Source organism: Methylobacterium sp. Leaf89 (assembly GCF_001422215.1).
Taxonomy (GTDB): Bacteria; Pseudomonadota; Alphaproteobacteria; order Rhizobiales; family Beijerinckiaceae; genus Methylobacterium.
The window spans coordinates 1-55,779 of the sequence record NZ_LMML01000026.1 but is presented as its reverse complement, the minus strand read 5'-3'; the positions used below and the strand labels follow the sequence as shown (position 1 = coordinate 55,779).

General features: G+C 69.5%; 52 protein-coding genes and 1 tRNA gene (1 of these 53 only partly in view). 30 read left to right on the top strand and 23 right to left on the bottom strand.

Going from position 1 to position 55,779, the window contains the following annotated elements; all coding sequences use genetic code 11:
• The 4 genes from ASF18_RS09700 to ASF18_RS09685 all read left to right on the top strand — a co-directional run.
• Positions 1-225, top strand: the 3' portion of a protein-coding gene (locus ASF18_RS09700; RefSeq protein ID WP_056351113.1) for a DUF2852 domain-containing protein. It extends 228 nt beyond the left edge of the window; only the last 225 of its 453 coding nucleotides appear in the window; its start codon lies off the left edge, out of view; it ends in the stop codon at positions 223-225.
• A 184-nt stretch (positions 226-409) separates the two neighbouring features.
• Positions 410-1,051 carry a uracil phosphoribosyltransferase gene (upp, locus tag ASF18_RS09695; RefSeq protein WP_056222654.1) on the top strand — a complete coding sequence of 214 codons (642 nt, stop codon included), beginning with the start codon at positions 410-412 and terminating at the stop codon, positions 1,049-1,051.
• A gap of 139 nt (positions 1,052-1,190) precedes the next feature.
• Complete coding sequence (locus ASF18_RS09690; protein ID WP_056351111.1) at positions 1,191-2,201, top strand: NAD(P)H-quinone oxidoreductase; 1,011 nt, start codon at positions 1,191-1,193, stop codon at positions 2,199-2,201.
• 131 nt (positions 2,202-2,332) lie between these two features.
• Positions 2,333-2,635, top strand: a complete 303-nt coding sequence (locus ASF18_RS09685) for a hypothetical protein (RefSeq protein WP_056222648.1) — start codon at positions 2,333-2,335, stop codon at positions 2,633-2,635.
• Between the two features lie 28 nt (positions 2,636-2,663).
• Here ASF18_RS09685 and ASF18_RS09680 read toward each other — a convergent pair whose 3' ends face one another.
• From ASF18_RS09680 to ASF18_RS09650, 7 genes are all read right to left on the bottom strand, one after another.
• Positions 2,664-3,545, bottom strand: coding sequence for a 3-hydroxybutyryl-CoA dehydrogenase (locus tag ASF18_RS09680; protein ID WP_056222980.1), 882 nt, complete (start codon positions 3,543-3,545; stop codon positions 2,664-2,666).
• 189 nt (positions 3,546-3,734) lie between these two features.
• On the bottom strand, positions 3,735-4,682 hold the full coding sequence (locus tag ASF18_RS09675; protein ID WP_056351109.1) for an FAD-binding protein: 948 nt from the start codon (positions 4,680-4,682) through the stop codon (positions 3,735-3,737).
• A gap of 101 nt (positions 4,683-4,783) precedes the next feature.
• Positions 4,784-5,533, bottom strand: coding sequence for an electron transfer flavoprotein subunit beta/FixA family protein (locus tag ASF18_RS09670; protein ID WP_056274741.1), 750 nt, complete (start codon positions 5,531-5,533; stop codon positions 4,784-4,786).
• A gap of 240 nt (positions 5,534-5,773) precedes the next feature.
• Positions 5,774-6,346: a cob(I)yrinic acid a,c-diamide adenosyltransferase gene (locus ASF18_RS09665; protein ID WP_056351107.1), complete on the bottom strand. Its 573-nt coding sequence runs from the start codon at positions 6,344-6,346 to the stop codon at positions 5,774-5,776.
• 163 nt (positions 6,347-6,509) lie between these two features.
• Positions 6,510-7,070, bottom strand: coding sequence for an acyloxyacyl hydrolase (locus tag ASF18_RS09660; protein ID WP_244472653.1), 561 nt, complete (start codon positions 7,068-7,070; stop codon positions 6,510-6,512).
• A 258-nt stretch (positions 7,071-7,328) separates the two neighbouring features.
• On the bottom strand, positions 7,329-7,514 hold the full coding sequence (locus tag ASF18_RS09655; protein ID WP_056351237.1) for a twin transmembrane helix small protein: 186 nt from the start codon (positions 7,512-7,514) through the stop codon (positions 7,329-7,331).
• Between the two features lie 92 nt (positions 7,515-7,606).
• The gene (locus tag ASF18_RS09650) at positions 7,607-10,243 is read right to left on the bottom strand and encodes a TIGR02302 family protein (protein WP_056351105.1); all 2,637 of its coding nucleotides are present in this window, start codon (positions 10,241-10,243) and stop codon (positions 7,607-7,609) included.
• A 196-nt stretch (positions 10,244-10,439) separates the two neighbouring features.
• On the opposite strand from ASF18_RS09650, the gene ASF18_RS09645 reads away from it, so the two are divergent.
• On the top strand, positions 10,440-10,955 hold the full coding sequence (locus tag ASF18_RS09645) for a DUF533 domain-containing protein (protein WP_056351104.1): 516 nt from the start codon (positions 10,440-10,442) through the stop codon (positions 10,953-10,955).
• A gap of 3 nt (positions 10,956-10,958) precedes the next feature.
• Here the strand turns inward: ASF18_RS09645 and lysA are convergent, their stop codons facing one another.
• From lysA to ASF18_RS09620, 5 genes are all read right to left on the bottom strand, one after another.
• Positions 10,959-12,236, bottom strand: a complete 1,278-nt coding sequence (gene lysA / locus ASF18_RS09640) for a diaminopimelate decarboxylase (RefSeq protein WP_056351102.1) — start codon at positions 12,234-12,236, stop codon at positions 10,959-10,961.
• A 110-nt stretch (positions 12,237-12,346) separates the two neighbouring features.
• Positions 12,347-12,700, bottom strand: a complete 354-nt coding sequence (locus ASF18_RS09635) for a hypothetical protein (protein ID WP_056274735.1) — start codon at positions 12,698-12,700, stop codon at positions 12,347-12,349.
• Positions 12,701-12,801: 101 nt separating this feature from the next.
• The gene (locus tag ASF18_RS09630) at positions 12,802-13,098 is read right to left on the bottom strand and encodes a hypothetical protein (RefSeq protein WP_056222617.1); all 297 of its coding nucleotides are present in this window, start codon (positions 13,096-13,098) and stop codon (positions 12,802-12,804) included.
• A gap of 190 nt (positions 13,099-13,288) precedes the next feature.
• Positions 13,289-14,032: a hypothetical protein gene (locus ASF18_RS09625; RefSeq protein ID WP_056351235.1), complete on the bottom strand. Its 744-nt coding sequence runs from the start codon at positions 14,030-14,032 to the stop codon at positions 13,289-13,291.
• 134 nt (positions 14,033-14,166) lie between these two features.
• Entirely contained in the window at positions 14,167-14,787 is a 621-nt protein-coding gene (locus tag ASF18_RS09620; protein ID WP_082487359.1) for a DUF1134 domain-containing protein, read from the bottom strand.
• A gap of 153 nt (positions 14,788-14,940) precedes the next feature.
• On the opposite strand from ASF18_RS09620, the gene ASF18_RS09615 reads away from it, so the two are divergent.
• A complete protein-coding gene (locus tag ASF18_RS09615) occupies positions 14,941-15,423 on the top strand; it encodes a hypothetical protein (protein WP_056351100.1) in 483 nt (160 codons plus the stop codon).
• A 13-nt stretch (positions 15,424-15,436) separates the two neighbouring features.
• On the opposite strand, the gene ASF18_RS09610 is transcribed toward ASF18_RS09615, so the two are convergent.
• Positions 15,437-16,303: a 3'(2'),5'-bisphosphate nucleotidase CysQ gene (locus ASF18_RS09610; RefSeq protein WP_082487371.1), complete on the bottom strand. Its 867-nt coding sequence runs from the start codon at positions 16,301-16,303 to the stop codon at positions 15,437-15,439.
• A gap of 142 nt (positions 16,304-16,445) precedes the next feature.
• Here ASF18_RS09610 and ASF18_RS09605 point away from each other — a divergent pair, with 142 nt between their 5' ends.
• From ASF18_RS09605 to ASF18_RS09580, 6 genes are all read left to right on the top strand, one after another.
• Positions 16,446-17,180 carry a histidine phosphotransferase family protein gene (locus ASF18_RS09605; protein WP_056351098.1) on the top strand — a complete coding sequence of 245 codons (735 nt, stop codon included), beginning with the start codon at positions 16,446-16,448 and terminating at the stop codon, positions 17,178-17,180.
• Positions 17,181-17,332: 152 nt separating this feature from the next.
• Positions 17,333-20,032, top strand: a complete 2,700-nt coding sequence (locus ASF18_RS09600; protein WP_056351097.1) for a hybrid sensor histidine kinase/response regulator — start codon at positions 17,333-17,335, stop codon at positions 20,030-20,032.
• Between the two features lie 32 nt (positions 20,033-20,064).
• Positions 20,065-20,550, top strand: a complete 486-nt coding sequence (locus ASF18_RS09595; RefSeq protein WP_056274868.1) for a chemotaxis protein CheW — start codon at positions 20,065-20,067, stop codon at positions 20,548-20,550.
• A gap of 23 nt (positions 20,551-20,573) precedes the next feature.
• Positions 20,574-20,957, top strand: coding sequence for a response regulator (locus ASF18_RS09590; protein WP_056222602.1), 384 nt, complete (start codon positions 20,574-20,576; stop codon positions 20,955-20,957).
• A gap of 84 nt (positions 20,958-21,041) precedes the next feature.
• Positions 21,042-22,220, top strand: a complete 1,179-nt coding sequence (locus tag ASF18_RS09585) for a chemotaxis response regulator protein-glutamate methylesterase (RefSeq protein ID WP_056351095.1) — start codon at positions 21,042-21,044, stop codon at positions 22,218-22,220.
• Positions 22,217-23,137, top strand: a complete 921-nt coding sequence (locus tag ASF18_RS09580) for a protein-glutamate O-methyltransferase CheR (protein ID WP_056222596.1) — start codon at positions 22,217-22,219, stop codon at positions 23,135-23,137. The genes ASF18_RS09585 and ASF18_RS09580 overlap by 4 nt, the downstream gene beginning before the upstream one ends.
• Before the next feature lie 148 nt (positions 23,138-23,285).
• Here ASF18_RS09580 and ASF18_RS09575 read toward each other — a convergent pair whose 3' ends face one another.
• Positions 23,286-23,987 carry a response regulator transcription factor CtrA gene (locus tag ASF18_RS09575; protein WP_056222591.1) on the bottom strand — a complete coding sequence of 234 codons (702 nt, stop codon included), beginning with the start codon at positions 23,985-23,987 and terminating at the stop codon, positions 23,286-23,288.
• Positions 23,988-24,408: 421 nt separating this feature from the next.
• On the opposite strand from ASF18_RS09575, the gene fliI reads away from it, so the two are divergent.
• From fliI to ASF18_RS09555, 5 genes are all read left to right on the top strand, one after another.
• A complete protein-coding gene (gene fliI, locus ASF18_RS09570; RefSeq protein ID WP_056351093.1) occupies positions 24,409-25,764 on the top strand; it encodes a flagellar protein export ATPase FliI in 1,356 nt (451 codons plus the stop codon).
• A 92-nt stretch (positions 25,765-25,856) separates the two neighbouring features.
• Positions 25,857-26,264 (top strand): flagellar export protein FliJ, encoded by a 408-nt coding sequence (fliJ, locus tag ASF18_RS09565; protein WP_056222585.1) that lies wholly within the window; start codon positions 25,857-25,859, stop codon positions 26,262-26,264.
• Positions 26,265-26,420: 156 nt separating this feature from the next.
• On the top strand, positions 26,421-27,470 hold the full coding sequence (locus ASF18_RS09560) for a lysylphosphatidylglycerol synthase domain-containing protein (RefSeq protein WP_056222957.1): 1,050 nt from the start codon (positions 26,421-26,423) through the stop codon (positions 27,468-27,470).
• A gap of 170 nt (positions 27,471-27,640) precedes the next feature.
• Positions 27,641-27,787, top strand: coding sequence for a hypothetical protein (locus tag ASF18_RS23645; RefSeq protein ID WP_156394323.1), 147 nt, complete (start codon positions 27,641-27,643; stop codon positions 27,785-27,787).
• 486 nt (positions 27,788-28,273) lie between these two features.
• A complete protein-coding gene (locus ASF18_RS09555) occupies positions 28,274-28,531 on the top strand; it encodes a hypothetical protein (RefSeq protein WP_056351091.1) in 258 nt (85 codons plus the stop codon).
• 103 nt (positions 28,532-28,634) lie between these two features.
• Here ASF18_RS09555 and flhA read toward each other — a convergent pair whose 3' ends face one another.
• The 3 genes from flhA to ASF18_RS09540 all read right to left on the bottom strand — a co-directional run bounded on the left by flhA (position 28,635) and on the right by ASF18_RS09540 (position 32,912).
• On the bottom strand, positions 28,635-30,800 hold the full coding sequence (gene flhA / locus ASF18_RS09550; protein WP_056351088.1) for a flagellar biosynthesis protein FlhA: 2,166 nt from the start codon (positions 30,798-30,800) through the stop codon (positions 28,635-28,637).
• 113 nt (positions 30,801-30,913) lie between these two features.
• A complete protein-coding gene (locus tag ASF18_RS09545) occupies positions 30,914-32,158 on the bottom strand; it encodes a hypothetical protein (RefSeq protein ID WP_056222574.1) in 1,245 nt (414 codons plus the stop codon).
• 100 nt (positions 32,159-32,258) lie between these two features.
• On the bottom strand, positions 32,259-32,912 hold the full coding sequence (locus ASF18_RS09540) for an ABC transporter ATP-binding protein (protein WP_055953674.1): 654 nt from the start codon (positions 32,910-32,912) through the stop codon (positions 32,259-32,261).
• 238 nt (positions 32,913-33,150) lie between these two features.
• On the opposite strand from ASF18_RS09540, the gene ASF18_RS09535 reads away from it, so the two are divergent.
• The 3 genes from ASF18_RS09535 (at position 33,151) to ASF18_RS09525 (ending at position 35,269) form a co-directional block, all read left to right on the top strand.
• Positions 33,151-33,240: transfer RNA gene (locus ASF18_RS09535), tRNA-Ser, on the top strand.
• 503 nt (positions 33,241-33,743) lie between these two features.
• The gene (locus ASF18_RS09530) at positions 33,744-34,391 is read left to right on the top strand and encodes a DsbA family protein (protein WP_056351086.1); all 648 of its coding nucleotides are present in this window, start codon (positions 33,744-33,746) and stop codon (positions 34,389-34,391) included.
• 14 nt (positions 34,392-34,405) lie between these two features.
• Entirely contained in the window at positions 34,406-35,269 is an 864-nt protein-coding gene (locus ASF18_RS09525; RefSeq protein ID WP_082487369.1) for an MBL fold metallo-hydrolase, read from the top strand.
• Positions 35,270-35,323: 54 nt separating this feature from the next.
• Here the strand turns inward: ASF18_RS09525 and ASF18_RS09520 are convergent, their stop codons facing one another.
• The gene (locus tag ASF18_RS09520; RefSeq protein WP_056351082.1) at positions 35,324-36,391 is read right to left on the bottom strand and encodes a spore photoproduct lyase family protein; all 1,068 of its coding nucleotides are present in this window, start codon (positions 36,389-36,391) and stop codon (positions 35,324-35,326) included.
• A 109-nt stretch (positions 36,392-36,500) separates the two neighbouring features.
• Entirely contained in the window at positions 36,501-37,262 is a 762-nt protein-coding gene (locus ASF18_RS09515; RefSeq protein WP_056222565.1) for an SHOCT domain-containing protein, read from the bottom strand.
• A 273-nt stretch (positions 37,263-37,535) separates the two neighbouring features.
• Between ASF18_RS09515 and glgX the strand changes: the two genes are divergently transcribed.
• The 3 genes from glgX (at position 37,536) to ASF18_RS09500 (ending at position 41,952) form a co-directional block, all read left to right on the top strand.
• Positions 37,536-39,812: a glycogen debranching protein GlgX gene (gene glgX / locus ASF18_RS09510; protein ID WP_056222562.1), complete on the top strand. Its 2,277-nt coding sequence runs from the start codon at positions 37,536-37,538 to the stop codon at positions 39,810-39,812.
• A gap of 175 nt (positions 39,813-39,987) precedes the next feature.
• Complete coding sequence (locus ASF18_RS09505; protein WP_056222559.1) at positions 39,988-41,592, top strand: hybrid sensor histidine kinase/response regulator; 1,605 nt, start codon at positions 39,988-39,990, stop codon at positions 41,590-41,592.
• Positions 41,593-41,628: 36 nt separating this feature from the next.
• Positions 41,629-41,952, top strand: a complete 324-nt coding sequence (locus ASF18_RS09500) for a hypothetical protein (protein WP_056351080.1) — start codon at positions 41,629-41,631, stop codon at positions 41,950-41,952.
• A 477-nt stretch (positions 41,953-42,429) separates the two neighbouring features.
• Here ASF18_RS09500 and ASF18_RS09495 read toward each other — a convergent pair whose 3' ends face one another.
• The 4 genes from ASF18_RS09495 to ASF18_RS09480 form a co-directional block, all read right to left on the bottom strand.
• The gene (locus tag ASF18_RS09495) at positions 42,430-43,641 is read right to left on the bottom strand and encodes an NADP-dependent isocitrate dehydrogenase (protein ID WP_056274708.1); all 1,212 of its coding nucleotides are present in this window, start codon (positions 43,639-43,641) and stop codon (positions 42,430-42,432) included.
• A 136-nt stretch (positions 43,642-43,777) separates the two neighbouring features.
• A complete protein-coding gene (locus ASF18_RS09490) occupies positions 43,778-45,133 on the bottom strand; it encodes a pilus assembly protein TadG-related protein (RefSeq protein WP_056222546.1) in 1,356 nt (451 codons plus the stop codon).
• 16 nt (positions 45,134-45,149) lie between these two features.
• Positions 45,150-45,803, bottom strand: coding sequence for a TadE/TadG family type IV pilus assembly protein (locus ASF18_RS09485; RefSeq protein WP_056222542.1), 654 nt, complete (start codon positions 45,801-45,803; stop codon positions 45,150-45,152).
• 7 nt (positions 45,804-45,810) lie between these two features.
• On the bottom strand, positions 45,811-46,404 hold the full coding sequence (locus ASF18_RS09480) for a TadE/TadG family type IV pilus assembly protein (protein WP_274534761.1): 594 nt from the start codon (positions 46,402-46,404) through the stop codon (positions 45,811-45,813).
• Positions 46,405-46,763: 359 nt separating this feature from the next.
• Between ASF18_RS09480 and ASF18_RS09475 the strand changes: the two genes are divergently transcribed.
• The 7 genes from ASF18_RS09475 to ASF18_RS09445 form a co-directional block, all read left to right on the top strand.
• Complete coding sequence (locus ASF18_RS09475; protein WP_055952093.1) at positions 46,764-47,312, top strand: formaldehyde-activating enzyme; 549 nt, start codon at positions 46,764-46,766, stop codon at positions 47,310-47,312.
• A gap of 127 nt (positions 47,313-47,439) precedes the next feature.
• Complete coding sequence (locus ASF18_RS09470; RefSeq protein WP_056351078.1) at positions 47,440-48,207, top strand: RNA methyltransferase; 768 nt, start codon at positions 47,440-47,442, stop codon at positions 48,205-48,207.
• 59 nt (positions 48,208-48,266) lie between these two features.
• Positions 48,267-50,606 carry an EAL domain-containing protein gene (locus ASF18_RS09465; protein WP_056351076.1) on the top strand — a complete coding sequence of 780 codons (2,340 nt, stop codon included), beginning with the start codon at positions 48,267-48,269 and terminating at the stop codon, positions 50,604-50,606.
• Between the two features lie 409 nt (positions 50,607-51,015).
• Positions 51,016-51,870 (top strand): PAS domain-containing protein, encoded by an 855-nt coding sequence (locus ASF18_RS09460; protein WP_056351074.1) that lies wholly within the window; start codon positions 51,016-51,018, stop codon positions 51,868-51,870.
• A gap of 119 nt (positions 51,871-51,989) precedes the next feature.
• A complete protein-coding gene (locus ASF18_RS09455) occupies positions 51,990-53,153 on the top strand; it encodes a GGDEF domain-containing protein (RefSeq protein ID WP_056351072.1) in 1,164 nt (387 codons plus the stop codon).
• Between the two features lie 364 nt (positions 53,154-53,517).
• Positions 53,518-54,537 (top strand): PAS domain-containing protein, encoded by a 1,020-nt coding sequence (locus tag ASF18_RS09450; RefSeq protein WP_056351070.1) that lies wholly within the window; start codon positions 53,518-53,520, stop codon positions 54,535-54,537.
• A gap of 390 nt (positions 54,538-54,927) precedes the next feature.
• Positions 54,928-55,779: PAS domain-containing protein (locus ASF18_RS09445; protein WP_056351068.1), on the top strand; the 852-nt coding region annotated here is incomplete at its 3' end.

Genomic DNA, 55,779 nt, shown 5'->3' with positions numbered 1-55,779 from the left:
GCCGCGGCGTTCGAGTCCGCCAATGGCGGCAGCACCGGCAACCTCGCCTTCGATGCCTACCGCCGCAGCGAGATCGAGCGGCTCGATGCGCAGCGCCGGGCCCTGCAGGAGGAGAGCCGCGCCTTCGCCGAGTTCGTCGAGGAGCTGAAGCGGGCCAAGGACCGCGAGCAGTTCGACGCCTTCATGCAGAAGCGCCGCAGCGCGGACGCCACCCGCGCGGTCTGAGCGACCTCTCCGCCGAAATGGAATGACGCGAGGGCTTCCGGCGCAGGTCGGGAGCCCTTTTTGCCGGGCGCAATCCGTCCGAAGACCTCGCTCGCAATCCCACGATGCTCTAGAAATCCGGTCCCGGTCTTGCCTCGGTCTCCCGCCGCCCAGGATCAGACCTCGGCTTCATGGAGATCCAGCGATGCAGCCAGCCGCCGCGACCGTCCGGGTGGTGGACCACCCCCTCGTGCAGCACAAGCTGACCCTGCTGCGCCAGCGCGAGCGTTCGACCAAGGGCTTCCGGCAGATCCTCAACGAGATCGGCATGCTGCTGGCCTACGAGGTCACCCGGGACCTGCCCCTGGAGACGGTGACGATCGAGACGCCGATCCAGTCGATGGAGGCGCCGCAGATCGCCGGCAAGAAGCTGGTTCTGGCGCCGATCCTGCGGGCCGGCGTCGGCTTTCTCGACGGCATGCTGTCCCTGGTGCCCTCGGCCCGCGTGGCGCATGTGGGGCTCTACCGCGACCCCGAGACTCTGGAAGCGGTGGAATACTACTTCAAGGCGCCCTCCGATCTGGTCGACCGGACGGTTCTCGTGCTCGACCCGATGCTCGCGACCGCGAACTCGGCGGTGGCGGCGATCAACCTCCTGAAGCAGCGCGGCGCGCAGGACCTGCGCTTCGTCTGCCTGCTCGCGGCCCCGGAGGGCATCGCCCGCCTGCAGGCCGCCCACCCGGATGTCCCCGTCTGGACCGCCGCCATCGACAGCCATCTCAACGACCACGGCTACATCGTCCCGGGCCTCGGCGATGCCGGCGACCGGATGTACGGCACCCGCTGAGCACCGCCCGCGCGGCGTGATCTCGCCGAGCCGCGATCTTGCCAAGCCGTGATCTTGCCAAGCCGTGATCTTGCCAAGCCGTGATCTTGCCAAGTACCAGCCGGGCGGCACATGACGGGGCTTCCAGGAGGAGACCCCGATGACAGCCAGCCTGCCCGAGACCATGCGACAGATCCGCTTCACCGCTGCCGGCGGGCCGGATGTGCTGGCCCTGGAGACGGTGCCGCTGCCGCAGCCCGGGCCTGGCCAGGTGCTGATCGAGGTTGTCGCCGCCGGGATCAATCGGCCGGACATCCAGCAGCGCGAGGGCAAGTACCCGCCGCCGAAGGGCGCCACCGAGATCCCCGGCCTCGAGGTCGCCGGCCGCATCGTCGCCCTCGGTGAGGGCGTCTCCGGCGTCTCGGTCGGCGACGAGGTCTGCGCCCTGGTGATCAGCGGCGGCTACGCCGAGTTCGCCGTGGCCGAGATCGGCCAATGCCTGCCGAAGCCCGCGTCGCTCTCGCTGGTCGAGGCCGGGGGCCTGCCGGAGAACTACTTCACCGTCTACAGCACCGTGATCGAGCGCGGGCGGCTCAAGGCCGGCGAGTCTTTCCTCGTCCATGGCGGATCGAGCGGCATCGGATCGACCGCCATCCAGATCGCCAAGCATCACGGCGCCCGCGTCTTCGCCACCGCCGGCTCGGCCGAGAAGTGCGCCTTCTGCCGCGACCTCGGCGCCGAGGCGGCGATCAATTACCGCAAGGCCGACTTCGTCGAGGAGGTGAAGCGCCTCACCGACGGCAACGGCGTCGACGTCATCCTCGACATGGTCGGGGCGCCGTACCTCGCCAAGAACCTCTCGGCCCTGGCGATCGAGGGGCGCCTCGTGCAAATCGCCTTCATGCAGGGCTACAAGGTCGATGCCTTCAGCATGACCCCGATCATGATGAAGCGCCTGACCTTCACCGGCGCGACGCTCCGAGCCCGGCCGAAGGCCGAGAAGGCGGCGATTGCGGAAGGCCTTGCCCGGGACGTCTGGCCGCTGCTCGAAGCCGGGACGATCCGTCCGGTGATCCACGCCACCTTCCCGTTGGAGGAGGCCCGCAAGGCGCACGAACTGATGGAGTCGAGCGCCCATCTCGGCAAGATCATGCTGGTGACCGGCCGCTAGGTCGAACCTCGGCGGGAACTCCGCTCTCGACCGTCGCGTTTCAGACTCGAGCTAGAATCACGGGCAGGATTCACGGGAATCGGTGCTCGGGTCGAAACATCGGTCTTCAGGACCGTACAAGCGAGGATCGCATGGCAGAGAATCTACACGGTCAGGAAGCCCGGCAGGGCAAGCGCGGCAAGCCTGTGCTCTACGTTCTCGTGGCCAGCCTCGTGCTGCTCGCGATCGCCATCACCGGCCTGATGACCTGGCAGGGCGCGAACTCGCCCAAGGACTACGCCAGCCAGAGCCAGGACGCCTCCCGCCAGGAAGTGACGGGGTCCGTGAAGGGTTCGTCGAACGCGACGTCGTCGTCGAACACCGGTTCGGTTCCGGCCGCGAACCCGGCCTATCCGAGCCCGGCCCAGCCGGCCGCGAACGGCAACAAGCAGTAAGTCTGAAGGTCGTCCGTGCCGGTCCGCCTCAGCGGGTCGGCACGGGCGTTTCGCCGCGATAATCGTAGAAGCCGCGCTTGGACTTGCGGCCGAGCCAGCCGGCTTCGACGTATTTCACGAGCAGCGGACAGGGCCGATACTTCGAATCCGCCAGTCCCTCGTAGAGCACCTGCATCACGGACAGGCAGGTATCGAGACCGATGAAGTCGGCCAGCTGCAGGGGCCCCATCGGGTGGTTCGCCCCGAGCTTCATCGCGGTGTCGATCGATTCCACCGAACCGACGCCCTCGTAGAGCGTGTAGATCGCCTCGTTGATCATCGGCAGCAGGATGCGGTTGACGATGAAGGCCGGGAAATCTTCCGACATCGTCGACGTCTTGCCGAGCTTGGCGATGAAGGCCTTGGCCGATTCGTAGGTCGGGTCTTCCGTGGCGATGCCGCGGATCAGCTCGACGAGCTGCATCACCGGCACTGGATTCATGAAGTGGATGCCGATGAAGCGCTCCGGCCGATCGGTCGAGGCGGCGAGTCGCGTGATCGAGATGGACGATGTGTTGGTGGCGATCAGGGCATCGGGTTTCAACGACGCGCAGAGCGTGCTGAAGATCTGGCGCTTGGTCGATTCGTCTTCGGTGGCCGCCTCGATGACGAGGTCGCAGGGCGCAAGGTCGTCGAAGCTCTCCGCTGCCACGATCCGCGAGACCGCGCTGCGGCGCTGATCGTCCGCGATGGTGCCCTTGGCCACCTGACGGGCGAGATTGCCGTCCACGGTGGCGAGGCCGTTGTGGATGCGGGCCGGGTCGCGGTCGTTCAGGCGGACGTCGAGCCCCGCCATCGCGCAGACATGCGCGATACCGCTGCCCATCTGCCCGGCGCCGATGATGCCGACCGTCCTGATATCGATGCCCATCGTCTGCACTCGCACCCCTGGGTCGTCCCGCCGTCGCGGTCCGGGTCCCGCCCGGCCGCCGAGGACGCCCGTCTCGCTTATAACGTTTCGCGGCAGCAGCGTCCTAGAGCATTTCCACGCTGGAAGGCCATCCGTACCGGGCGATCGGTGCGCGCGCGGCGCGCACCGGCCGGACGTGCCTGTTCCGCCTCAGCTCTTCGCCTTGGCGATTTCGGCCTGCAGCTCGGGGACGATCTGGAACAGGTCGCCCACGAGGCCGTAATCCGCCACCTGGAAGATCGGTGCGTCCTCGTCCTTGTTGATGGCGACGATGACCTTCGAGTCCTTCATGCCGGCGAGGTGCTGGATCGCGCCCGAGATGCCCACCGCGACGTAGAGCTCCGGTGCCACCACCTTGCCGGTCTGCCCGACCTGCCAGTCGTTCGGGGCGTAGCCGGCATCGACGGCGGCGCGGGAGGCGCCCACGGCGGCACCGAGGCTGTCGGCCAGGGGCTCAATCAGCTCCTTGAACTTGTCCGAGGAGCCCAGCGAGCGGCCGCCGGACACGATGATCTTAGCTGCGGCCAGCTCGGGACGGTCGGACTTGGCGATCTCTTCGCCCTTGAAGCTCGACTTGCCCGAGGAGGCGGCCGCCTGGACCGGCTCGATCGGGGCGGCCGCACCGCCCTCGCCGGCGGGCTTGAAGGCTGCCATGCGGACGGTGATCACCTTCTTGCCGGCACCGGCCTGCACGGTTTGGATCGCGTTGCCGGCGTAGATCGGACGCTCGAAGGTGTCGGGGGAGACCACGCTGATGATGTCGGAGATCTGCGCCACGTCGAGGAGGGCGGCCACCCGCGGCAGCACGTTCTTGCCGGTGGTGGAGGCCGCCGCGACGACGTTGTCGTAGGGCTCCGCCAGGGCGACGAGCAGCGCGGCCGTCGGCTCGGCGAGGAGGTGGTTGTAGGTGGCGTCCTCGGCCAGCAGCACCTTCTCGATCCCGTCGAGCTTGGCGGCGGCTTCGGCGGCGGGGCGGCTGCCGGCGCCGGCCACGAGGGCGTGCACGGGTCCGCCCAGGGCGACGGCGGCCGTCAGAGCCTTCAGGCTCGCGTCGCGGACCGCGCCGTTGTCGTGCTCGATGAGGAGTAGGGTGGCCATGGTGTGCGAACCTCGAAATCGATCAGCAGGAGGGTCCCGGACCCCGTCTCACCCGCCGCGTCGGCGCGGCGGGGTCTTGAAGCCATCGGCGGGGCGGGGTCTCAGAGAACCCCGGCCTCGCCCTTCAGCTTCTGCACGAGTTCGGCCGGGGACCCGACCTTGATGCCGGCCTTGCGCCCGGCGGGCTCCACGGTCTTGAGCACGGTGACCCGCGGGGTCACATCGACGCCCAGGGCATCGGGGGCCAGCTCCTCGAGGGGCTTCTTCTTCGCCTTCATGATGTTGGGCAGCGAGGCGTAGCGCGGCTCGTTGAGGCGCAGGTCGGTGGTGACGATGGCCGGCAGGGTCAGGGTCACGGTCTGGAGGCCGCCATCGATCTCGCGGGTGACGTCGATCGCGCCCTCGCCGAATTCGAGCTTGAAGGCGAAAGTACCCTGGGGCCAGTCGAGGAGGGCCGCCAGCATCTGGCCGGTCTGGTTCGAATCGTCGTCGATGGCCTGCTTGCCGAGGATGACGAGGCCGGGGGCCTCCTTCTCGACCAGGGCCTTCAGGATCTTGGCCACCGCCAGCGGCTCGACCACGCCGTCGGTCTTCACCAGGATCGCCCGGTCGGCGCCCATGGCGAGGGCGGTCCGAAGAGTCTCCTGCGCCTGCTGCGGACCGATCGAGACGGCGACGATCTCGGTGACCTTGCCCTTCTCCTTCAGGCGAATCGCCTCCTCGACGGCGATCTCGTCAAAGGGGTTCATGGACATCTTGACGTTGGCGAGGTCCACGCCCGAACCGTCGGCCTTGACCCGGATCTTAACGTTGTAGTCGACGACCCGCTTGACGGGCACCAGAACCTTCATGGCGTTCACAATCCTCCGCGCGGATAATGTTTTTCGACCAGGCCGGCGCGGCGCGCAAAGGACCTCCGGGAAACCCGGATGTCCAGAACCCTGGTCATTGAGGCGGCGGACCGTAACGGCCTCATTTCCGCCTTGTCAACGCGCCCCGCCGCCGCCCGCCCCGGCGAGTGCCGTCCGGCGCTGCGGACCGGCCGCACGGCCCCGGGTTCGCAGCTGCGTGGTATTCCGAATGCCTGGCTCTCAGCGATTTTTGCCCGGCACCCAGAGCACGTCGTCGGCTCCGTTGGCATTGGCGGTCCGGCTCGCCACGAACAGGAAGTCCGAGAGCCGGTTCAGGTATTGCAGGGCTTCCGGCGAGACGATCTCGCCCTCGGTGGCGGCCAGGGCCACCGCCAGGCGCTCGGCCCGCCGACACACCGTCCGGGCAAGATGCAGAGCGGCCGAGGCCGGCGATCCCCCGGGCAGCACGAAGGACTTCAGGGGCGAGAGGTCAGCATTCAGCGCGTCGATGTCGCGCTCGACCCGCTGCACCTGCGCGGCGACGATCCGCAGCGGCTCGTATTTCGGCGGCTCGGCGCTTTCCGGGGTTGCGAGGTCCGCGCCGAGGTCGAACAAGTCGTTTTGGATCGCGCTCAGCATGGCGTCGAGGCGCGGTTCGGCATGCAGCCGCACGAGGCCGATGCAGGCATTGGTCTCGTCGACGGTGCCGTAGGTCTCGATCCGCAGATCCGCCTTCGAGCGCCGTTCGCCGCTGGCGAGGGCGGTCGAGCCCTTGTCGCCGGTTCGGGTGTAGATGCGGTTGAGGGTGACCACGATGGCGTCCGATCCTGAGCGGGGCTGGCAAGTGAGGCCTGCAGGAGCGGGAACCTAGCGCAGTTTGCCGCCGCTGGGAGTCGCTGAATCGGAACGATAAGGGCCGGCCCCGCATCGGCGGAACCGGCCCTTGAGGCTCATGGTAAATGCGAGCGCGGCGAACTCAGAAGGTGTAGCCGAGCTTGCCGCCGAAATTGGTCAGGCCGCGGTTGTTCGCACAGAGGCCGGCATTCGACATGTGCTCGACGGTGGCCATGATGCTCCAGTGCTCGGTGAGCCGGAAGCCGAGGGCGGCCGCCTCGCGGAAGAGCGGATTGCAGCCCAGCGTGTTGAACCCGGCCGGGGCGGTCGGCTTCGGGCCCGTGTAGCCGTTATGGGCGCCGGCGCCGAAGAAGCCTTCGAGGAAGACGATGTTGTTCAGGGTCTGCGGGAAGAGATCCACGGTCCAGGTCGCGCCGATATAGGCGTAGCTGGTGCGGCCGCCGAAGTTGTAGCTGCCGCCGACGGTGGCCCGGGGCACGAAGGCCTGCCAGAACGGATCGACGCTCACCAGCGGCTTGGAGAACAGAATCTCGCCGTTGATGTTGCTGGTGTTGTGCTCGGCACTGCCGGGATCCTGCACGGCGCCGCCGATGCGGACCTCGGAGACGATGCTCAGGGGCTTCACAGGGCTGACATAGGCGGCCGGCGGCGCGGACGGGAAGTCGGCGGCCTGGACCGGCATGGCCGTGGCGAGCACGGCGGCGGCAGCGGCGAGGCGAAGCGGGTGGGACTGCATCGGGATGGTTCCGGGTTGACCGAACGTGTCTAGCATGCCCGCTCACGGCATCGGCAGGGATCGCACGTCGCGGGGCGGCGATAGCTGTGCGGTGAGACCTCCCGGCCACACTCGCTCCGTTCGGGCGCTCAGCCCGCCGGAGGGGGCGCCAGCGCCCCGGTCACGCACCGATCTCAGGACGCGACGGCGCCCCGCGCGACGGGGTCAGGCCGAGCGCCACCAGACCACGCCCATGATGAAGATGATCGCCAGGAACTGCAGCAGAACGCGCAGGCGCATGAGCTTCTGCGAGAGGTTGGCGCTGCCCCCGCGCATCATGTTGAACAGGCCGAGGACCAGGACCACCGCCACCGCGACGCAGGCGAGGAGCACGAGAGAATTGGAGGAGATCACGGCGTCAGGTCTCGTGGCTGTCGGGTCAGGAATTATCGCTCCCCATATGGGCCCCTCCGGGGGAGGAGCCCAGGGGGCGGTTCGATGCGTCAATTGCGGCGCAGCAGACGCTCGAAGTAGTCGAGCTCCTCGCGCGGGCGGCTCGGGTCGCCGAGCTTGCGCCGCAGCTCCTCCATGATGCGGCGGGTGCGCTGCACGGTGGATTCGTCGGCCGTCGGCACGCGGGCATTGCCGTTGGTCATGTCGCGGCCCTTGGTGGGTCGGCCGAGGGGATCGTCGTCGCGGTTGCCGGCCTGGCCCTGCTGGCTCGGCTTCTCGCCACCCTCGCCCTCGCCTTTCCCGTCGCCTTCCCCCTCGCCCTCGGCCATCTCCTGCATCTGCTTCTGCATGCCTTCGGCGCCGCGCTTGAGTCCGTCCAGGGCCCGGCCCTGGGCCTCGACCGCGTCGCCGTCCTTGCCCTGGCCGAGGGCACCCTCGGCCTCGCGCATGGCCTCCTCGGCATCGGACAGGCCGTCCTCGCCCTGCATGCCGAGGTCCTTCATGCGGCGCTGCAGATCGTCCAGGCGCTCGCGAAGGGCCTGCTGGCGCTGACCGGCGCCGCCCTTCTGGCCCTCGCCCTTCTGACCCTGCTGTCCTTGTCCTTGCTGTCCTTGGCCCTGCTGTCCCTGTTGACCCTTCTGGCCTTCGCCCTGCTGGCCCGGCTGCCCGCGCTGCGGGCGCTGACCCCGCTGACCCTGGCCCTGCTGGCCGCGCTTGTCCTGGCCGTCCTTGAAGGTCTCGTCGCGCAGGTCCTGCTGCTCGCGGGAGAGCTTGTCGAGCTCGTCGGCCTGCTTGCTCATCTCGCGGCTGTTGGGGTCGGACTTGCCGCCGGGCTCCGCGGTCTGGAGATTCTCGAGGATCTCGCGGAGCTGGTCGAGGAGTCGCTGCGCCTCGGCGGTGTCGCCGCGCTTCATGGCTTCGGCCATGTCGTTCAGCATCTTGTCGAGGTCGTCCGGCGTCACCGTCTTGGCGTTCGCGTTCGGCGGGCTTTTCTCGGCCTGGGGCTTGCCGTCCTTGCGCTGGCGCTCGGCCATGCCCTTCATGAACTTGTCGAGGGCCTGTTTGAGGTCCTCCGTGAGCTTCTTGATCTCCTCGTCGGGCGCGTTGCGCTCAATCGCCTGCTTGAGGTTGTCCTGGGCGGCGCGGAGGCTCTTCTCCGCATCCGAGAGGTCGCCGTCCTCGATCTTCAGGGCCATCTCCCAGAGGAGGTCGGCCACCGCCATCAGGGCCTCGTCGCTCCGCGCGGCCTTCAGCCGACGCGAGGCGGCCTTGAGCCCGAGGTAGACGCTGGCCTGGGGCGTGAAGGTGTCGGGCGCGATGAGCAGTGCGTCGACGGCGGTCTGGACCCGGACGCGGCTGTCGTCGGGCGCGGTGATCAGGCGCCGGCGCTCCTCGGCCAGGGCGCGGGCCAGGGGTTGGGTGAAGACCCGCGCGGGCAGCGTCACCTCGGAGGTGGGCGTACGCCCCTCCTGACCGGCCTCGTCCTTCACCACCAGGGTCAGGCGCACGCGCGCGCCGGACCACGGATTGTCGGTGAGATCGACCAGGGTCTTGGTATCGCGCTCGCCGGTGGCGTCCGCCGGCAGGGCCAGGGCGATCCGCGGCGGCGGCACCAGGGCGCGGGTGTTGGCCAGGGGTTCCACCACCCCCTCGGCGGAGGCGATGCCGTAATCGTCCTTGGCGCGGTAGGTCAGGTTGAAGGTCCCGCGCGCGTTCACCTCAAGGGCACCGATGCGCTCCACCTCGGGGGGCGTGTCGGGAATCGTCTCGACCAGGAGGTGCTGCGTCGTGCCGCCCGCCGCGACGGTGAGGTCGGCGACACCGCCGGTGAGCTGGAACCGGTCCTCGCGCAGGTCCGCATGGGGCGGCTTGCCGGGCAGCGGCTTCAGACCGGCCTTCGGCGTCAGGACCGCCTCGCCCTGGCCGGCGATCCGGACGATCAGGGTCGCGTTCACCGGCGCGCGCAGGCGCTGCTGCTCGCCGTTCATCGTCACGACCAGGGGCGGCAGGCGGGTGTAGACGGGCGGATCGATCCAGCCGTCGACCCGGAAGGTCGGGCCGGGCGGTGGCGGCGCCTGCCAGTCGAAGGCGCCGAGGATGCGGGAGCGCCACTCGGCACCGGCCACGAACAGGCTCGCCACGGCCGCGACGATCAGGCCGGCCCGCAAGGCGAAGGGATCGCGCCGTGCCATGGCGGGCCGGGGCGGCGGCGGCTTCAGCCCGGCTACGGCCTCGGCCGCACGCGCCTGATGCAGCGCCCAGAGGGCGCGGGTCGCCGGGTCGGCGGTGCCGACCGCGAGGGTGTCCTCGATGGAGGAGGCGGGATTATGAGACAGCGTCCCGCCCCTGGCGGTGGCCGCGCGGTCGATCCGCGCGAGGGCCTCGCGGCGGGTGTCGCGCCGCAGGCCGGTCAGCGGCAGGAGCGCGGCGACGAACGCCAGGGCGAAGAGCAGAAGGCCAACGATCCGGCCCAGGGGCGGCAGGTCGAGCCAGAGCCCGAGCCAGGACAAGGCGAGGAAAGCCAGGATCAGCCCGAGGCCACGCCACAGGATCGGCCAGGCCCGCTCCCAGAGGCCGGCCGCCTGCGAGCGGGTGACCAGCCGGTCAAGCCGCTGGCGCAGCACCGGACCGCCGGTGCCCTGCTCTGGCCCGCTGCTCGTGGAGGTCGCCGGGTCGGCCTCGCCCATCGTGTCTGGCTCCTCGCGCGTCGCATCGGCGTCGCGCCTTCCCCGCAAGGCTAGCATGGTGGAGGCGCCGCGCGACGGGGTCAAATCATCCCAGGTGGCGGGGAAGGGCGCCGAGCCAATCCCGTCCGCGATCTGAACCCTCGGCGTCTCTCGCGTGTTGCCGCCTCGCGTTCAATGCGTGAGAAGGATGCCCGCCATGGTCGATGTGAAGCCCCTCGTCGAGGCTCTGGTGCATGCGCGCCGCGGCCGTCTGGCCGCCGGTGCGGCCCTCGGCGGCCTCGCCCTGGTGGCGGGCCTCGCCGCCCGGGCCCTGCGCACGCCGACCACGCCTGAGGGGGCCGCTGCGCCGGCCGCGCCCGCCGTCGGCGAGGACGAGGCCCGGCTCATGCTCCGCGCCATGGTGGCGGCGACCCAGGCCGACGGGATGATCGACAAGGACGAGCGACAGCGCCTCGATGCGGCGGTCCAGGCTTCCGGCCTCGCCAGGGACGGGGCCGCCTGGTTGGAGGCGGAGATCGCCGATCCGGCCGACCTCGACACCATCGCGGATGCGGTGAACACGCCCGAGCAGGCGACGCGGATCTATTCGGCGGTGCGCCTCTCCGTCCTGGCGGATACGCTGCAGGAGCGCGAATTTCTCAAGCGCCTCGCCGAGGCCCTGGACGTTCCGGGCGAGGCGGTCGACCGGATCGAGGGCGAACTCGCCGCCTGACGCTCAGGCCTGCGGGCTCAGCCAGTCCGGCATCCGGTCGAGGGCGATCAGGTCCTCGTAGCTCTGGCGCGGACGCACGATGGCGGCGTCCGCGCCGCGCACCAGCACCTCCGGCACGAGGAGGCGGGAATTGTAGGTGCCGGCCTGCACCGCCCCATAGGCGCCGGCGCTCATCACGGCGATGAGGTCGCCCGGGGCGACCTCGGGCATCTCCCGGGCGAGGGCGATGTAATCGCCGCTCTCGCAGACCGGCCCCACCACGTCGGCCACGAGGCGCGGCGTCTCGGCCGTGGGTTCCCGAACCGGCCGCAGGCCGTGATACGCCTCGTACAGGGTCGGGCGTATCAGGTCGTTCATCGCCGCATCGACGATGACGAAGGTCCGCCCCTCGGTGCGCTTCACGTAGATCACGCGGGTGACCAGGATGCCGGCATTGCCGGCGATCATCCGGCCGATCTCGAAGACCGGACGCAGGCCCAGGGGCGCGAAATGCGGACGCAGGATCGCCGACAGGGCCGCCGGCTCTGGCGGCGGCGCGTTGTCGTCGCGGTAGGGGATGCCGAGGCCGCCGCCGAAATCGATGTGGTGGAGCGGATGCCCCTCCTCCATCAGGTCGCGGGCCAGGCCGGCCAGGAGGCCGGCGGCGTGGTCGAAGGGAGCCAGGTCGGTGATCTGGCTGCCGATATGCATGTCGACGCCGGAAATCGCGAGGCCCGGCAGGGTCGCCGCGTGGGCGTAGACCGCCCGGGCCCGGCTGATCGGGATGCCGAACTTGTTCTCGGACTTGCCGGTCGAGATCTTGGCGTGAGTGCCGGCATCGACGTCGGGATTGACCCGGATGGAGATCGGCGCCGTCAAACCGAGGCTCGATGCCACCGCGGAGAGCTGGGCCAGTTCCGGCTCGCTCTCGACGTTGAAGCAGAAGATGCGGGCCTTCAGGGCGGCAGCCATCTCGACCTGGGTCTTGCCGACGCCGGAGAAGACGATGCGCTGCGGATCGACGCCCGCCGCCAGCGCCCGGCGCAGCTCACCCTCGGAGACGATGTCCATGCCGGCCCCGAGGCGGGCCAGGGTGGCCAGCACGGCCTGGTTCGAATTCGCCTTCATGGCGAAGCACACGAGGGCGTCGTCCTCGCCGAAGGCCTTGGCGAAGACCGCGTAGTGGCGCTCCAGCGTCGCGGTCGCGTAGCAGTAGAACGGCGTCCCCACCGTCTCGGCGAGGGCGGTCAGGTCGACATCCTCCGCCTGGAGCCGACCGTCACGATAGTGGAAGTGATGCATCGGCCTGCCTGCGGGCATCCCGCCCGGGAATTGCGGGCCCCGCGCGCGGCGCGACCGGGCGGGCGCGCCTTCCCGCACGAAGCTGGGGAAAGGGCTCTGGTGATCCGCTTCTACAGCAGCGGGTCGAGCAGGAAAGGCTCCTTGGGCACGACGTAGCCGCGCTTGGCGCCGCGCGTCGTCTTCACCGGCGCCTCGGCGCCCGAGCCCGGCACCGCCAGGGTGTCGAGTTCGTCACCGGCGCGGACCGCATCCGGCTCCGGCGTCGCCGCTTCCCCGCCGAGGCCGACGCTCTGGGGCAGCGCGCGCGGGCTCGCGACGCCGGGCAGGCCGGGCCGCGCCACCGAGCGCGCGGCGGCGGTGCCGGGCGGCGGCTCGAGGGCGCCGCGCCGGCCACAGGCCGAAGCGGACAGCGCGATGAGGCCGATCGCGGCGATCGTCGGCAGGGGGCGGGAACGGAGGAACATCAACGCTTGCGGTCCGGAACGCGGTGGCGGACAGCATAGCCGCTGCGGCTCGGCGATGCGAGCGAAACGGCTACGCTGTCCCGCGCGGCGTCGGGTTGGGCTCAGCCCTTCTTCTTGCCGTCCGTCTTCTGGTAGACGTCGATGGCGCGACGGCAGTTCTCCGAGAGCTTGGTCCAGTTGGTCTGGAAGCACTTGTCGAGGGCCGGATCATCGGTGGCGAGGTTGCCACAATAGGTCAGGTAGTCGCCGGTGCAGTACTTCTTCAGGGTTTCATTGCCGCGCTTCGTCTGCGGGGCGGTCGTGGCCCCTTGCGGCTGCGCCGCGGGCTGAGCGATCGCCGGTGCGGTGGAGACCGTGGCGGCGAGGAGGAAGGCAAGCGACGTGAGCTTAAGGGCCATAGGGGGGCGCGGTCCGTCTCAAGAAACAGGGGAATGGGCGATCCGATGAAGCGCCGAGATGGTCGAAACATGGCGCGCGGATGGTCGCCGCGTGGTCAGGCCGCTTTCTACGCCGCGTTTTCCCGTCCGTGCAACGCCCGCGGCGTTTTCCCGCGCACATGACGCGCCGGGTTCGGCCCGCGAGCGGCATTCAGTTGGAGCCTGCCGGAATCGCGTACGCCGAGACGGGCGGAAGCCGGTCGCGCTGCATCAGGCTGTCGGCCACGTCGGAGATCCGGCGGCGCAGATCGGCGGCCTCGCCCTCGCGGCGCGCCATCACTTCGGCCAGGGCTGTCTCGGCCGCATTCAGGCTGGCCCTGAGGGTCTCGCGCTCGGCGACCAGGGCCGCGGTCAGGTCGGGGACCTCGGACCCGGTGGCGGCGGGAGCGCCGGCCGGGTCCGGCGGGACCTGGGCGGACCGCGCGGCGATGAGGTCGTCGAGCACCTCCTGGTGCGCCTGCTCGAGCACCTGCAGGGTGGCGAGGCCCAGCGCGGTCTCCTGGCGCGCCGCTTCCAGATCGCGCTCCACGCCGCCGAGGGTGGTGCGGGTCGCGGCCAGGGCGGCTTCGCGCTCGCTCAAGGTCGCGTCGCGGGCCTCGACCGTGCGGGTGAGGGCGGCGGCCTCCATGGTCCGGGCCCCGATGGCGGCGAGATCGGCGTGGCGATGGGCCTTCACGGCCTCGACCTGACGCTCCAGGCGGCGCTGGGCCACGGCGAACTGCGCCCGCAAATAGTCCTTCTCGGCGGCGACTTCCGAGAGCGAGAGGGGTAGGCGCGCCTCGATGCGGCGCTCCGACAGGCGGGCGGCCCGGGCATTCACGGCGGGCAGAAGCAACAGGGCGCACAGGCTCGCGGCCAGGAAGCCGAGCGCGAAGATCATCACGGTTTCGATCACGCGGAAACGCTCGCTCAACATGCCGTGGACGACAATGACGACGGAGCTGGCCGTCGACCCTCGTCGGCTTGTTTAGCCCATGTCCCCCCGGGATGGGCAAGACGCGCGGGGACACACCCCGGTCGTCCTGCGAATCAGAAGGGATTCCAGGTCGGCTTCGACGTGAACTTGAGATAGCCGATGTTGATGCCCAGCCGGGCGCCGACGCCGGTGCGGATCGGCACCACGACGATGTCGTCGGCGGTCACCGCCGTCATCCCGAAGCCGCCGACGAGGTAGGCGGAGCCGTCGACGCCGCCGAAGCGGCGGTAGAGGCCCGACACGGCCGGCAGGTTGTAGACCAGCATCATGGTGCGGTCGCCGTCGCCGCCGACGTCGAAGCCGATGGAGGGGCCCTGCCAGTAGATCCGCCGTTGCCCGGCATTGCGCGTGTAGAGCGTCCCCTCGCCGTAGCGAACGCCGCCCACGATGGCGCCGGAGGCTTCCTGGCCGAGGATGTAGCCGTTGGGCTCACCCCAGCGCCGGGTCGCCTCCTCCACCAGCTGCGCGAGGCCGCGCGACATCGAGCCGAAGAAGCGATGGCCGTTGTCGACCAGCTCCTCGGGACGGAACTTGCCGGGCGCTCCGTCGCTCACCGCGAGGGCGCGGGACGAGACGCCGAGGAGGAGGGCGCCCGCCAGCGCACCGACGACGGTGCGCCGGGTCGCAGGTGCGTGCGATGGGCGGGCGCGGACGGCCCGATGGTTCGACGTCATGCCTCGTCCCTCCTGTCTGCCGACATCCGCCCGAGGGCGCTATCGTCTTGCTAACCGAGACCGCGCTATGGACCGGGCTGTCATCCGAGAGACCGTTCCGGCCGGGGCCGGTGCGCCTCGATACGCGGCGATCATGATGCGAAACAAAGCAACATGTGGTTAACGCGCCGTCACCTGCTTCGCGTCGCCGCGGCCGGTGGGCTGCACGCCGCCGGCGCCCGCGCCACGACCCTGCCGCGCCTGCCCGCGGGCCGCATCGCCCTCGGGGGGTTCGATGCCGTCAGCTACTTCCTCGACGGTCCCGAAGCCGGCAGAGCCGCCTACGAGATCCTCTGGGACCGGCTGACGTGGCGCTTCGCGCGGGCGGCGAATCGGGAGGCCTTCCGCGGCGACCCTGCCGCCTACGCGCCACGCCTCTGCGGCTTCGATCCGATCGGCGTCCTCGCCGGCCGCCTCGTGGACGCCGATCCCCTGATCTATGCGCGCCTGCCCGGCCCGGACGGGATCGACCGGCTCTACCTCTGCCGCAGCGACGCGCACCGGTTGCGCCTCATCGCGGAGCCGCATCTCGCCGCCGAGGCGGAGCTGCGCTGGCCGACGCTGACGGATCAGATCGAGCGGGATTTCCCGGAATGAGGGCGCCCGGCGCTCAGATCCGGTGCGCGTCCTGCGGCGCGTGCCGGTCGGCGGGACGGGTGGACGGGCTGCGCTCGGGCAGGACGAGGTTGGCCGCATAGCTCGCGTCGCCCAGGGCGGCGAAGGGACCGTTGCGGTAGTTCCGCGTATAATGCCCGTAGGTCATCGGCCGGCCGGCCGGCGCCACGACGCAGCCACCCGCCACCGTGAGGATGTGGTCGCCGGCCGCCGTATCCCATTCCATGGTCGGACCGCAGCGGACGTAGATGTCGGCCTCGCCGGCGGCGATCAGGCAGAACTTCAGGGCGGAGGCCGCCGACCGGGTCGAGCCCACCCGGAGCGCGCCGAGGCAGGTCTCGGTCTCGATGTCGCCGTGCCGGTTGCTGCGCAGGGCCACCAGCCCCTGGTCCGGCCGCGGTCGCACCGCGATCGGCAGGCGCGCGCCGAGATGTCCGTTCCGGATCTCCGCTTCGAACGCCTGGCCGCCTGCGCCCCAGACCCGGCCGAGGCCGGGGGCGGCCAGAGCGGCCGCGATCGGACGGTCGCCCGCGATCAGCCCGATATTGACGCTGTACTCCGCGTTGCCGGCGAGAAAGTCCCGGGTGCCGTCGAGGGGATCCACCAGGAAGAACAACGGCGCCGGGGGCTGGTCGTAGGACGATTCCTCGGCGATCACGGGAATGCCCGGCCAAGCCCTGGCGAGTTCCGCGAGGATGAAGGCCTCGGATTCGGAATCCGCCTGGCTCGCCGGCGAACCGTCGGGCTTGAGCACGTGCGGGCAGTCGCCCCCGTGGTGCCGCTTCAGGATCTCGCCCGCCCGGCAGGCAATTTCCATCAGGGTCGCCGCAATACGGTCGCGCGTCGGCGCATCGATCGACATGATACCGGTCATGATGCCCGCGCCACCGGCCCTTGTCGACCCGGATCGCGATCCGTCCGGGTGCTTTTCAAAGCTTCCGGCGCCGTCTATCGGTGCCGTTCACGACCGGACGCGGCCCCGAAACGCCTGCGCGGAGCGCACCATGACCCCCCTCAATCTCGACGCCCTCGATCTGTCCGCCCTCCTGTGCTCACGGGTCTGCCACGACGTGATCAGCCCCGTTGGCGCGATCGTGAACGGGTTGGAGGTCCTGGAGGACGAGAGCGACACCTCCATGCGGGAATTCGCCCTGGAGCTCATTGCCAAGAGCGCGCGTCAGGCCTCGGCCCGCCTGCAATTCGCCCGCATCGCCTTCGGGGCCGCCGGCTCGGCGGGCGCCTCCATCGACCTCGCCGACGCCGAGAAGGTGTCGCGGGGGATGTTCGCCGACGACAAGACGCAGCTCGCCTGGAGCGCGCCGCAGGCGCTCTACCCGAAGAACAAGGTCAAGCTCCTGCTCAACCTCGTGATGATCGCCCAGAGCGCGATCCCACGCGGCGGTCTCATCGACGTGGTGGTGCAGGGCGACGGCGAAGCTCCGACCCTGACCCTCAAGAGCAAGGGCTCCCACGCCCGGATCCCGGCCCACGTGGAGCAGATGATCGCCGGCACGCCCGAGAACGGCACCGTGGACGCCCACGGCATCCTGCCGTTCTATGCCGGCCTCGTCGCCCGCGCCGCGGCCATGGACGTGCGCTTCGCGATCGAGGGCGACACCGTGACCATCAAGGCGACCGCCACGGCCGCCGCGATGCCCGAGGCGCCGACCCCGGCTCCCGCGGATCCGGAAGCCGATCGCCCGTCGGATTCGGAGCCGCCGGAGACGGCGCTGGCCTGACGCGCGGCGAGTTTCGGCCCATCGGCGGGAGATCGACAAATATTGTCGCGGTCTCCCGCTTTGTCGTTCGGGGTGAAACCCTTCCCTAACCGGTTAGGGGGCAAGGTCGGTCCCGCACAGACTGTAGTGCGCGTATGGACTGAGTACCCCTCATGGACGACTTGTTGCGTGAGTTCCTGACCGAGAGTGCCGAGCACCTCGACACGGTCGATGCCGAGCTCGTCCGGTTCGAACAGGATCCGAACAATCAGACGATCCTGCGGAACATCTTCCGCCTCGTCCATACCATCAAGGGCACCTGCGGGTTCCTCGGCCTTCCGCGCCTCGAAGCCCTGGCGCACGCCGCCGAGACCCTGATGGGCCAGTTCCGCGACGGCATGCCGGTCACCGGCCCCGCGGTCAGCCTCATCCTCGTCACCCTCGACCGCCTCAAGGCGATCCTGGGCGACCTCGAGGCCACCGGCTCCGAGCCGGCCGGCAGCGACGACGATCTCATCGGCGCCCTGGAGGAGATGGCCTCCGCCCCGATCGCCCCCACCGCCCCCGCGCCCGTCGCGGAGATCACGCTGCCCGATCCGGTCATGCGCGAGTTGAAGCCCGGCGAGGTCAGCCTCGAGGACCTCGAGCGCGCCTTCATGGAAGCGGAAGGGCCCGATCCGTTCGACGCGTCCGTCGCCTCCGGGCCGGAACCGGTCGCCGCGGCCCCTGAGCCGGTGCGCGAGGCACCCGCCTCGATGCCGGTGAAGGCCGCAGAGGTGCCCGCGAAAGCCGCCGACGCGCCCGCCGCGTCCGACGGCGAGGGGGGCATCGCGAAGGTCCAGACCATTCGCGTCAACGTCGACACCCTCGAACACCTGATGACGATGGTGTCCGAGCTGGTGCTGACCCGCAACCAGCTCCTCGAGATCGCCCGCCGGCACGACGACTCGACCTACAAGGTTCCGCTCCAGCGCCTGAGCCACGTGACGGCCGAGCTGCAGGAAGGCGTCATGAAGACGCGCATGCAGCCCATCGGCAACGCCTGGCAGAAGTTGCCCCGCGTGGTGCGCGACCTGTCGTCGGAACTCGGCAAGCAGATCGAGCTCGTGATGAGCGGCGCCGAGACCGAACTCGACCGCCAGGTGCTCGAGGTCATCAAGGACCCGCTCACCCACATGGTGCGCAACTCGGCCGATCACGGCATCGAGTCGGCCGCCGACCGCAAGGCCTCCGGCAAGCCGCTGCGCGGCACGATCCGCCTCTCCGCCTATCACGAGGGCGGCACGATCACGATCGAGATCGCCGACGACGGCAAGGGCCTCGATCTCGCCGCCATCAGGCGCAAGGCCGTGGAGCGCAAGGTCGCCAGCCAGGCGGAAGTCGAGCGGATGACCGACGCCCAGGTGGCGAAGTTCATCTTCCATCCGGGCTTCTCCACTGCCGCCGCCATCACCTCGGTCTCCGGCCGCGGCGTCGGCATGGACGTGGTGAAGACGAACATCGAGCTCATCGGCGGTGTCATCGACATCAACACGCAGCTCGGCCGCGGCACCACCTTCACCATCAAGATTCCGCTCACCCTGGCGATCATCGCCGCCCTTATCGTCAAGGCGGGCGAGCAGCGCTTCGCGGTCCCGCAGGTGGCGGTGCTCGAACTCGTGCGGGTCGACAAGGCGACGGCGCAGAAGGTGGAGCGCATCAACGGCTCGCCGGTGCTGCGCCTGCGCGAGCGCCTCCTGCCGATCGTCACCCTCACGGGCGTCCTCGGCCAGGACCAGGCCGCCGATGCCGTGGATTCCGGCTTCGTGGTGGTCGCCCAGGTCGGGCGCCAGCGCTTCGGCATCCTCGTCGACGAGGTCTTCCACACGGAGGAGATCGTCGTGAAGCCGATGTCCTCCAAGCTGCGTCACCTGCCGCTGTTCGCCGGCAACACCATCCTGGGCGACGGCGCCGTGGTGCTGATCGTCGATCCGAACGGCATCGCCCAGCAGGTCAGCCAGGGCTCGCAGACCGGCGCCATCCCGGTCGAGGCCGAAGTCGAGGAGGTCGAGGCCGCCGACGCCAAGGCGACGCTCCTCGTCTTCAAGGGCGGCGCCGGCAGCTACAAGGCGGTGCCGCTCTCGCTGGTCACCCGCCTGGAAGAGATCGAATCGGCCAAGGTCGAGTGGGTCGGCGGCCGTCCGCTGATCCAGTACCGCGGCCGCCTGATGCCGCTGGTGCCGGCCGACCCGTCGATCGAGATTCGCACCTCCGGCACCCAGGCCCTCGTGGTCTTCTCCGACGGCGAGCGCGCCATGGGTCTCGTGGTCGACGAGATCGTGGACATCGTCGAGGAGCGTCTCGACGTCGAGATCTCGGCCGACCGCTCGGACCTCATCGGCTCCGCCGTCCTGCGCGGCCGCGCCACCGAGATCATCAACATCGCCCACTTCCTGCCGCTCGCCTACGACGACTGGGCGCGGGGCCCCAAGAAGACGGTCAAGCGCAGCTCGACGCTCCTCCTCGTCGACGACTCCGCCTTCTTCCGCGAGATGCTGAGCCCGGTCCTGAAGGCCGCCGGCTACAGCGTGGTCACCGCGGCCAGTGCCGACGAGGCGGTGGCGGCCCTGCTCTCCAACGGGCGGATCGACGTGGTGGTGTGTGACCTCGAGATGCCGGGCCGCAGCGGCTTCGACCTCGTGGGCGCCATGCGCAAGGTGGAGGGCCGCGTCGCTGGGCTTCCCGTCATCGGCCTCTCCGGCACCATCGGGACCGAGGCCATCGAGCGGGCACGGACCCTCGGCATCGCCGACCTGGTGGCGAAGTTCGACCGCAGCGGCCTGATCTCGGCCCTGGCCGAGCTCGACGTCGCCAGCCTCGCCGTCGCCGCCTGACCGGCCCGCCCCCTTCGGAGTCCACGCCCATGATGCAGGCTGCCAATACCAACGCCGCGGAAACCGTCGGCACCCACGACTTCGTCACCGTGTTCGTCGGCGAGACCATGTTCGGTCTTGCCATCGACCGGGTCCACGACGTCTTCATCCCGGCCGGCGTGACGCCGGTGCCGCTCGCCCCGCCCGAGATCGTCGGGCTCCTGAACCTGCGCGGCCGCGTCGTCACCGCCCTGTGCCTGCGCCGGCGCCTCAGCATGGCGCCCCGCACCGGGGACGGCGCCCAGATGGCGATCGGCCTTGAGCAGGGTGGCGAGACCTTCGCCCTCATCGTCGACGGCGTGGGCGAGGTGCTCAAGCTCGGGGCCGAGACCCACGAGCCGGTGCCGATCAACCTCGATGCCCGCTGGCGCGACCTCACGCTCGGCGTCCACCGTCTCGACGGCCGCCTCCTCGTCATCCTCGACGTCGATGCGCTCCTCGCCTTCGGGACGAACGCCCGCACCGCCGGCGCGGCCTGAGCCCGAGCCAGGAGAAGGACCCGATGAAAACCTGCCTCATCGTCGACGACTCCGCCGTCATCCGGAAGGTGGCGCGCCGCATCTTCGAGACCATGAACTTCGAGGTCGGCGAGGCCGAGGACGGCGAGAAGGCCCTCAGCGCCTGCGGCAAGACCATGCCGGACGCGATCCTGCTCGACTGGAACATGCCGACCATGGACGGCTACGACTTCCTGCGCGCCCTGCGCAAGACGCCGGGCGGCGAGAAGCCCAAGGTCCTGTTCTGCACCACGGAGAACGACGTCGGCGCCATCGCCCGTGCCCTCCATGCGGGCGCCGACGAGTACATCATGAAGCCGTTCGACCGCGACATCGTCACGGCAAAGCTCGCGCAGGTCGGCTTCGCCACCGAAGCCGACGCGGCCTGACGCGGACCTGGACCGGGCATTCCGCCCCGTCCGGGGCCAGTTCCCACCCCGACCGTTCCTCCGCGTCGCTCACAGCGTGAATTCATGATGGCCGCCACCGCACCGACCTTCGCGTCGACCCATGCCGCGCCGCCGCCGCTCGCGGGGCAGCGGGTCCGGGTTCTGATCGCAGACGATTCGGCGGTGGTGCGCGGGCTGGTCGCCCGCTGGATCGGCGAAGCGGGCCACGAGGTCGTCGCCACGGCGGCCAACGGCCGGATCGCCGTCGAGGCGATGGCGCGCCACGACCCCGACGTCATCCTCCTCGACATCGACATGCCGGAACTCGACGGCACCCAGGCCCTGCCGCTGCTGCTCGCCAAGAGCCCCGGCGTCCAGGTCATCATGATGTCGACCCTGACCACCCGCAACGCCGACATCTCCCTGCGCTGTCTCGCCCTCGGGGCCGTGGACTACATCCCGAAGCCCGAGAGCAACCGGGGCGTGACCACCTCGGACGCCTTCCGCACCGACCTGATCGAGCGGGTGCGCCTCTTCGGCTCCGCCCGGGCGCGCAAGCGCGGTGCCTCCGGCGCGCCGATCCCCGTCTCTCCCGGGTCGCACGCGCCCGCACCGGTCTCGGCCCTGCGTCCGACCGCCCCCCTGGTGCTGCGGCCGAAGGCCCGCACCGGCGTCGCGCCCCGCGTCCTGCTCATCGGCGCCTCCACCGGCGGGCCCCGCGCGGTGGGCGAGGTGCTGGAGAAGATCGGCAGCGCCACGCTCCGTCAGTTCCCGGTCCTCATCGTCCAGCACATGCCGCCGGTCTTCACCGCGGTCTTCGCCGAGCATCTCGGCGTCCGCACCGGCCTGCCGGCCGCCGAGGGCAAGGCCGACGAGCGCCTGCAGCCGGGCCGGATCTACGTGGCGCCGGGCGGACGGCACATGGGCCTGGGCGGAAGCCGCCAGGACGTGACCATCCGCCTGCATGACGGGCCCGTGGTGAATTTCTGCCGGCCCGCCGTGGACGTGCTGTTCCAGGATGCCGCCGCGATCTTCGGCGCCGCGGCCCTCGCGGTCGTTCTCACCGGCATGGGCTCGGACGGGACGGGCGGGGCCCGCGCGCTGACGGAGGCCGGGGCGGCGGTGCTCGCCCAGGACGAGGCGACCAGCACGGTCTGGGGCATGCCCGGCAGCATCGCCAAGGCGGGACTCGCCCAGGCGATCCTGCCTCTGGGCGAGATCGGCCCGTCGCTGCGCAATCTTCTGACGGGGCAGGGCGCATGACCGACGTCGAGTTCGATTTCCTGCGCGCCTACCTCAAGACCCGCTCCGGCCTCGCGCTCAGCGGAGAGAAGCGCTACCTCGTCGAGAGCCGCCTCGGTCCGATCTGCCGGCGCTTCAACCTCGCCGATCTCGGGGCGCTGGTGAACGCCCTGAAGGGCGGCCGCGACCTCGCGATGGAGCGGGCCGTGGTCGAGGCGATGACCACCAACGAGACCTTCTTCTTTCGCGACCGAACGCCGTTCGACCTGTTCCGCGACGTGCTGCTCCCCGAGGCCATGGCTCGCCGGGCCGTGCAGCGCCGCCTGCGGATCTGGTGCGCCGCCGCCTCCACCGGCCAGGAACCCTATTCCCTGGCGATGATGCTGCAGGACGCCGCCCCGCGCCTCGCCGGCTGGACCGTCGACCTCGTCGGCACCGACCTGTCGACCGAGGTACTCGAGAAGGCGAAGGCCGGGCTCTACAGCCATTTTGAGGTGCAGCGCGGCCTGCCCGTGCAGTCGCTCATCAAGCACTTCGAGCAGGTCGGCGAGCAGTGGCGCATCTCGGCCAGCCTGCGGCAGATGGTGGATTACCGCCCGCTGAACCTGCTGCAGCCCTTCGATTCGCTGGGGACGTTCGACATCATCTACTGCCGCAACGTGCTGATCTATTTCGATGCGCCGACCAAGGGCGACGTGCTGGCCCGCCTCAGCGGCAGCCTGGCCGCCGACGGTGCCCTGCTGCTCGGCGCCGCCGAGACGGTGATCGGCCTGACCGAGAAGCTCGTCCCGAACACCAAGCACCGGGGCCTGTACAACCAGGCCGCCGCGTCCCTCGCACCGCAGGCTCGGCCGCTGCCGGTGCTCAACCCCGCCGCCGTGGCGGTCGCGCCGGCCTTGGCCGTCGCCCCGGCGCTGCGCCGGGTGGTCGGCCTCTGAGCGGCATCCGACGGATCGTGGCGCGGGCGCAGGCCCGCGCCATCTGCGTTTGGTCGGTCGACGCCGCGCGGGGGAGGGGACGACGGGTGTCCGCACGAACAAAAAAGGCCCCGCTCGCGCGGGGCCGTTTCGTCGTCCGACCGGTGGTTCAGACGGCGATCCGCTCTTCGCCCTCGTTGGGCTCGCGCAGCACGTAGCCGCGACCCCAGACGGTCTCGATGTAGTTCTTGCCCTGGCTGGCGTTCGCCAGCTTCTTTCGCAGCTTGCAGATGAAGACGTCGATGATCTTCAGCTCGGGCTCGTCCATGCCGCCGTAGAGATGATTAAGGAACATCTCCTTGGTCAGCGTCGTGCCCTTGCGCAGCGAGAGAAGCTCCAGCATCTGGTACTCCTTGCCGGTCAGGTGCACGCGGCTGCCGGAGACCTCGACGGTCTTCTGGTCGAGGTTCACGATCAGGTCGCCGGTGGTGATCACCGACTGGGCGTGACCCTTCGAGCGGCGCACGATCGCGTGGATGCGGGCGACGAGTTCGTCCTTGTGGAAGGGCTTCGTCAGGTAGTCGTCGGCGCCGAAGCCGAGGCCCTTCACCTTGTCCTCGATGCCGGCCATGCCGGAGAGAATCAGGATCGGCGTCTTCACCTTGGCGACGCGGAGGTTCCGCAGCACCTCGTAGCCCGACATGTCGGGCAGGTTCAGGTCGAGCAGGATGATGTCGTAATCATACAGCTTGCCGAGATCGATCCCCTCCTCACCGAGATCGGTGGTGTAGGTGTTGAAGCTCTCGGACTTGAGCATCAGCTCGATGCTCTGCGCGGTCGCGCTGTCGTCCTCGATCAGAAGTACCCGCATCGTCGGTCCCCAGCCCAGCCGGCCGTGTGCAGCGTACGGGCAAGCCCCCGCCGTTCGTTCGCCACCGGCCCGTGGCGAACGCTCCCTCGTCAATGACGTGAAACGCTATTCGTTAATCGTTAACAAACCCTGTTTCACGGACGCAAGCACCCAATTGGACCCGCGGCCTGGCCACGCTTCGAACCGTTGACGATCTGTTCTCGTCCGACCGTCTTCGGGCATGATGCGAAACCTTCGCATGTCCCCTCAAGTGCCTCACCCGCATGGGCTTGTTGCGCGCTGTCTCTCCGGAACAACGCCACCGGAATGTCGTCGGCCGAACGAAAATTTTTTACGTCCCGGCGTGAGCCGGCGGCGCGCTACAAGCCCGATGCACACAGTGTTAAGGAGGGAGGTAAACGAATGGTTGAGAGATGCGACGATGACCGATCGCGACCCTAGCGTCGGACGCTTGCGCCTGGCTGACGCGCGCAGCGCCCTCGCGGGAATCCAGGTGCTCGAGACCTACGGACGGGTCGTGGCGATTCGCGGCCTGCTGATCGAGGTGGCGGGTCCGGTGGCGGCCATGCGCCTCGGCGGACGGCTCGACATCGCGGTGGAGAACGGCCTCGGCGCCGTGCCCTGCGAGATCATCGGCTTCCAGGGCGATCGGGCGCTGGCCATGCCCTTCGGCTCCCTGGAGGGAGTGCGGCGCGGCTGTCCGGCCCTGGTGCGGGACGAGGCCGCCGGCGCGGTGCGCCCCTCCGCCGCCTGGCTCGGCCGGACCATCGACGCCCTCGGCCGGCCCATCGACGGCCTCGGGCCGCTGCCCTCCGGGCCTGCGATCTATCCGCTGCGAGCCGATCCGCCCCCGGCCCATGCCCGGCAGCGGGTCGGGCCGCCCCTCGACCTCGGAATCCGCTGCATCAACACCTTCCTGACGATGTGCGCCGGGCAGCGCATGGGCATCTTCGCCGGGTCCGGCGTCGGCAAGTCGGTGCTGCTGTCGATGCTCGCCCGCTACACCGCCGCCGACGTTGCGGTGATCGGCCTCGTGGGCGAGCGCGGCCGCGAGGTGCAGGAATTCCTCCAGGACGACCTCGGCGCCGCCGGCCTCGCCCGGTCGGTGGTGGTGGTGGCCACCTCCGACGAGCCGGCCCTGATGCGCCGCAACGCCGCCTACGTCACCCTGGCGATGGCGGAGTATTTTCGCGATCAGGGCGCACAGGTCCTGTGCATGATCGATTCGATCACCCGCTTCGCCATGGCCCAGCGCGACATCGGCCTCGCGGCCGGCGAGCCGCCCACCGCGAAGGGCTACACGCCCACCGTGTTCAGCGAGCTGCCCCGGCTCCTCGAGCGGGCCGGGCCCGGGACGGGGCAGGGGGCGATCTCCGGCCTGTTCACCGTCCTGGTCGAGGGCGACGACCACAACGAGCCCGTGGCCGATGCGGTCCGGGGCATCCTCGACGGGCATATCGTGATGGAGCGCGGCATCGCCGAGCGCGGGCGCTACCCGGCGATCAACGTCCTGCGCTCCGTCTCCCGCACCATGCCTCGCGCCTGCGACCCCGCGCACCTGCCGACGGTGCGCCGGGCCCGTCGCCTGCTCTCCACCTACGCCGACATGGAGGAGCTGATCCGTCTGGGCGCCTACCGGGCGGGCGCCTCGCCGGAAGTGGACGAGGCGATCGCGCTCATGCCCGAAATGGAGGCTTTTCTGGGTCAGGGTAAGGAAGAAGCAACTTCGATCGGCGAGGGTTACCGTCGCCTGGCAGAGATCGTCGGCGCGCCCTGAGAGGACGCCCCGGCTCCATCTCCCGATGCCGGGCCCGGGGCGCGGCCGGTCGCGCACCGGCGAGCCGTGCGTTGCGTGGAGTGAACCCGCCCATGAAATCCCGTGACACGTTGATCCGGCTGCGACGCTTCCAGGTCGACGAGAAGCGTCGGCGCGTGACGCAGATCGAGATGATGAAGGCGGACTTCACCCGCATGGCGATGGAGCTCGACCGCGAGGTCGCCCACGAGGAGAGCCGCGCCGGCATCACCGATCCGGCCCATTTCGCCTACCCGACCTATGCCCGGGCCGCCGCCACCCGCCGGGACAACATGCGCCAGTCGGCCGCCGCCCTCGAGGGGCAGCTCGCCGAGGCCAAGGCCGAGCTCGGCGAGGCCTTCGAGGACCTGAAGAAGATCGAGATCCTGGACGACCGGGAGCGCACCGCCGAGCGCGTCGCCGAAGCGGCCCGCGACCAAGCCGCCATGGACGGTATCGGCCTCTCGCGCATCCGCGCCTGAGGCGGATGGGGTGCCGGCGCCCCGCGGGGCGACCGGCACGAAACCGTCATGATCCCGTGGGATGAGCCATCCCTGCCGGGGCCGCGCGGAACCTTGCTTGCGATGCCGCGCATCGTCGTGCAGGGAGGGCCCGAACAGGGGCGTGTCCGGACCACCATGAAGAAGATCAGCGATTTTATCTGGCCGATCATCGGCCTCGCCGCCGTGATCGGTTCGGGTTACCTGCTCTACAAGGAGTTGGCCGGCATCTCCATGGCGGAGATCAAGGGCAGCTTCGCCGCGATTCCGGTCCACCGCTTCCTCTTCGCGGCCCTCTCGACCCTCGTCGCCTACGCGGCGCTCGCCTGGTACGACCGGATCGCGCTCCTGCATCTCGGCGTGCGCCACATCTCGTGGTTCTTCGTCTCGGTCTGCTCGTTCACGACCTACGCGCTCTCGCACAATATCGGCGCCTCGGTGTTCTCCGGCGCCGTGGTGCGCTACCGCGCCTACACCGCCAAGGGCCTCTCCGCGGCCCAGGTTGCGGTCCTGGTGGCGCTCTGCTCTTTCACCTTCGGCCTCGGCACCATCCTGCTCGGCGGCTTCGTGCTCACCGTCCTGCCCGACACCCTGACGCGCCTCAACGGCTACCTGCCGGCGATCCTGACCGACCCCGCCACCGCCCGCATCCTCGGCTGCTGTCTGCTCGCCTTCGTCGCCCTCTACGTCGCGGGCTCGCTGCTGCACCTGAAGCCGCTCACGATCCGCAAGTTCAAGCTCGAATACCCCCGGCCGCGCATCATGGGCCGCCAGCTCATCGCCGCTCCGCTCGAGCTGCTGGGCGCCGCCGGCATCATCTACTTCGCCCTGCCGGAGGCCGGGAACCCCGGCTTCCTCGTCGTGCTCGCGGTCTTCCTCGCCTCGTTCTCGGCGGCCCTGGTGTCGAACGCCCCCGGCGGCCTCGGGGTGTTCGAACTGGTCTTCGTGGTGGCGATGCCCGACATCGCCCGGCCGTCGGTGATCGCCGCGCTGCTCGTCTTCCGGCTGTTCTATTTTTGGCTCCCGTTCCTGATCTCGGTGGTGGTCGTGCTCCTCTACGAGCGCAACCGCCTCGCCTCGGCCCTGCGGGACGAGCCCCACGACGCGGCCGCCCCCGAGCCGCCCTTGACCGCCCCCGGCCTCGACGCCCATGCCCTCGAGCGCCGCATGGAGAAGAAGCCGGTCTGATCCGTCCTCGTAAGGGGAGATCGAACCCGCATCGCCCGGACCGCGATGGCCGGTCTTCGGGCGCGAACATCCGGACCCGCTCCCGGGGCTTTCGCGTCGACGACTCCCCCACGGATCGCTGGCTGCGCTCTGCGGATCGCGCGCGGATTCGTCCGCTCCGGAGGAGCGGGATGAGGCAGCTTCTGAAATTCGGCCGCGGGACGGAGGACCGCGACCTGTCGAAGGATTTCGGCGCCGCGGAATATCTGCGCCTCAATCCCGACGTCGCGACGGCGGTCCAGGACGGAAAATCCGGTCCGCCGAGGACCACTACCTGAACATCGGTCGGCATGAGGGACGGATTCACGCCCTCTCCGCCGAGATCGTGGCGGCGATGACGGCGGATCTGGGACGGGAGCTCTTCCGCTACCCCTATCGGGCAGTGGGGGCGATGCCGCCCTTCCGGTTCGAGGTGCCGTCCCGGAGCGCGGCGGACCGCGCGATCTGCGAACGGATCATCACGGCCTGGCACGTCTCCGCCGCCGCGGATCCCGGCAAGACCGGCGGGATGTGGGATCAGCTCACCGCCGGCCACATGCGGTTGAAGGCGGCCTTGGCGCAGCGCGATCCCGATCTGCTGGCGGATCTCCTCGCCAACATGTTCCAGGAGCACCTCGTCCACGGCCTGGCCATGGGCAAGAGCACGGCCGCCCGCGCCCGCAGCGTGCCGGATCGGCATGCGGCCATGTGGTGCGACCGCCTGCTGCGCCTGGGCGAGGCCCTCGGCGTCTGTCCGGTCCGGTCGCCGGAGCAGGGCGGCACCGATGCCCCCCCTCGAATGGCTCGACATCGTTGCCGCGGTGGAAGCGGTCCTGGGCTTCCCGTTGGCGTTCCCCGCCATCGGAGCCCCCTTCGGCGTGGCCCTGCAAGGGTCCGCCTTTCCCGAGCAGTCCTTCATGCATGCCTACGCCGCCTGGCGGGTCGACACGCTCGGACCCTTCCGGCGCCTCGCGGAGATCGCGGAACCTGTTCTGGCTCCGGGACGGCTACGTCGAGAAATTCTACCTCTGCGGCACGACTAACTGATCCGCGTCACCCCCGCGACGGGGCCGACCGCGACAGGCGCGCGCGGCGAACCCGGATGGTCCGCGAGACCGGTTCACCGCCGGGGCGCGGGGTCGCCTCTCAGACCGAGCCGACGGTCCGGAGCCGGGCGCGGGGATGGATCTCCGCTTGGCTCATCACCGGCGTCTCGCGCCGGAAGCGCTCGATGATCGAGCGCACGAAGGGCCGGGCCTGGACCGAGGTCACCAGCACGGGCATCTCGCCCATGCGGGCGGCGGTCTCGAAGCGGTCGCGCACCGTGTTGACGAAGTCCGAGAGCTTCGAAGGCTGCATCGCCAGGTAGCGCTCGTCGCGCTCGCCCGCGATCGAGTCGAGGAAGGCCTGCTCCCAGGCCGGCGACAGGGTGATGATCGGCAGCATGCCGTCCGGCCCCTGGTACTGGGCGCAGATCTGGCGGCCGAGGCGGGCGCGGACGTGCTCGACGATGTCGCGCGGGTTCTTCACGTGCCCGGCCACCTCTGCGACGCCCTCGATGATCGCCCCGAGGTCGCGGATCGAGACCCGCTCGGCCAGCAGGAACTGGAGCACCCGCTGGATGCCGGTGGTGCCGATCTGGCTCGGCATCACCTCCTTGAGGAGCTCGGCATGCTCCTTCGAGACCTCGCGCAGGAGCTTCTGCACCTCGACGTGGTTCAGGAGCTCGGAGACGTGCGCCTTGATGATCTCGGTGAGGTGGGTCGAGACCACCGTGGCGGCGTCCACCACGGTGTAGCCCTTGAGGTGGGCCTGGTCCCGCAGGGAGGCGTCGATCCAGGTGGCGGGCAGGCCGAAGGTCGGCTCCAGCATGTGCTGGCCGGGCAGCTGCACCTGTCCGCCCATCGGGTCCATGGCCATGAACTGGCCGGGGAAGATCTGGCCCGTGCCGGCCTCGATCTCCTTGACCCGCACCACGTAGGCGTTCGCGTCGAGCTGGACGTTGTCGAGGATCCGGACCGAGGGCATCACGAAGCCGAGCTCGGCGGCGAGCTGGCGGCGCAGGGCCTTGATCTGGTCCGTCAGGCGGTCCTGGCCCTCCGGGCCGTTGACCAGGGCGAGCAGGGCGTAGCCCATCTCGAGCTTGAGGTCGTCGAGCTTCAGGAGGTCGGTGACGGTTTCCTCCTTGGCGGCCGCGGCGGCGGCCACCGCCGAGGCGTCCATCGGCGCACCGTCGGCGTCGAGGGGCGGCGCCTCGCGGGCGACCTTGGCGAAGTGCCAGGCGGCGTAGCCGGACGCGCCGGCGAGCGCCAGGAAGGGCAGCATCGGCATGCCGGGCAGGAGGGCGATCAGCACCATGACCCCCGAGGACATGCCCAGGGCCTTGGGGTAGTTCGCGAGCTGCTTGCCCAGGGCCTTGTCGGCCGAGCCCTTCACGCCCGCCTTGGAGACCAGGATGCCGGCCGCCGTCGAGACGATGAGGGCGGGGACTTGCGAGGCGAGGCCGTCGCCGATGGTGAGCAGGGTGTAGGACTTCGCCGCCCCCAGGAACGGCATGCCCTGCTGGGCGACGCCGATGATGATGCCGCCGATCACGTTGATGAAGGTGATGAGCAGCGCGGCGATCGCGTCGCCGCGGACGAACTTGGAGGCACCGTCCATGGCGCCGAAGAAGGAGGATTCCTCCTCCAGGGCGGCGCGGCGGGCCTTGGCCACCTTCTCGTCGATGAGGCCCGCCGAGAGGTCGGCGTCGATAGCCATCTGCTTGCCGGGCATCGCGTCGAGGGTGAAGCGGGCGGCGACCTCGGCGATGCGGCCCGATCCCTTCGTGATGACGACGAAGTTCACGATGATCAGGATCGCGAAGACGATGATTCCGATGACGAAGTTGCCGCCCATCACGAAGTTGCCGAAGGCCTCGATGACGTGGCCGGCGGCCGCCGTGCCCTCGTGCCCGTGGCCCAGGATGAGGCGGGTGGAGGCGAGGTTCAGCGCGAGGCGCAGCAGCGTCGCCACGAGGAGCAGGGTCGGAAAGACCGTGAACTCGAGCGGATTGTCGATGAACAGCCCGGTCATCATGATCAGCACCGAGATGATGATCGAGACCGCGAGCAGCAGGTCGAGCAGGAAGGCCGGCAGCGGGAAGATGAGCACCGTGAGGATGCCCATCACGGCGGTGGCGAAGAACAGGTCCGTGCGCTTGGAGAGCGCGTTCAGGTTCGCCCGGTTCGGGATCGCGAAGCTCGCGAACTGTGCAAGGCTCCCCCCGGCCCCTCCCGCCGGAGCCGGCGCGCCGGCAGCCGTCTCGCTCATCGTCACCCTCGCTGCCCCCGAGGGTCGGGGGCTCGGCAAGATTTGCCGAGCACAGGGTTAGCGAAGCGTTAACGCCAGGCCGTCCGCCGCCCCGCCTGAGCGGAAATACCGCGTCAGGCGAAGTATTTGCGGGTGACCACCGCGAGCGCGAACACCAGTCCGGCACCACCGGCGATGAGGCTGATCATCAAGAGGCGCCGGGGCTCCTGGGAGGATTCGGGCTTCACCGGCTCGACGATCATGCTGAAGAACTCGATCTGGCGCTCCGCGATGATCCGCGCCCGCTCGTTCGCGGCCAGCACCTTGGCGAAGTACTTCTCCGCATCCGCCCGGTCGGCGTCGTAGGCCTCGAACCGGGTGAGGGCGTTCGCCAGGATGCGGCGCTGCTCCGGATCCTCGCTGGCCGACTGGCGCTCGATCCGCGCGATGTTGTCGTCGAGGTCCTTGATCTGGGCCTTCATGTCCTGGATGCGGCGGGTCTCCGGCGAGAGGTCGCGCTGACTCTGGATGAGCTGGACGGCCAGGTTGATGCGGGCCGTGCGCAGCTCCGACAGGACCTTCAGGTTGCTCTCGTTGGTCTTCTGCGCGTCGAGGACGCCGTCGCGGTTGCGCAGGGCCGCCACCTCGGTGCGGATCTTCAGCATCCGCTCCTCGGCCCGCTTGAGCTCGCGCTGGCTCTCCAGCACCGCGTCCTCGCGGGCCCGGCCGCTCAGGGCGTTCACCATGCGCTCGCTCTCGGCCAGGATCGCGTTCGAGAGGTTGAGGGCATCCTGCGGATCGAAGGCGTTCACGGACAGGAGGATGATGCCCGATCCGGACTCGATCTTGGTGTGGACCCGCTCGTGCCAGTACTTGACCAGCTTCTCGATCGGCTTCTCGGGATCGAAGCGCGAGAGGATGTCGATGCCGGGCCGGGAGAACATCTCCCGCAAGGGGTAGGTCTTCTCGATGGCCTCAATCATCGGCCGGCTCATGATGTAGTTCGTCGCGATCAGGCTGTCCTGCGCCACCATCTGCTTCATGGGGGAGCCGGAATTGGTGCCGACCTGATCGGGCGAGGCCTTGTCGACGTTGCCGAGGGCCGGCCGCAGGGCGAAGCGCGACTCGATCACGAAGCGGTCCGACGCGATCACGCCGTAATAGGCGATGGCCGCCAGGGTCGGGATCAGGAAGCAGACCAGGAAGAGCACCGGGATCAGCGGATCCGTCTTCACGTGGCTCTGGTAGGAGCGGATGCCCTTCTTGCGGTCGGCGAAGCGCGAGACGCGGGCGATCTGCTTCAGGGATTCGGCCACCGCGTTCGAGCGGTCGGCCGTGGTCAGCGGCTGACCCTGCGGGTTGCGGATTTCGATGCTCATGCGCCCCGGTATTCCATGTCGTCCGGCCATCCCGCCGCCAGGTTACACCCTTTGCACCGCCGCCGCGGCAAAACCGTGGCCACCGGCGCGCCGGCGCAACTCAGGCGTTCAGGCGGCGATAGACCTCGATGGCGTCGTCGATGCTCTCGTAGACGATCGCCCGCCCGTTGATGATGACGATGCCCTGCTGGCACCAAGTGCGCAGGGTGTCCATGCCGTGGGAGACCATGATCACGTCGGCATTCTCCCGGCGCGCCGCGAAGGCCTCCTCGCAGCGCTTCTGGAAGCGGGCATCGCCCACCGCCGTGACCTCGTCGATGAGGTAGCAGTCGAACGGGATGGCCATGCTCATGCCGAAGGCGAGGCGCGAGCCCATGCCGGACGAGTAGGTCCGGATCGGCACGTCGAGGTAGCTGCCGAGCTCCGAGAAATCCTCCACGAACTCCAGCACCTTGCGCGGGTCCTCGCCGTAGATGCGCGCCACGAAGATGATGTTGTCGCGCCCGGTCATGGCCGGGTGGAAGCCGCCGGCGAAGCCCAGGGGCCAGGACACGCGCGTGGTGCGGACCACGCGGCCCTTCGTGGGCATCTCGGTGCCGGCCAGGAGGCGCAGGGAGGTCGACTTGCCGGCGCCGTTGATCCCCAGGATGCCGTAGCTGGTGCCCGGCTTCAGGGTGAAGGAGACGCGCTCCAGGATCGTCCGGCGATGCCCGTCCGTCCGGTAGACCTTGGTCACGTTGTCGAAGCGGATCACGGCGGAGCACGACTCCCGAAGCCTAGCCCTGCGCGCATCGGCTGCAAAAGCGGCGAATCTGAGAACGCGTCGCCGCGACCCCCGAGGGGCGGGTGCCCTCGGCGGGGAAATCGCACGGGAATCGTCAGCTTTGCCGTTCCGAGGCTTGCACGCCGTCCATGCGGCTTGTACAGGACGCCTCCCGGCGCGATCGCGAAGCCCGGCCGCCCCGGCGGCTGCGAGACGCGGCGACGGGACCGGAGGGGTGGCCGAGTGGTTGAAGGCGCACGCCTGGAAAGTGTGTATACCGGAAACGGTATCGCGGGTTCGAATCCCGCTCCCTCCGCCAGATCCTGACGTCCGACATTCGGCTCGTGCGAGAACGCCCAGCGTTCTCCGCGCACCGCCATGGCTTCCGTCCTGTTCGAAATGACAGGGCTTCACCCACCCTCCCAAGACTGACGGCGCGCCCCGCCGTCTGTCTTACAGGCTCGGCAGCACCGCACATCGTCGCGTCGTTGTCGTCGCCCGGCTTTGTTCGCGGGCGGCACCATCGTCATCCTCGCCCCCACCGCCGGCCACGGTATCCTGCATAGGGCCGGCGAGCGCTGCGGTGAGGACCTGATCGGCGCGCTTTGCGCTGAGTTTAGGCGGGCGTCGGGACATCCGTGGCGCCGCCGGCCCCGGTTCGGTGAATCCGGAGACCGGGCCGCCGCGCAGGGGTCGGGCGACCCAGTCCAAAAATTGGACTCGTCTTGCTGAAAATCTGGCGCTAAAGGACGCCTTGACTGAATTCCGTTGGGTAATTCAATCGATCCGGCGCGTGTTCAGACATTAGGCAGGTCCAGGTCCATGCGGTTGACCTTTCTGTTCGATCCCTTGTGCGGCTGGTGCTACGGGGCCGCTCCCGCGTTGGCCTGGATCGCCCAGTCGGGGGCGGTCGCGCTGGACCTCGCGCCCACGGGCCTGTTCGCGGGCGAGGGCGGCCAGCCCATGGATCCCGCCTTCGCGGACTATGTCTGGCAGAACGACCAGCGCATCACGGACCAGACGGGGCAACCGTTCAGCGACGCCTATCGCGCCCTGATCTTCCGGACGCCCGGCGCCGCCTTCGATTCGGCCGCCGCCACCCTCGGCCTCGTCGCGATCGGACTGACCCGGCCCGGCCGTGAGCTCGAAGGCCTGCAGGCGCTCCAGCAGGCCCGCTACGTCGCGGGCCGGGACACTGCGGATCGCACCGTGGTTGCGGACGTGCTCGCTGGCGCCGGCTTCGCGGAGGCCGCCGGCCGGCTGGAGGAGCCCGACCCCGAACTGCGCGAGGCGACCCGGCATCGGATCGAGGCCGCCGTCCGGATGGCGGCCCGGTTCGGGGCCCGGGGCGTCCCCGCCTTCGTCCTCGCGGACGAGGAAGGCGCCCGACGCCTGCCGAGCGGCATCCTCTTCGGCGACCGGGACAGACTGGCGGCCGAGCTTCGCGCCGGATCGGGAGAAACACTATGATGGAGGAAACGCCGATGCAGGCCGGGCTTGGCTCGACCATCGCGATGCCGCTGACCGGGCTGGCCGGACCCGGGCTCGCCTGGACGCACTTTCCCGCCGGCCCGAAGGGGTTCTTCCGCGCCCCGGTGCTGATCGAGGGGCCGACCGAAGCGATCCTGATCGACGGCGGCTTCACCGTCTCCGACGGTCGAGCCATCGCGGCGGCGATCGCGGCGACCGGCAAGCGCCTCGCGACGATCTATGTCAGCCAGTCGGACCCGGACTATTACTTCGGGCTGAAACCCCTCTGCGAGGCCTTTCCGGAGGCCCGGGTGCTCGCTGCCTCCGCCACCGTGTCGGCCATCGCCCGCACGGTCGATGCGAAGATCGCCGCCTGGGGCCCGCAGCTGGGGGCCGAGGGTCCGGGGACGCGGGCCGACGTGGTCATGCCCACGCCCTTCGACGGCGCTGCCCTGTCGGTCGACGGAGAGACCGTCGAGATCGTGCCCGCCATGGGCCTGCCCAACCGCCGCACCCTGTTCGTCCCGGCCCTGAACGCGGTGTTCGGCGGAGTCCTGATCTTCTCCGGCGTCCACGTCTGGACCGCCGACACGCCGAGCCCGGAGGCCCGCGCCGCCTGGATCGCCGAACTCGACCGGATCGCCGCGCGTGCGCCGTCCGTCGTCGTGCCGGGCCATCTGGCGGTCGAGGCCGCCACCGACGGCTCGGCCCTCGCCTTCACCCGAAGCTACCTCCTGGCCTTCGAGGAGGCCCTCGCGGCGGGCGGGGATGCCGCCGCGCTGAAGGCAGCGATGCTGGCCCGCTTCCCGGGCCTCGGCATGGACATCGCCCTCGACATCGGCGCCAAGGTCGCCACGGGCGAGATGGTCTGGGGCTGAGGCGGAGCGGCACGCCAGTGGGGGCGGCGGACGGTGGCCGGGCCGCCGGCCCCTTCAGAACGCGTACCGCACCGTGCAGTAGGGCATGCGCTCGGCGAGCAGGGCCTTGAAGCGGGCGAGCCACTGACCCTTCCAGCCGGTGCGGTAGCGCAGGTTGGCGCCGCCGCCCTCGGAGACCTTCGCCTCCTGGATGTCCGGCCGCCAGAGCAGGTCCTCGGCCTTGGGGTGCCATCCGAGATTGACTGCGTGCAGGTCGGCGTTGTGGGTCAGCAGGATGATCTCCGCCTTGAGCTGCGCCCGGGCCGCCGGGCCGATCGCGCCGTCGATGGCGGCGAACAGGGCCGCCCAATCGGCCTCCCAGCCCTCGTAGAGGATGACCGGCGAGAAGTTGACGTGGACCTCGTAACCGGCGGCGACGAAGTCGTCGATGGCGGCGATGCGCTCGGGGATCGGTGCCGTCCGCACGTCGACGATGCGGGCGATGCGCTCGGGCATGAGCGAGAAGCGGATCCGGGTCTTGCCCTGGGGGTCGTAGGCCAGGAGATCGCGGTTCACCGCCTTGGTGGCGAAGGACGCCTTGGCGTTGGGGATGTCCCGGAAGAGCGCCACGAGATCCCGCACCGTGTCGCTCACCATGGCGTCCACCGAGAGGTCGCCGTTCTCGCCGAGGTCGTAGACCCAGAGGGCGGGATCGATCGTGTCGGGCTCGGGCAGGGGCCCCTGGCGGGCCGCGTGGCGCGCGATGGCGGCGGCCACGGCCTCGACGTTGACGAAGAGCGAGATCGGATTGGCGAAGCCCTTGCGCCGGGGCACGTAGCAGTAGGCGCAGGACATGGCGCAGCCGTTCGAGGTCGAGGGCGAGATGAAGTGGGCGCTGCGCCCGTTCGGCCGCATGGCGAGGCCCTTCTTCACCCCCAGCACCAGGATGGAGCGCTTGATCCGCACCCAATCTTCCACCGAGCCGGCATTGCCGTGCAGACTCGGGATGTTCCAGTGCGAGGGGACGACGATGCGTTCGGCCTCCGGAAACCGGTCCAGGATCTCCCGCCCGCGCGGGTAATCCGGCACGGCGGGCTCGTGGTAGATCGTCGTGACGTCGAGGAGGTCGCGGGGTCGGGCCATCAGCCTTGCGGAATCTCTGCCGCGATCCGCGTCCTGCGCGCGGCACCGGTTCCAGGCCAACGCAGCCGGCCCCCGGGCGATCCGGCCCGCGTCGTTCGGAGCCTGGCGATCAGAGGCGCGCGAGCAGCTCGGCCTTCTTGGCGGTGAACTCGCCCTCCGTGAGGATACCCTTGCGGCGCATCTCCGACAGGCGCTCGATCGTCGAGAGCACGTCGCTGCCGCCCACCGGCCCGGCGCTGCCCGGATGCGACGCCTCGGCGCCCGGATGACCGGCCTCGAAGGGTTCGGGCGCGAAAGGTTCGGGGGCGAAGGGTTCGGGGGCGAAGGGGCGGGCCTCGCCGCGCTCGGCCTCGTCGAGGCGCTTCAGGCTGGCGAGGTCCACGGGGCCGCCGGGGCCGGAGAAGCGCAGGCTCGTCGCGCTGCCCTGCTGCTGCGAGACGCCGCTGATGGCGTGATCGGCGGTGTCGTAGATCGCGGCCCGCCCCTCCGATTCGACCACGAGACGCCGCTGGACCGGGAAATAGGCGTAGCGCATCCCGTTCTGCGATCCGGCGGTGGCCGGTGCCCCCCATTCGGGAGGCCAGGGCGCCCCGGCGCCGCGCGGCACCTCCGACCAGGCGCCGGCCGGCAGCGCGGCGGCGAGGGCGGTGCAGAGGGCGTCCACCCGGGCCTTGAGCTCGGCGTTGAACATGTCGCCGATCATGGTCATGCCCGAGCCCGACCATTGGCCGAAGCCGCCGAGCTCGGGATGGTTGAACTGCGCCATCCGGCCGTGGCCCGCTTCGAGCGCCTGGACGAGGTGGCGCACGGCGTCGAGGCTGACCCGGTAGCGATCGGCGATCGCCTGCAGGCCGTAGGGCTGATCTGTCATGCGCCGGTCTCCTTGCCCCGGGCGGCCCCCGCCGCGCCGAGTTCGCAGTCTTGGTGTTCGCAGTCTTGCCGTTCGCAGTCTTGCCGTTCGTAGTCTTGCCGCAACCGCTCGCGCCGTGGAAGCGGCTGCGGGGCACCGCGCCGTGCGATGCAAAAAGATTTGCCCCGTGGCGGACCTTCCGGCGAAGCGTGAGCGTTCCTGTCCAGGTTTCCAGGACGGGGCGTCGCGCAGCGCCCTGTCTCGACGCACCCACCGATACCGCCCGGAGCGAACATGGCCGACACGACGAATCCCGCGGACCGCTCAAGCCCGCAGGGCCGCGCTAAACGTTCGCGCATCAAGGAAGGCTCGCCCTATCCGCTCGGCGCGAACTGGGACGGCCTGGGCGTGAACTTCGCCCTGTTCTCGGCCCACGCCACCAAGGTCGAGCTCTGCCTGTTCGACGATGACGGCGTGAACGAGATCGAGCGGATCGAGCTGCCCGAGTACACCGACGAGATCTGGCACGGCTACCTGCCCGACGCGCGCCCGGGCACCATCTACGGCTACCGCGTCCACGGCCCCTACGAGCCGACGGCCGGGCACCGCTTCAACCCGAACAAGCTGCTCATCGACCCCTACGCCAAGGGGCTCGTCGGCTCCATCACCTGGAACCCGGCCCTGTTCGGCTACCAGATGGAGACCGGCGACGACCTGACCTTCGACGACCGCGATTCCGCGCCCTTCACCCGCCGCTCCCGCGTCATCGACCCGGCCTTCACCTGGGGCCGGGACCGCAAGCCGCACGTGCCGTGGGAGAAGACCATCTTCTACGAGACCCACGTGAAGGGCTTCACCAAGCTCCACCCGGCGGTGCCGGAGAAGCTGCGCGGCACCTATGCGGGCCTCGGCACGCCGGCGGTGCTCGACTACATCAAGAGCCTCGGCGTCACCTCGGTGGAGCTCCTGCCGGTCCACGCCTTCGTGCAGGACGATTACCTGCAGGAGAAGGACCTGGTGAACTACTGGGGCTACAACACCATCTCGTTCTTCACCCCCGCCCGGCGCTACGCCGCCGTGCCGGACTTCGCCTTCTCCGAGTTCAAGGAGATGGTGGCGCGCATGCACGGCGCCGGCCTCGAGGTGATCCTGGACGTGGTCTACAACCACACCGCCGAGGGCAACGAGAAAGGTCCGACGCTGTCGTACAAGGGCGTCGACAACGCCTCCTACTACCGGCTCATGCCCAAGGAGCCGCGCTACTACATCAACGACACCGGCACGGGGAACACCTTCAACCTGTCGCACCCGCGGGTGCTGCAGCTCGTGACCGACTCCCTGCGCTACTGGGCCACCGAGATGCGGGTGGACGGCTTCCGCTTCGACCTCGCCACCATCCTGGGCCGCGAGCCGCACGGCTTCGACGAAGGCGGCGGCTTCCTCGACACCTGCCGGCAGGACCCGGTGCTGAACGGCGTCAAGCTCATCGCCGAGCCCTGGGATTGCGGCCCGGGCGGCTATCAGGTCGGCGGCTTCCCGCCGGGCTGGGCCGAGTGGAACGACCGCTTCCGCGACGACGTGCGCGGCTACTGGCGCGGCGACGAGGGCATGCTGCCCGATCTCGCCGCCCGGCTGACCGGCTCGGCCGACAAGTTCAACAAGCGCGGGCGCAAGCCCTGGGCTTCGGTGAACTTCCTGACCGCCCATGACGGCTTCACGCTGAACGACACCGTGTCGTACAACGAGAAGCACAACCTGGCGAACGGCGAGGACAACCGCGACGGACACTCGCACAACCTGTCGAACAACTACGGGGCCGAGGGACCGACGGACGATCCGGAGATCCGCGCCGTGCGCCTGCGCCAGATGCGCAACATGCTGGCGACGCTGTTCCTCTCCCGCGGCACCCCGATGCTGCTCGCGGGCGACGAGTTCGCCCGCACCCAGAACGGCAACAACAACGCCTATTGCCAGGACAACGAGATCTCCTGGCTCGACTGGGAGGCCGTCGGGCCCGAGGAGCGGGATCTCGCCGAGTTCACGCAGCGCCTGACCCTGCTGCGCGAGGCGCTCCCGATCCTCACCCGCGGCCGATTCCTCACGGGCGCCTACGACGAGGAGTTCGGCGTCAAGGACGTGACCTGGCTGCGTCCCGACGGCGGGGAGATGTCGCCGGAGAACTGGACGCAGGGTGATGCCCGCGCCATCGCGGTGCTCCTCGACGGCCGGGCCCAGGCCTCGGGCATCCACCAGCGCGGCGGCGATGCCACCCTGCTGCTGCTCTACAACGCCTACCACGACCTCGTGTCGTTCACCCTGCCGGAATCGGTGGGCGGCGTCGGCTGGACGCGGCTCCTCGACACGAACCTGCCCGACAGCCAGGACGTGGTGAGCAAGCCGATCGGCGCGACCTACGAGGTCACCGGACGCTCGATGCTGATGTTCGTCCTGAAGCCCGAGGAGGTCGAGGGCGTCGAGGCCAGCGACGGGGAGCGTTCCTACCAGCACGTGATGCAGGCCTTCGAGCGGGCCAACGTCAACAGCGTCCGCTTCGAGACCGAGCAGCGCTGACCCTCCGACCGGCCGCGCGTCTCGTGACGCGCGGCCGGTCCTCGCTGAATCGTCATGCCGACGGTGAGATGCCTGGGCCGGCACAGGGAACGATGATGGCGCCGGGAGTTTGACCCGTGTAAGGGGCGACCTGCCAGGCTCGCCTGCGAAGCCCCGCCGATGTGATAGCGCGACGATGATCGACACGCCCAAGATGCCGCCGAACGGGGCGCTCGCGCAGGACCCGATCCGATCCCCGATCAGCCCGGAAGCGGCCTTCTTCTTCGCATCGGTGGCCGCCTCGCGCATGCCGATGGTGGTGAGCGACCCGCGCCTGCCCGACAATCCGATCATCTTCACCAACGACGCCTTCCTGGAGATGACCGGCTACCGCCGCGACGAGGTGCTGGACCGCAACTGCCGCTTCCTCCAGGGGCCGGACACCGATCGTGGGGCGGTGCGCGAACTCGCCCGGGCGATCGCGGCCCGCGAGAACGTCGCCACCGAGATCGTCAACTACCGCAAGGACGGCACGCCGTTCTGGAATGCGCTCTTCGTCTCGCCGATCTACGACGCGGGCGGAACGCTGGTGTACTTCTTCGCCTCGCAGCTGGACGTTTCGCGCCGGCGCGACGCCGAGGAGGCCCTGGGCCAGGCCCAGAAGATGGAGGCGCTCGGCCAGCTCACCGGCGGCATCGCGCACGACTTCAACAACCTGCTGCAGGTGATCGTCGGCTACGTCGACATCCTGGGCGCCGGCCTCGACGATCCGAGCGCCGACCGCAACCGCCTGCGCCGGGCCACCGACAACATCCGCACCGCCGCCGAGCGCGCCACGACCCTGACGCAGCAGCTCCTGGCCTTCGCGCGTAAACAGCGCCTCGAAGGCCGCTCCGTGAACCTGAACGCCCTGGTCCAGGGCATGGCCGACATGGCCGGCCGGACCCTCGGCGAGACCGTCTCCCTCGACTTCGACCTCAGCCCCGACCTCTGGAACTGCCGCGTCGACCCGAACCAGGCCGAGGTCGCCCTCCTCAACGTCTTCATCAACGCGCGCGACGCGATGCCGGAGGGCGGCCGCCTCACGGTGCGGACCGAGAACCACGTCATCACCGGCGAGGTCGACGGTCCCCTGGCCCCCGGCCGCTACGTCACCATCAGCGTGAGCGATACCGGCAGCGGCATCCCGGCCCATGTCCTGGCCCGGGTCATGGACCCGTTCTTCACCACCAAGGAGGAGGGCAAGGGCACCGGCCTCGGCCTGTCGATGGTCTACGGCTTCGCCAAGCAGTCGGGCGGCGCCGCCCGCATCGAATCCGTCCTGGGGGCGGGAACCGTGGTGCGCCTGTCCTTTCCGGCCACCGAGACCGCGGTGTTCGAGGCGGCGCCGGCCGCGGTCGGCCCCCAGGAGGGGTCCGGCACCGAGACGATCCTCATCGTCGACGACCGGGAGGACGTGGCCGAGCTCGCCCGCACCATCCTGCGGGATTTCGGCTACAGCACCCTGATGGCGCAGAACGGCCGCGAGGCCCTCGAAGTACTGGACAGCGGGAACGCCATCGACCTGCTCTTCACGGACCTCATCATGCCGGGCGGCATGAACGGCATCGCCCTGGGACGCGAGGCCAAGCGCCGGCGGCCCGACCTCAAGGTCCTGCTCACCACGGGCTACGCCGAGGCGAGCCTGGAGCGAACCGATGCCGGGGGTTCGGAGTTCGATCTCCTGAACAAGCCCTACCGCCGGACGGACCTGGTCCGCCGCGTTCGGGCGGTTCTCGACGGGCCCGTCGCGATCGGCTGACGCCTCGCCCGGGTCCTCCAGCGGAGTGGATTCGCGATGAGCCAGGGCGACAAGTCGAAGTACACCGACAAGCAGATCCGCAAGGCGGAGCACATCGCCGAGTCCTACGAGGCGCGCGGCGTGCCCGAGAGGGACGCCGAGGCGCGGGCCTGGGCGACCGTCAACAAGGACGATGGCGGCGGCAAGAAGCCCGGCGGCTCCGGGCGGGGCAAGGCGACCCGCCATCCCGCGGCCCATCGCGGCGGCGCGGTCGGCGGCAAGGCCTCGGCCGGCCGCACGGCGGAAGAGCGCTCCGCCTCCGCCAAGAAGGGCGCCGCCACCCGCAAGCGCAACGCGGACGCCGCGCGGCACGCGTCCTGAGGATGACCTGGGTCGAGGCGTACCGGGTGGTATCGACCGTCCGACCCGACGGGGCTCGGGCGTTGGACGGACGCCTCGAGCGCTGAAGGTTTCAATGCTCCCTCCCGTGCGGTCGGGGCGATCGCCGATGGCTCCGCGCCGTCAGTCCGGGGTACCGCAGGTAAGACCGGACCCGACGGGGCGCGCCGTCAGCGTGCCATTCCAGAAGCCGCTCACGGGATGAAGTCCTGTACGGCCCACGTTTCCTGATGTGGGGCTCCGTTGCGCGGCCCCGGGATGACGGGGTGCTGAGCGCGGGTTTTCACCGGATGCCGCGCGCGGGCAGACGCCCCCCGACCCAGAGCGGGGAACGGTGAGGGCCCCGCAACAGAGAGAGGCGCGCACCCATCCGCGGATGCTGGACCGTATGATCCAGCGTCCATCGCAGACGACGCGTCCGCGCTACGACGTCGGCCCTCGGGCTCCGCCGAAGCCCGCTCAGGCCATCGCGGCCTTCAGGTGCTGGTCGACCTTGTCGAGGAAGCCCGTTGTCGAGAGCCAGCGCTGGTCGGGGCCGACGAGCAGGGCGAGGTCCTTGGTCATGAAGCCGGCCTCGACGGTGTCGACGCAGACGGTCTCCAGGGTCGTGGCGAACGTGGCGAGCGCCGCGTTGTCGTCGAGCTTGGCCCGGTGGGCGAGGCCACGGCTCCAGGCGAAGATCGACGCGATGGAGTTGGTGGAGGTCTCCTTGCCCTTCTGGTGCTCGCGGTAGTGGCGTGTCACCGTGCCGTGGGCGGCCTCGGCCTCGACGGTCCGGCCATCGGGGGTAAGCAGCACGGAGGTCATCAGGCCGAGCGAGCCGAAGCCCTGCGCCACGGTGTCGGACTGCACGTCGCCATCGTAGTTCTTGCAGGCCCAGACGTAGCCGCCCGACCACTTGAGGGCCGAGGCCACCATGTCGTCGATCAGGCGGTGCTCGTAGGTGATCCCGGCCGCATCGAACTTCGCCTTGAACTCGTTCTGGAAGACCTCCTCGAACAGGTCCTTGAAGCGGCCGTCATAGGCCTTCAGGATGGTGTTCTTGGTCGAGAGGTAGACCGGGTACTTGCGGTTCAGGCCATAGTTCATCGAGGCGCGGGCGAAGTCGCGGATCGAGTCGTCGAGGTTGTACATCGCCTGGGCGATGCCGGGGCTCGGGAACTTGAAGACTTCCTTCTCGATGACCGTGCCGTCCTCGCCCTCGAACTTGATGGTCAGGCGGCCCTTGCCCGGCACCTTGAAGTCGGTGGCCTTGTACTGGTCGCCGTAGGCGTGGCGGCCGACCACGATGGGCTGGGTCCAGCCCGGCACGAGGCGGGGCACGTTCTTGCAGATGATCGGCTCGCGGAAGATGACGCCGCCGAGGATGTTGCGGATCGTGCCGTTGGGCGACTTCCACATCTCCTTCAGGTTGAACTCCTTCACCCGGGCCTCATCGGGGGTGATGGTGGCGCACTTCACGCCGACGCCGTGGCGCTTGATCGCCTCGGCGGCCTGGACGGTGACCTGATCGTTGGTGGCGTCGCGGTGCTCGACGCCGAGGTCGTAATAGTCCAGGTTCAGGTCGAGGTAGGGGTGGATCAGCTTGTCCTTGATCTGGCTCCAGATGATCCGGGTCATCTCGTCGCCGTCGAGTTCGACGACCGGGTTCGCAACCTTGATCTTGTCCATCTGCAGCACACCTTCCTGAGCCAGGATGTCCGGCGCCACGCAAGGCGGATGCCGAACCTGCGCCGCTCTTAGCCCGCGCGCTTCCGGGGCGGAAGCAGGCGGCTCCCTCCCGGCGCATGACAAACCTTTTGGCCTGTCAGGGACCGGCGACGAGGCGCGCCTTCCGGGTCGCCTGATCGAACATGGCGTTCAGCGCTTCCTGGATCTCGCTCGCCGAGTTCGCGGTGCGGAAGTAGCCCGACGAGGCGCAATTCTGCAGCGTGGCGGGCACGCCCGGAATCAGTGTGTTCACGAGGAGGTTCTCGTTCGTGACCACCTGATCCGGGTGGTTCGCCGGCGAGATCGGGATGTACGGAATGTAGAGAATCGAGATGGTGATGCCGCGATCCTTCAAGGGCTTGCACAGCGAGGGATCGAGGAGCCTCGCCTGGGATCCGGTCCAGCCGGTCGAATTGTAGTAATACTGGTTGTTGTCCATCCCATCCGTGATCACGAACACGAACGGCAGCGCCCGCTTGGCACTGAGCCCGTCCCCGACGCTGGTGATCTTGTTGTTGATGATCGGGAAGACGTTCTCGTAATGCGTGCCGCCGCTCCCGCGTGGCACGGACGAATTGCCGATATCCATGTAGTTTTCGAGATTGATGGTCTTGAGCGAATCCAGATCGGCCGTCACGTCGGCCGCGGTTTCGAGATTGCTCACGAAGGGATAGAGCCCGACCCGGTACTGGTTGACCAGGGTCGCGTTGGTCTTCGCCTTGGCGATAAGACCTTGGACGGCGTTGCTGACGGTCGCGATCCGAAGCTCGATGTTGTTCTGCTTGGAGATCGCGAAGCCCTGCCAGCCGGGGAAATGACAGGCGAAGGCGCAATTGTTCGGGCCGCCGGATTTCATGTCGGGGTTGAGCTTGGCGAACTGCGTCTGCGCCGCGCTGGAGGTCGGGAAACCCATCGAGCCGGACGTGTCGAGCAACAGATAGAAGTCCACGTAGTTGCTCAAGGTGAGGCTGGACGTGGATTTCCCGGACACCTGAATCGCCTTCAGATCGCCCAGGACCTTGCTGAAGGGTGAGTTGAAGCTCGAGGCGTATGTCGCCCGAGCCGTTATGACCCCGGCGGTGCGGGTGACCGTGAGGTCCGGGACCAGCGGCAGGCTCTTGAGCATCGCGCCGGCATTGACCTGGAAGGCCGCCAGCCCGCGGGTCTTGGCGAGCGCCAGGGCCGAGGCGGTGGGGTCCGCCTCGTTCTTCGGGTTGGTGGAGATGTAATCGCGGGCCGTCGCGATCGCGGTGATCGTGGCCGCGTCGGCCGCGCGGTCGAAATGGGTGCGGTAGTTGATGCCGCGGACGTAATCGACGCCGAGCCCGGTCAGGCCGATCAGCGGGATCAGCGCCAGGGCGAAGACCATGAGGACATTGCCGCCCGTCTCATCGCGCAGGCGCCGCAGCAGGCGCCCTGGCGGAGAAACGGGATGCGTGGAGTCGGCGTGCATGGAACAGGCCTCGGGGTCAGGGGCAGGCATTGGCGGAGGTGCTCCCGCCGCTCGGATCGAAGGTGATGGCCGTGACGTAGCGCGGCGCGAAATAGAAGGACTTCGCGATGTCGATCGAGCCGACGACGGATTGGAGGATGAGGGGCTTGTAGCTGAAGACCACGTCGGCCACGACGAGGAAGCCGGGGCCGAACGTGTCGCTGGGCAGCGTCGTGGGGCTCGGTCCGGCCGTATTGGGCGCCGCGACGGGCGGTGTCGTGCAGGAGCGCTTCTGGCCGGACGTCCAGACGACCTTCGGCGTATAGGTACAGTTGGACGTGCAACCGGCGACGGTCGGGGTGAACTGCACCCCCGACAGCGACCATCTCAGCAGGGTCCAGACCGAGACGTTGGCGTCCTTGGCGGCGGACATGGCCTCCGGGAACATGACCAGCTGGGATCGGGAGATCGCGAGGATGTCGGTCTGGGTGATCTTGCCCGTGTCGTTGCGCGCCACGAGATCCGCCAGGGTGCTGGCGGCGAGCTCGAGCTTGCGCATGTAGATGACGTAGCGGACGAGATCGAAGGTCACTGCCGAGAGCGTGAGCAGCAGCGGCAGGATTAGCGCGAACTCGATGATGGCGATGCCGCGCCCGTCCCGTCCGAAGCGCTTGAGGGTCTGGCGGCTCATGGCGGCGTCAGCACCCTGTCGAGACGCTGGCGGTGGTGAACGGCTCGTTCCGGAACGCCACCGCCGCCCGGGCGAACACGACCGAGGTCCCGTTCCAGGTCGTGCCCAGCTTCAGGGCGATCCAGACCGGGCTGAACACCGGGACGGCGTAGAAGACCTGGAGGTAACCGTAGGTGCCGGGGGCGCCGGTGCAGTACGCCGTCTGACTGTTGTTCATCGGCACCGGCACGAGGCTCTTCTCGTCCGGGCTGACGAACACCGAGTAGCCGCCGCCCGACCCGGTCAGGGTGGTGGTCTGCAGATTGGTGACGATGTTGTTGCAGGACAGGCCGGCGATCAGGTTGGCGCAGACCACCGAGCTGCGAAAGCCGTTGGCGGTGGAGGCCGTATCGGTCAGCGCGCCGATCATGATCGTCCGGCTGGCATCGGCGGTCGCCTTTTCCAGGGCCGCGTAGCAGAAGACGTACAGGCCACCCTGAAGAATTTCGACGAACACCAGTATGAAGAGCGGCATGACAAGGGCGAACTCGACTGCCGTCGCGCCGCTCGAAGATCGGCGAAAGCGGCTTACCCAGCCTGTTTTCTTGGCGCCGCAGGACATGGGAGTGCCGAAACCGATCGCATTATGATGTTGCGGGTCGCTTGGCCTTGCCATCACGCTCCGACGGGGCGGTTCCTCTGATGTCCTGACGAACAGCCGATGAAGAGGTCCCGTATCGCTCAGCGATGCATGGCGAGCCTTAAGGTCGAATTACTGCGATCCGCGACGGTCGCCCGCATCCCCCATGCCCTGTGGATCGGCCGCGGGCCGCGTACGACCCGGGCGGCGCGGACGGCGTCCGAAGGCGCGGCGGGGCCCCATGCGGCCATGGGGCTGGACATTGACGCCGACACGCGGAATCTGCCCGCCACGCGGCACAGCCCCCGCCGTCCTGTCCTCCGCTGTCCTGAGAGAGCCCCATGAGTGAACGCATCATCCTTCGCGCCGGCGAGGCCCTGGTCGCCGGCGGACCGCCGAACACGGCGTCCGAGCCCGAGGTGATCATCGGCGAACTCGACGGTCCGGTGGGCACCGCCCTCGCCACCCTCACGGGCGATCAGGTCGTCGGCCACAGCCGCGTCTTCGCGCTCCTCAACACCGACATCATGGTGCGCCCCGTCACGCTCTGCGTCTCGAAGGTGAGCGTCACTGAGAGCAAGTACACCTCGATCTTGATGGGCACGGTGCAGTTCGCCATCGCCAACGGCGTGCTCGATGCGGTGCGGGCCGGCTACATCCCGAAGGAGAAGGCCAACGACCTCGGCATCATCTGCTCGGTCTGGCTGAGCCCCGGCGTGATCGAGGCCGAGACCGTCGACCACAAGGCGCTGTTCGACATCCAGCGCCGGGGCATGACCGAGGCGATCCGAAAGGCGATGACCAACGAGCCCTCGATCGACTGGCTCCTGGAGAACCAGGACAAGATCATCCACAAATACTACCAGATGGGCCTCGACGGAAAGATCTGAGTCCGCTCGGGCCTCCCCGGGCCGGCGGCGCTTGGCCGTCGCGCCCGCCTCGTGCAAGACGGCGCGAATGAGCTCCGACCCGCACATGCCCGATCCCATGACGACCGATCCCGCAACGACCGACCCTATGACCACCGGCGCCGCAGCGGCCGAACCCGCCCCATCCCCCGCCGGGCCCGTGATCATCCTGGTCCAGCCGCAACTGGCCGAGAACATCGGCATGACCGCACGGGCCATGGCGAATTTCGGGTTGTCGGAGCTCCGCCTGGTGGCGCCGAAGAACGGCTGGCCGAAGAAGGGCGTGCGCGAGGCGGCCTCGGGCGCCACCCACATCCTCGACGGCGCGGTGGTCTACGACACCCTCGGCGAGGCGATCGCCGACCTGCACTACGTGCTGGCGACGACGGCGCGCGAGCGCGGTCAGATGAAGCGGGTCTTCGCGCCCGACGAGGCCATGCGCGACGTCGCGGGCCGCGCCGGCCAGCGGGTCGGCATCCTGTTCGGACGGGAGCGCTCCGGCCTCGACAACGACGAGGTCTCCCGCGCCGACGCCATCGTGACCTTCCCGGTCGATGCCCGCTTCTCCTCCCTGAACCTGGCCCAGGGGGTGCTGCTCATGAGCTACGAGTGGCGCCGGGCAGCCGGCCTCTCGGTGCTGCCCTTCACCGGCGAGATGCTGTCGCCGCCCGCCACCCGGGAGGCGATGGCCTCGCTCTTCACGACGCTGGAGGACAGCCTGGCGGCCGCCGGCTTCTATCCGCCGGAGAAGCGGGACATCATCGCCCGCAACATGCGCGACATGCTTCATCGCATGGCCATGACCGAGCAGGATGTGCGTACGATGCGGGGCGCGCTGCGGGCCCTGACGGCACGCGGGCCGCGCGCGGTGAAATAAAAGCCCAGGCCAGGCGCTCTTAACCCCTGCGCGATCTTTGCGTGTCACGGTCGGGCGTCATGACGACCGAACGGCTCATCACTCCTGCGGGCGCATTCGCCTCCCGTGCCCACGAAACGGCGTTCCGGGCGGAGCGGCTCCCCAGGATTCGGCGCCACACGCGGGCGGTCCTGTGCGCCTCCCTGGCGATCGCCCTCCTGCTCCTCGTCGACGACCTCAGCCTGATCGAGGCCCGCAGCGGGATGCGGGCGATGCTGGTCACGCATCTCGGCCTCGTGGCGGCGACGCTCGGCGGTCTGGTCGCCCTGCGGTCCGTCAAGGACTTCGCGCAGCTGCAGCGATGGCTCCTCCCGTGGCAGGCCGCCGCGAGCCTGGGCCTCGGCGCCCTCTGCGTGGCGCGCCCCGAAATCCCGGTCCTGGCGGCGCTGCTGGTGCCGACCGCGTTCATGCTCGTGGTGCCCCTGAGCTTCATTCGGACGGCGGTCACCGGCAGTGTGTCGGCCCTCGTCCTGCTGTCGGGCTTCCTCGCCGTGCGATCCCCCGGCGAGGTGAGCCTCGCCCTGGCGATCGAGTTCGTCCTCGGCCACCTGACGGTCCTGCTCTACATCGCCCGGTCGAACCGCCTGCGCCGCCTGGAATGGGCGGCGGCCGACGTGGAACGCAGGGCGAGCCTGGAACTCGCGGAGAGCCGGGAGCTGTTCGAGACGATGTTCCGGGCCGTGCCGGTGCCGATCGTCGTCTCCCGGGCGGCCAACGGGCAGATCGTCAGCACCAACGATGCCGGCGTCCAGTTCTTCGGGCTCGCCCCCGGCGACACCCTGGCGAACTACGCGAACCGCGACTTCCTCGCTGGCGCCGACCGCCGCCGGATGCAGGCGGTGCTGGACCGGCGCCAGGCGATCCGCGACTGGGAGGCGAGCATCGTCGTCCTCACCGGGGAGCGCCGCGACGTGCTCCTTTCGATCGAGTGCGTCCAGATCGACGGCATCGCCTGTCACGTCTCCAGCCTCGTGGACATCACGAGCCGCAAGGCCGCCGAGGCGCAGATCCGCTCGGCCGCCCATCACGACGTGCTCACGGGCCTGCCCAATCGCGCGCTGTTCCAGGCCACCCTGGAGACCGCCCTGGCGCGGGCGGAAGCCCAAGCCGCTGCGGTCGGCCTGATCCTTCTCGACCTCGACGCCTTCAAGGAGATCAACGACACCCTCGGGCACGATTCCGGGGACGCCCTGCTCAAGGAGGTCGCCCTGCGCCTCTGCGGCGTGATCGAACCGGACGACCTCGTGGCGCGCCTCGGGGGCGACGAGTTCGTCGTGATCTGCACCGGCCGCGATGCGGCGGGGCGACCCCGCATCCACGACCTCGCGGAGCGCATCCTCGACGTCCTGCACCCGCCGATGCCGATCAGCGGGCGGATCGTGGCGCCGCGCGCGAGCCTCGGCCTCGCCCTCTACCCCGACCATGCCGGGAACTCGGCCGACCTCTTCACCAACGCGGACCTCGCCCTCTACGCCGCCAAAGCCTCGGGGCGGAACCGCGCGACACTGTTCGTGCCGGCCCTGCGGGCGAACATCGAGGAGCGGGTGGCGATGACCCGCGAGATGCGCGCGGCCCTCGACGGGGGCGGCGGCCTGGAGCCCCACTACCAGCCGAAGATCAACCTGCTCTCGGGGGCGGTGATCGGATTCGAAGCTCTGGCGCGCTGGCACCATCCCGTCCGCGGCCTCCTCGCTCCCGGCGCCTTCTCGGCCGTCTTCGACGATCCCGAGATCGGCGTCGCGGTGGGCGACGTCCTACGCCGGCGAATCATCGCCGACCTCTTGCACTGGATCAGCCTCGGGCTCGATCCCGGCCGCGTCTTCCTCAACCTGTCGACGGCGCAGTTCGCCCAGGGTGACCTGGCCGGGACCTTCCTCGACGACGTCGATTCGGCCGGCCTGGCACGCAGCCGGATCGGGGTCGAGGTGACGGAGACCGTCCTCCTCGGCAGCCACGGCGACCGGGTCAGCGACGTGCTGGCCGAGCTGCACGGCTCCGGCATCCGGGTCGCCCTGGACGATTTCGGCACCGGCTACGCCTCGCTCACCCACTTGAAGCAGTTCCCGGTGGACGAGATCAAGATCGACCGCAGCTTCATCCGGGACCTGGAGCGCGACGCCAACGATGCCGCCATCGTCACCGCAGTGCTGCAGCTCGGCCGCAGCCTCGCCCTCGACGTCACCGCCGAGGGCGTCGAGACGGCGGAGCAGGCCGCCTTCCTGCGGGACGGAGGCTGCACCAACGTCCAGGGTTATCTCTACGGAAAGCCGATGCCGGCGAGCCGCGTCCCCTGGTTCCTGCGCAACCGCCCGGACCTGCTGGGCGACGCGGAGGCGGAGCCCACCCTGCGGATCGCCTGAAGCGGGCGCGCGGACCACGGACGGTCCGACGCCGCGCGTTCGCCGGTCGCCCGCGGGGGCCGGACTTCACGGCGCATCCCCCGGATGTGTGGCGAACGATCGGCCTTTCATCCCTCGGCCGGCACGCTGCGATGCCGCGGAGCCGCCGAAGCGGTCGAGGCCTCAGGCCCCGGATCATGGGAGCCGGTCGCCGCCCGCGCCGAGGGCGACCACCGCGACTCGAAATCGTCCGATGACATCGGTGTCCGGCGTGCCGGAACGGGAATCTCCCCAATAATAACCGCCGAAATGGGTCATAAAGAACTAATTTTGTCCACCAACGGCAGCTTATCCGGTTGGCTAGTCTGATTTGCGGACTTGCTCGATTGATGACACTATCATTTGAGAAGGCGCAGCAGGCCGTGACGACATGCAGGTCGACAATCTCAAGTTTTCTCCAGCTCAGTTTTTAAACCTGATCGAAAGCCATGGGCTCACCGGCACCTGGGGTTGGCAGTTTGCCGACAACCAGCAGGTCTGGTCGTCCGGCCTGTACCATCTCCTGGGCCTCGACCCTCGGACCACGCGGCCGAGCTACGAGCTGCTGGTCGGACTGGTCCTCACGGAGGATCGCGCGAAACTGTCGACCGGGGCCGACCTGATCCAGGGTACCGCCCTCGGCAGCCAGACGGTGCGGTTTCGCCGGCCGGATGGCGCGATGCGGGTCCTGTCGGTGCGAAACGAGATCTATTTCGACCCGGACGGGCGACCGCGCGGGGCCGCGGGCGTCGTCCTGGACGTGACGGACCACGAGAGCCTCCGGCAGGCGCGCCTGGCCGACCAGCGCCGCAGCCGGGTCCTGTTCGGGGACGAGGGCACGCCGAGCCTCTTCGGCGATGCCGCCCTCGCATTCACCGAAGCGCCGGCCCCGGTGGATTCGGGCGGCGGGGCGGAGGACTGGGCCGGCCTCACCCGCTCGTTGGAGGCGGACGCGCACCCGCCCGGCCCGCCGTTCGACGAGGCCCTCGACGAGGCCCTCGACGGGGGAATCGACGGGCGTCACCTGCGCGCCGCCCGCGCCCTGCTGGACTGGTCGATGACCGATCTTGCGAAGGCCGCCGGCCTTTCCCTGTCGACGGTGAAGCGCATGGAGGAGCATCTCGACAACACCGCCCAGCAGTCCCGGCACAAGGCGGTCGAGACGCTGCGCAAGGCGGGGATCCGGTTCTCGCGCCTGGACGGCGGCGTCATCGGCATCGGGCACCGGGAGGTCGCATCGACCTGACCCGGCGCGGGCACCGGCGCGCCCTTAACTTTGGGGGAACCATGTCGACGATTCGCGTGGAACCGTAAGGGACCTGGCGTAACCGAGCCGGTAAGCTTTGCCGCGAGACAGGCAAAGCGATGCAGATCGATCTTCAAACCCTCTGGTACCTGACGATTGGGACGCTGCTGGTGTCGACGTCGCTTCTGCTCTGGGAGCGGCAGGCCCACCCGGCGCGGGCGCGGGGGCTCGCCGTGCTGGCTGCCGGTCTGGTGGCCTTCGTTTTGGGCTGCGTCGTGGCGATGAACCGCGGCCGCGTGCCCGTCGCCCTCGGCATGGCAGCGACCAACCTCCTGATGGTGTCGGGCTACCTCCTGGTCCTGAACGCCGCGGCGAGCCTCGACGGGCGGCGGCACCTCCGCGCCTCCCTCGCCGCGCTGGCCGGCCTCGCGGTCCTGTGGGCGCTCGCCGGGACGCAGTTCCCGACCGCCTTCTGGAACCACGTCTCGGCCCTGCCTATCGCGCTGGCCTGCGGCCTGACGGCGTGGATCCTCCTGCGCAGCCGCACGGCCCGGGGATTGCGATCCCGGCCGGTGGCAGTCGCGATCTCGTCCGTCCACGCCGGGTTCTACCTCGGCCGCGCCTTCGTCGCCCCCGTCCTCGTCCAGTGGTACGGCCCGGACATGCTCGTCGTCGTGGCCAAGGCGACGATGGTCGAGGCAGTCCTCTATTCGGTGGCGATGCCGATGTCGTTCCTCGCCCTCGTCCGCGAGGAGGAGAAGCAGCACCTCCTGCGCCTGTCGCACACGGACCAGCTCACGGGGCTGGCGAACCGCCACGCCTTCTTCGAGCAGGGGGGCCGGATCCTGCGGGAGCAGCAGGGCCGCCCCGTCGCGCTCCTGGCCTTCGACCTCGACCACTTCAAGGCGATCAACGACCGCTACGGCCATCCGGCGGGCGATGCGATTCTGAGGCTGTTCGCCGAAACCGCCCGCGCGGGCGCGGGCCCCGACGCGCTTCTGGTTCGCCTGGGTGGCGAGGAGTTCGCCGCGCTCCTGCCCGACTGCGACCGGCTTCAGGCCCTGAGCCGCGGCGCCACCATCGCCAGCCGCTTCGCCGCCGCGGCCGCGCGGGCGGAAGGCCCCGGGATTCCGGCGACCGTCAGCATCGGTCTTGCGGCGCCGGATCACGGCGACCTCACCACGATGCTGGCCAGCGCCGATGCGGCCCTGTATCGGGCCAAGGGACTCGGCCGCAACCGCATCGAGGCCGCGGGCCCGCCGACCCTCTCCGCCGCGGCCTAGAGTTTGTCAGGGATCATCGGAAGCGGGTGATCCCGAAACGCCAAACGACAAGACAGAATTTCGGGCCGGGCTCCGGCACCACGCCTCCGGCTCGTGCGCTCCGGGCGGACGTATCGGCCGATGCGCAGGAGCGACGGGCACCGCTTCGGGTTCACGACGCGCGTCCCCCCTGCCACCGGCCACCACGCCGTCAGAGCTGCCGCGTCGCTGCGGATCTTCGGCGCTCGGCCTAGGGCTGCTGAAGGTTACACCTGCGAACAAATAAATAAAGACTTTTGCATGTCTTGCTTTGTATTGCGCACGACGCCGGACGGACACTATACATCGGCCATGTCCATCGTTGGTGTTGCTCGGCACGACACAGATGAATGTTGAAAGCCTCGGATTCGCGTCCCAGCATTTGCTGAACCTGATCGAGAGCCAGGGCGCCACCGGGACCTGGGGCTGGCGCTTCGCCGACAACGATCATGTCTGGTCGCCGGGCCTGTTCCGCGTGCTGGGCCTCGATCCGCAGAGCACCCGGCCGGGCTACGACCGTCTGCTCAGCCTGCTCCATCCGCAGGACCGGGAGCAGGTGGAGACCGGCCTCGACCTGATCCAAGGCGTGACGTTCGGCCAGAAGTCCGTCCGCCTGCTCCGCCCGGACGGCGCGGTCCGCGTGCTGTCGGCCCGGACCGAGATCTATCTGGCGGCGGACGGACGCCCCCGCGGCGCGGCCGGGATCGTACTCGACGTGACGGATCAGGAGCGGCTGCAGCAGGCGCGCCAGGCCGATTTGCGGCGTCGGCGCGCCCTGTTCCAGCAGGGGCGGGCGTTCCTGTTCTCCAACGATCCGGACTACGCGTTCTCCATGCCCCAGGAGGCCAGCGATCTGACGGGCCTCTCGCTCGCGGACATCTCGGCCGATGGCTTCCTGTGTGTGGTCCATGAAGAGCGCGAGCACTGGCGCGAAGCCAGCATCGAGGGACAGCTTTCGGGGCGGGCGCACGTGACGAGACCCGTCCTGCACCTCGCCGGCGGCGATCGCGGGCCCTTCGAGGTGTTCTCCGTTCCGCTTCGCGACACGGACGGCGTGGTGGTGGAGTGGAGCAACCTGACGCGCCCGATCGGATCGCACAGCCCCCTGGCCAGCGTCCCGATCCGCGAAGGCCTGGAGCAGGCGATCGACAGGCGCCACCTGCGCGCCGCCCGCGCCCTGCTGGACTGGTCGATGACCGACCTCGCCCGGGCCGCCGGCCTCTCGCTCTCCACCGTCAAGCGCATGGAGGAGGACATCGGGGCGATCGCGGAGCGGTCCCGCCACAAGGCCGTGGACGCCCTGCGCCGGTCCGGCATCCGCTTCTCCCTGATGGAGGGCGGGGTCATCGGCGTCGGCCTGACCTGAGCCGTGCCGCCGGCCGAGGGGAGGGGCGCGGCCCCGAGCCGGGCCAAGGCCTGCGCGACGTCGGCGATGGGGGCCTCGACGGTCTCCAGGCCGATCGCGCGGCGCACCGTCCCAGGGGCCGCCCGGCGCGGCGGAGGGGTCGGCCGTCGCGCAGGAGAGGCGGGAACCGCGTCGGGTCCACGACGACCGTCGCTTCCGTCGCCGGCCCGCCACCCTTCGCGCACCGCAATGTTGCGGCGGATCATCAGCACACCGCAAAATATACCTGAGGTTTCCAAGGACCCCGCCGCATCTCATACTCTAGGTTTGCTGGGCCTCCATTGCACGCCACGCCACCTTGATACTATACCTTGGAAACGTTCTTATTATTTTTTGCTCGGCACCTCACGAATGAATCTGGAAAGCCTCGATTTCGCGTCCCCCTATTTTCTGAACCTGATCGAGAGCCAGTGCGTCGCCGGAACCTGGGGCTGGCGCTTCGCCGACAACCACCATGTCTGGTCGACGGGCCTGTTCCGCGTGCTGGGCCTCGACCCGCAAACCACCCGGCCGGGCTACGACCGTCTGCACCGCCTGATCCATCCGCAGGACCGGGAGAGGGTAGAGACCGGCGCCGACCTGATCCGGGGCGTGACGCTCGGCCAGCAGAGCGTCCGCCTGCTCCGCCCGGACGGCGCGATCCGCGTGCTGTCGGCCCGGAGCGAGATCTACCTGGCGCCGGACGGACGTCCCCGCGGGGCGGCCGGGGTCGTGCTCGACGTGACGGATCAGGAGCGGCTGCAGCAGGCCCGCCAGGCCGAGCAGCGGCGCCGGCGAGCCCTGTTCCAGCAGACGCGGACGCTGGCCTTCTCCAGCGATCCGGAGCGCCGATTCACCTTCCCCCAGGAGGCCTTCGAATTGACCGGCCTTTCGCCGGACGAGATCGCAGCTGATGCCTTCCGGACGATCCTGGGCGAGGAGCGGGAGCACTGGCGTGACGTGAGCATCGCAGCCCAGTCAGATGGGCTCGCCCATCGGCTGACGCCGCTGCTCCATATTGCCGGCGGCAATCGTGAGCGCTTCGAGGTGTTCACCGTTCCGCTCCGCGACGCGGCCGGCGTGGTGGTGGACTGGAGCAGCCTGACCCGTCCGATCGGATCGTACACCCCTTTGGCCAGCGACCAGTTTCGCGAAGGCCTGGAGCAGGCGATCGACGGGCGCCACCTGCGCGCCGCCCGGGCCCTGCTGGACTGGTCGATGACG

What these genes read in the sequence shown, in the direction of transcription:
- ASF18_RS09680 (WP_056222980.1), bottom strand. Translation starts at nt 3,545, where the DNA reads ATGGGCATCGATATCAGGACGGTCGGCATCATCGGCGCCGGGCAGATG.
- ASF18_RS09675 (WP_056351109.1), bottom strand. Translation starts at nt 4,682, where the DNA reads ATGGCCACCCTACTCCTCATCGAGCACGACAACGGCGCGGTCCGCGAC.
- ASF18_RS09600 (WP_056351097.1), top strand. Translation starts at nt 17,333, where the DNA reads ATGGACGACTTGTTGCGTGAGTTCCTGACCGAGAGTGCCGAGCACCTC.
- ASF18_RS09595 (WP_056274868.1), top strand. Translation starts at nt 20,065, where the DNA reads ATGCAGGCTGCCAATACCAACGCCGCGGAAACCGTCGGCACCCACGAC.
- ASF18_RS09580 (WP_056222596.1), top strand. Translation starts at nt 22,217, where the DNA reads ATGACCGACGTCGAGTTCGATTTCCTGCGCGCCTACCTCAAGACCCGC.
- ASF18_RS09500 (WP_056351080.1), top strand. Translation starts at nt 41,629, where the DNA reads ATGAGCCAGGGCGACAAGTCGAAGTACACCGACAAGCAGATCCGCAAG.
- ASF18_RS09615 (WP_056351100.1), top strand. Translation starts at nt 14,941, where the DNA reads ATGTGGTTAACGCGCCGTCACCTGCTTCGCGTCGCCGCGGCCGGTGGG.
- ASF18_RS09670 (WP_056274741.1), bottom strand. Translation starts at nt 5,533, where the DNA reads ATGAAGGTTCTGGTGCCCGTCAAGCGGGTCGTCGACTACAACGTTAAG.
- ASF18_RS09495 (WP_056274708.1), bottom strand. Translation starts at nt 43,641, where the DNA reads ATGGACAAGATCAAGGTTGCGAACCCGGTCGTCGAACTCGACGGCGAC.
- ASF18_RS09620 (WP_082487359.1), bottom strand. Translation starts at nt 14,787, where the DNA reads ATGACGTCGAACCATCGGGCCGTCCGCGCCCGCCCATCGCACGCACCT.
- upp (WP_056222654.1), top strand. Translation starts at nt 410, where the DNA reads ATGCAGCCAGCCGCCGCGACCGTCCGGGTGGTGGACCACCCCCTCGTG.
- ASF18_RS09515 (WP_056222565.1), bottom strand. Translation starts at nt 37,262, where the DNA reads ATGACAGATCAGCCCTACGGCCTGCAGGCGATCGCCGATCGCTACCGG.
- glgX (WP_056222562.1), top strand. Translation starts at nt 37,536, where the DNA reads ATGGCCGACACGACGAATCCCGCGGACCGCTCAAGCCCGCAGGGCCGC.
- ASF18_RS09610 (WP_082487371.1), bottom strand. Translation starts at nt 16,303, where the DNA reads ATGTCGATCGATGCGCCGACGCGCGACCGTATTGCGGCGACCCTGATG.
- ASF18_RS09630 (WP_056222617.1), bottom strand. Translation starts at nt 13,098, where the DNA reads ATGGCCCTTAAGCTCACGTCGCTTGCCTTCCTCCTCGCCGCCACGGTC.
- ASF18_RS09505 (WP_056222559.1), top strand. Translation starts at nt 39,988, where the DNA reads ATGATCGACACGCCCAAGATGCCGCCGAACGGGGCGCTCGCGCAGGAC.
- ASF18_RS09455 (WP_056351072.1), top strand. Translation starts at nt 51,990, where the DNA reads ATGCAGATCGATCTTCAAACCCTCTGGTACCTGACGATTGGGACGCTG.
- ASF18_RS09520 (WP_056351082.1), bottom strand. Translation starts at nt 36,391, where the DNA reads ATGGCCCGACCCCGCGACCTCCTCGACGTCACGACGATCTACCACGAG.
- ASF18_RS09470 (WP_056351078.1), top strand. Translation starts at nt 47,440, where the DNA reads ATGACCACCGGCGCCGCAGCGGCCGAACCCGCCCCATCCCCCGCCGGG.
- ASF18_RS09530 (WP_056351086.1), top strand. Translation starts at nt 33,744, where the DNA reads ATGCGGTTGACCTTTCTGTTCGATCCCTTGTGCGGCTGGTGCTACGGG.
- ASF18_RS09465 (WP_056351076.1), top strand. Translation starts at nt 48,267, where the DNA reads ATGACGACCGAACGGCTCATCACTCCTGCGGGCGCATTCGCCTCCCGT.
- fliJ (WP_056222585.1), top strand. Translation starts at nt 25,857, where the DNA reads ATGAAATCCCGTGACACGTTGATCCGGCTGCGACGCTTCCAGGTCGAC.
- lysA (WP_056351102.1), bottom strand. Translation starts at nt 12,236, where the DNA reads ATGCATCACTTCCACTATCGTGACGGTCGGCTCCAGGCGGAGGATGTC.
- ASF18_RS09660 (WP_244472653.1), bottom strand. Translation starts at nt 7,070, where the DNA reads ATGCCGGTCCAGGCCGCCGACTTCCCGTCCGCGCCGCCGGCCGCCTAT.
- ASF18_RS09450 (WP_056351070.1), top strand. Translation starts at nt 53,518, where the DNA reads ATGAATGTTGAAAGCCTCGGATTCGCGTCCCAGCATTTGCTGAACCTG.
- ASF18_RS09525 (WP_082487369.1), top strand. Translation starts at nt 34,406, where the DNA reads ATGCAGGCCGGGCTTGGCTCGACCATCGCGATGCCGCTGACCGGGCTG.
- ASF18_RS09555 (WP_056351091.1), top strand. Translation starts at nt 28,274, where the DNA reads ATGCCCCCCCTCGAATGGCTCGACATCGTTGCCGCGGTGGAAGCGGTC.
- ASF18_RS23645 (WP_156394323.1), top strand. Translation starts at nt 27,641, where the DNA reads ATGAGGCAGCTTCTGAAATTCGGCCGCGGGACGGAGGACCGCGACCTG.
- ASF18_RS09490 (WP_056222546.1), bottom strand. Translation starts at nt 45,133, where the DNA reads ATGCACGCCGACTCCACGCATCCCGTTTCTCCGCCAGGGCGCCTGCTG.
- ASF18_RS09645 (WP_056351104.1), top strand. Translation starts at nt 10,440, where the DNA reads ATGGTCGATGTGAAGCCCCTCGTCGAGGCTCTGGTGCATGCGCGCCGC.
- ASF18_RS09685 (WP_056222648.1), top strand. Translation starts at nt 2,333, where the DNA reads ATGGCAGAGAATCTACACGGTCAGGAAGCCCGGCAGGGCAAGCGCGGC.
- ASF18_RS09605 (WP_056351098.1), top strand. Translation starts at nt 16,446, where the DNA reads ATGACCCCCCTCAATCTCGACGCCCTCGATCTGTCCGCCCTCCTGTGC.
- ASF18_RS09480 (WP_274534761.1), bottom strand. Translation starts at nt 46,404, where the DNA reads ATGTCCTGCGGCGCCAAGAAAACAGGCTGGGTAAGCCGCTTTCGCCGA.
- ASF18_RS09485 (WP_056222542.1), bottom strand. Translation starts at nt 45,803, where the DNA reads ATGAGCCGCCAGACCCTCAAGCGCTTCGGACGGGACGGGCGCGGCATC.
- ASF18_RS09475 (WP_055952093.1), top strand. Translation starts at nt 46,764, where the DNA reads ATGAGTGAACGCATCATCCTTCGCGCCGGCGAGGCCCTGGTCGCCGGC.
- ASF18_RS09460 (WP_056351074.1), top strand. Translation starts at nt 51,016, where the DNA reads ATGCAGGTCGACAATCTCAAGTTTTCTCCAGCTCAGTTTTTAAACCTG.
- ASF18_RS09575 (WP_056222591.1), bottom strand. Translation starts at nt 23,987, where the DNA reads ATGCGGGTACTTCTGATCGAGGACGACAGCGCGACCGCGCAGAGCATC.
- fliI (WP_056351093.1), top strand. Translation starts at nt 24,409, where the DNA reads ATGACCGATCGCGACCCTAGCGTCGGACGCTTGCGCCTGGCTGACGCG.
- flhA (WP_056351088.1), bottom strand. Translation starts at nt 30,800, where the DNA reads ATGAGCGAGACGGCTGCCGGCGCGCCGGCTCCGGCGGGAGGGGCCGGG.
- ASF18_RS09545 (WP_056222574.1), bottom strand. Translation starts at nt 32,158, where the DNA reads ATGAGCATCGAAATCCGCAACCCGCAGGGTCAGCCGCTGACCACGGCC.
- ASF18_RS09590 (WP_056222602.1), top strand. Translation starts at nt 20,574, where the DNA reads ATGAAAACCTGCCTCATCGTCGACGACTCCGCCGTCATCCGGAAGGTG.
- ASF18_RS09560 (WP_056222957.1), top strand. Translation starts at nt 26,421, where the DNA reads ATGAAGAAGATCAGCGATTTTATCTGGCCGATCATCGGCCTCGCCGCC.
- ASF18_RS09635 (WP_056274735.1), bottom strand. Translation starts at nt 12,700, where the DNA reads ATGTTCCTCCGTTCCCGCCCCCTGCCGACGATCGCCGCGATCGGCCTC.
- ASF18_RS09585 (WP_056351095.1), top strand. Translation starts at nt 21,042, where the DNA reads ATGATGGCCGCCACCGCACCGACCTTCGCGTCGACCCATGCCGCGCCG.
- ASF18_RS09690 (WP_056351111.1), top strand. Translation starts at nt 1,191, where the DNA reads ATGACAGCCAGCCTGCCCGAGACCATGCGACAGATCCGCTTCACCGCT.
- ASF18_RS09650 (WP_056351105.1), bottom strand. Translation starts at nt 10,243, where the DNA reads ATGGGCGAGGCCGACCCGGCGACCTCCACGAGCAGCGGGCCAGAGCAG.